At 62.4% G+C, this 54,051-nt stretch carries 59 protein-coding genes and 1 tRNA gene; 25 read left to right on the top strand and 35 right to left on the bottom strand.

All coding sequences use genetic code 11. The annotated features are described in order from the left end of the window. Positions 1-371: 371 nt before the first annotated feature. The 3 genes from ALII_RS0111910 to ALII_RS0111905 all read left to right on the top strand — a co-directional run bounded on the left by ALII_RS0111910 (position 372) and on the right by ALII_RS0111905 (position 2,147). Positions 372-1,016, top strand: coding sequence for an outer membrane protein (locus ALII_RS0111910; RefSeq protein WP_024587539.1), 645 nt, complete (start codon positions 372-374; stop codon positions 1,014-1,016). A gap of 54 nt (positions 1,017-1,070) precedes the next feature. Further along, positions 1,071-1,643, top strand: a complete 573-nt coding sequence (locus ALII_RS22000; protein ID WP_081718978.1) for a DUF1810 family protein — start codon at positions 1,071-1,073, stop codon at positions 1,641-1,643. A 207-nt stretch (positions 1,644-1,850) separates the two neighbouring features. Continuing rightward, a complete protein-coding gene (locus ALII_RS0111905; RefSeq protein ID WP_024587538.1) occupies positions 1,851-2,147 on the top strand; it encodes a PRC-barrel domain-containing protein in 297 nt (98 codons plus the stop codon). A 480-nt stretch (positions 2,148-2,627) separates the two neighbouring features. Here the strand turns inward: ALII_RS0111905 and ALII_RS0111900 are convergent, their stop codons facing one another. The 3 genes from ALII_RS0111900 to ALII_RS21245 form a co-directional block, all read right to left on the bottom strand. Further along, positions 2,628-4,823 (bottom strand): EAL domain-containing protein, encoded by a 2,196-nt coding sequence (locus ALII_RS0111900; RefSeq protein ID WP_029660459.1) that lies wholly within the window; start codon positions 4,821-4,823, stop codon positions 2,628-2,630. Positions 4,824-4,923: 100 nt separating this feature from the next. After that, positions 4,924-5,370 carry a MucR family transcriptional regulator gene (locus ALII_RS0111895; protein ID WP_024587536.1) on the bottom strand — a complete coding sequence of 149 codons (447 nt, stop codon included), beginning with the start codon at positions 5,368-5,370 and terminating at the stop codon, positions 4,924-4,926. Positions 5,371-5,559: 189 nt separating this feature from the next. Beyond that, a complete protein-coding gene (locus ALII_RS21245) occupies positions 5,560-6,888 on the bottom strand; it encodes a sensor histidine kinase (protein ID WP_210163444.1) in 1,329 nt (442 codons plus the stop codon). 191 nt (positions 6,889-7,079) lie between these two features. On the opposite strand from ALII_RS21245, the gene ALII_RS0111885 reads away from it, so the two are divergent. Both ALII_RS0111885 and ALII_RS0111880 read left to right on the top strand, forming a co-directional pair. Continuing rightward, positions 7,080-8,252: a zinc-dependent alcohol dehydrogenase gene (locus tag ALII_RS0111885; RefSeq protein WP_024587534.1), complete on the top strand. Its 1,173-nt coding sequence runs from the start codon at positions 7,080-7,082 to the stop codon at positions 8,250-8,252. 66 nt (positions 8,253-8,318) lie between these two features. Further along, a complete protein-coding gene (locus ALII_RS0111880) occupies positions 8,319-8,501 on the top strand; it encodes a DUF3606 domain-containing protein (protein WP_024587533.1) in 183 nt (60 codons plus the stop codon). Between the two features lie 38 nt (positions 8,502-8,539). Here ALII_RS0111880 and ALII_RS0111875 read toward each other — a convergent pair whose 3' ends face one another. Next, positions 8,540-9,556, bottom strand: coding sequence for an ROK family protein (locus tag ALII_RS0111875; RefSeq protein ID WP_024587532.1), 1,017 nt, complete (start codon positions 9,554-9,556; stop codon positions 8,540-8,542). Positions 9,557-9,825: 269 nt separating this feature from the next. On the opposite strand from ALII_RS0111875, the gene ALII_RS0111870 reads away from it, so the two are divergent. From ALII_RS0111870 to ALII_RS0111860, 3 genes are read left to right on the top strand one after another with little or no spacing between them, the layout of a single operon-like run. After that, complete coding sequence (locus ALII_RS0111870) at positions 9,826-10,323, top strand: hypothetical protein (RefSeq protein WP_152529607.1); 498 nt, start codon at positions 9,826-9,828, stop codon at positions 10,321-10,323. After that, positions 10,320-10,715: a phage holin family protein gene (locus ALII_RS0111865; protein WP_024587530.1), complete on the top strand. Its 396-nt coding sequence runs from the start codon at positions 10,320-10,322 to the stop codon at positions 10,713-10,715. Before ALII_RS0111870 ends, ALII_RS0111865 begins: the two co-directional genes overlap by 4 nt. Next, positions 10,712-11,680, top strand: a complete 969-nt coding sequence (locus tag ALII_RS0111860) for a DUF3618 domain-containing protein (RefSeq protein ID WP_024587529.1) — start codon at positions 10,712-10,714, stop codon at positions 11,678-11,680. The genes ALII_RS0111865 and ALII_RS0111860 overlap by 4 nt, the downstream gene beginning before the upstream one ends. Before the next feature lie 51 nt (positions 11,681-11,731). Here ALII_RS0111860 and ALII_RS0111855 read toward each other — a convergent pair whose 3' ends face one another. Then, positions 11,732-12,691 carry an SDR family oxidoreductase gene (locus ALII_RS0111855; RefSeq protein ID WP_029660456.1) on the bottom strand — a complete coding sequence of 320 codons (960 nt, stop codon included), beginning with the start codon at positions 12,689-12,691 and terminating at the stop codon, positions 11,732-11,734. Between the two features lie 140 nt (positions 12,692-12,831). Here ALII_RS0111855 and ALII_RS0111850 point away from each other — a divergent pair, with 140 nt between their 5' ends. Further along, entirely contained in the window at positions 12,832-13,329 is a 498-nt protein-coding gene (locus tag ALII_RS0111850) for a ferritin-like domain-containing protein (RefSeq protein ID WP_024587527.1), read from the top strand. A 50-nt stretch (positions 13,330-13,379) separates the two neighbouring features. Continuing rightward, positions 13,380-13,595, top strand: coding sequence for a hypothetical protein (locus ALII_RS0111845; protein WP_081718986.1), 216 nt, complete (start codon positions 13,380-13,382; stop codon positions 13,593-13,595). 742 nt (positions 13,596-14,337) lie between these two features. On the opposite strand, the gene ALII_RS21655 is transcribed toward ALII_RS0111845, so the two are convergent. From ALII_RS21655 to ALII_RS0111825, 4 genes are all read right to left on the bottom strand, one after another. Continuing rightward, positions 14,338-16,374, bottom strand: a complete 2,037-nt coding sequence (locus tag ALII_RS21655; protein WP_152529606.1) for an HWE histidine kinase domain-containing protein — start codon at positions 16,372-16,374, stop codon at positions 14,338-14,340. Positions 16,375-16,496: 122 nt separating this feature from the next. Beyond that, positions 16,497-17,051: a TIGR02281 family clan AA aspartic protease gene (locus tag ALII_RS0111835; protein ID WP_024587524.1), complete on the bottom strand. Its 555-nt coding sequence runs from the start codon at positions 17,049-17,051 to the stop codon at positions 16,497-16,499. A 122-nt stretch (positions 17,052-17,173) separates the two neighbouring features. After that, entirely contained in the window at positions 17,174-18,409 is a 1,236-nt protein-coding gene (locus ALII_RS0111830) for a GGDEF domain-containing protein (RefSeq protein ID WP_024587523.1), read from the bottom strand. A gap of 32 nt (positions 18,410-18,441) precedes the next feature. After that, positions 18,442-19,989: a TadE/TadG family type IV pilus assembly protein gene (locus ALII_RS0111825; RefSeq protein ID WP_024587522.1), complete on the bottom strand. Its 1,548-nt coding sequence runs from the start codon at positions 19,987-19,989 to the stop codon at positions 18,442-18,444. A 466-nt stretch (positions 19,990-20,455) separates the two neighbouring features. Here ALII_RS0111825 and ALII_RS0111820 point away from each other — a divergent pair, with 466 nt between their 5' ends. Further along, positions 20,456-20,764 (top strand): hypothetical protein, encoded by a 309-nt coding sequence (locus tag ALII_RS0111820; RefSeq protein ID WP_024587521.1) that lies wholly within the window; start codon positions 20,456-20,458, stop codon positions 20,762-20,764. Here the strand turns inward: ALII_RS0111820 and ALII_RS0111815 are convergent. The 3 genes from ALII_RS0111815 to ALII_RS0111805 form a co-directional block, all read right to left on the bottom strand. Continuing rightward, on the bottom strand, positions 20,751-20,957 hold the full coding sequence (locus ALII_RS0111815; RefSeq protein ID WP_024587520.1) for a hypothetical protein: 207 nt from the start codon (positions 20,955-20,957) through the stop codon (positions 20,751-20,753). The two genes, ALII_RS0111820 and ALII_RS0111815, sit on opposite strands and share 14 nt — an antisense overlap. Positions 20,958-21,275: 318 nt before the next feature. Continuing rightward, positions 21,276-22,013 (bottom strand): hypothetical protein, encoded by a 738-nt coding sequence (locus tag ALII_RS0111810; protein WP_152529605.1) that lies wholly within the window; start codon positions 22,011-22,013, stop codon positions 21,276-21,278. A 91-nt stretch (positions 22,014-22,104) separates the two neighbouring features. After that, positions 22,105-22,731, bottom strand: coding sequence for a hypothetical protein (locus tag ALII_RS0111805; RefSeq protein WP_024587518.1), 627 nt, complete (start codon positions 22,729-22,731; stop codon positions 22,105-22,107). 66 nt (positions 22,732-22,797) lie between these two features. Here ALII_RS0111805 and ALII_RS0111800 point away from each other — a divergent pair, with 66 nt between their 5' ends. After that, a complete protein-coding gene (locus ALII_RS0111800) occupies positions 22,798-23,523 on the top strand; it encodes a hypothetical protein (protein ID WP_152529604.1) in 726 nt (241 codons plus the stop codon). On the opposite strand, the gene ALII_RS0111795 is transcribed toward ALII_RS0111800, so the two are convergent. After that, complete coding sequence (locus ALII_RS0111795; protein ID WP_024587516.1) at positions 23,486-23,797, bottom strand: hypothetical protein; 312 nt, start codon at positions 23,795-23,797, stop codon at positions 23,486-23,488. The two genes, ALII_RS0111800 and ALII_RS0111795, sit on opposite strands and share 38 nt — an antisense overlap. 357 nt (positions 23,798-24,154) lie before the next feature. Between ALII_RS0111795 and ALII_RS21650 the strand changes: the two genes are divergently transcribed. Both ALII_RS21650 and ALII_RS0111785 read left to right on the top strand, forming a co-directional pair. Then, positions 24,155-25,252 carry a DNA cytosine methyltransferase gene (locus tag ALII_RS21650; RefSeq protein ID WP_024587515.1) on the top strand — a complete coding sequence of 366 codons (1,098 nt, stop codon included), beginning with the start codon at positions 24,155-24,157 and terminating at the stop codon, positions 25,250-25,252. Positions 25,253-25,468: 216 nt separating this feature from the next. Next, on the top strand, positions 25,469-25,891 hold the full coding sequence (locus ALII_RS0111785; protein ID WP_035449792.1) for a hypothetical protein: 423 nt from the start codon (positions 25,469-25,471) through the stop codon (positions 25,889-25,891). Positions 25,892-25,949: 58 nt separating this feature from the next. On the opposite strand, the gene ALII_RS0111780 is transcribed toward ALII_RS0111785, so the two are convergent. Then, entirely contained in the window at positions 25,950-26,369 is a 420-nt protein-coding gene (locus ALII_RS0111780) for a hypothetical protein (RefSeq protein ID WP_152529603.1), read from the bottom strand. A 205-nt stretch (positions 26,370-26,574) separates the two neighbouring features. After that, a tRNA-Met gene (locus ALII_RS0111775) sits at positions 26,575-26,651 on the bottom strand. 214 nt (positions 26,652-26,865) lie between these two features. Between ALII_RS0111775 and ALII_RS0111770 the strand changes: the two genes are divergently transcribed. Then, a complete protein-coding gene (locus tag ALII_RS0111770; RefSeq protein WP_024587512.1) occupies positions 26,866-27,819 on the top strand; it encodes a Gfo/Idh/MocA family oxidoreductase in 954 nt (317 codons plus the stop codon). Positions 27,820-27,827: 8 nt separating this feature from the next. Here the strand turns inward: ALII_RS0111770 and mnmA are convergent, their stop codons facing one another. After that, positions 27,828-29,006 (bottom strand): tRNA 2-thiouridine(34) synthase MnmA, encoded by a 1,179-nt coding sequence (mnmA, locus tag ALII_RS0111765; RefSeq protein WP_024587511.1) that lies wholly within the window; start codon positions 29,004-29,006, stop codon positions 27,828-27,830. A 250-nt stretch (positions 29,007-29,256) separates the two neighbouring features. Between mnmA and ALII_RS0111760 the strand changes: the two genes are divergently transcribed. Next, the gene (locus tag ALII_RS0111760; protein WP_024587510.1) at positions 29,257-29,532 is read left to right on the top strand and encodes a DUF1153 domain-containing protein; all 276 of its coding nucleotides are present in this window, start codon (positions 29,257-29,259) and stop codon (positions 29,530-29,532) included. A 161-nt stretch (positions 29,533-29,693) separates the two neighbouring features. Beyond that, positions 29,694-30,317 (top strand): PepSY domain-containing protein, encoded by a 624-nt coding sequence (locus ALII_RS0111755; protein ID WP_024587509.1) that lies wholly within the window; start codon positions 29,694-29,696, stop codon positions 30,315-30,317. 77 nt (positions 30,318-30,394) lie between these two features. Here ALII_RS0111755 and ALII_RS0111750 read toward each other — a convergent pair whose 3' ends face one another. After that, positions 30,395-30,760, bottom strand: coding sequence for a hypothetical protein (locus ALII_RS0111750; protein ID WP_024587508.1), 366 nt, complete (start codon positions 30,758-30,760; stop codon positions 30,395-30,397). A gap of 401 nt (positions 30,761-31,161) precedes the next feature. On the opposite strand from ALII_RS0111750, the gene ctrA reads away from it, so the two are divergent. Beyond that, positions 31,162-31,857: a cell cycle two-component system response regulator CtrA gene (ctrA, locus tag ALII_RS0111745; protein WP_024587507.1), complete on the top strand. Its 696-nt coding sequence runs from the start codon at positions 31,162-31,164 to the stop codon at positions 31,855-31,857. A gap of 70 nt (positions 31,858-31,927) precedes the next feature. On the opposite strand, the gene ALII_RS0111740 is transcribed toward ctrA, so the two are convergent. From ALII_RS0111740 to ALII_RS0111725, 4 genes are all read right to left on the bottom strand, one after another. Continuing rightward, positions 31,928-32,347 (bottom strand): DUF5615 family PIN-like protein, encoded by a 420-nt coding sequence (locus ALII_RS0111740; RefSeq protein WP_024587506.1) that lies wholly within the window; start codon positions 32,345-32,347, stop codon positions 31,928-31,930. After that, on the bottom strand, positions 32,347-32,616 hold the full coding sequence (locus ALII_RS0111735; RefSeq protein WP_051375852.1) for a DUF433 domain-containing protein: 270 nt from the start codon (positions 32,614-32,616) through the stop codon (positions 32,347-32,349). Before ALII_RS0111735 ends, ALII_RS0111740 begins: the two co-directional genes overlap by 1 nt. Before the next feature lie 103 nt (positions 32,617-32,719). Next, entirely contained in the window at positions 32,720-33,088 is a 369-nt protein-coding gene (locus ALII_RS0111730; RefSeq protein ID WP_024587504.1) for a response regulator, read from the bottom strand. 114 nt (positions 33,089-33,202) lie between these two features. Next, positions 33,203-33,832 carry a histidine phosphotransferase family protein gene (locus ALII_RS0111725; protein WP_024587503.1) on the bottom strand — a complete coding sequence of 210 codons (630 nt, stop codon included), beginning with the start codon at positions 33,830-33,832 and terminating at the stop codon, positions 33,203-33,205. A gap of 243 nt (positions 33,833-34,075) precedes the next feature. Between ALII_RS0111725 and ALII_RS0111720 the strand changes: the two genes are divergently transcribed. Beyond that, complete coding sequence (locus ALII_RS0111720; RefSeq protein WP_152529602.1) at positions 34,076-34,660, top strand: EipA family protein; 585 nt, start codon at positions 34,076-34,078, stop codon at positions 34,658-34,660. Positions 34,661-34,789: 129 nt separating this feature from the next. Then, entirely contained in the window at positions 34,790-35,914 is a 1,125-nt protein-coding gene (locus ALII_RS0111715) for a hypothetical protein (protein ID WP_024587501.1), read from the top strand. On the opposite strand, the gene ALII_RS0111710 is transcribed toward ALII_RS0111715, so the two are convergent. The 7 genes from ALII_RS0111710 to ALII_RS0111680 form a co-directional block, all read right to left on the bottom strand. Continuing rightward, positions 35,879-36,676 (bottom strand): RNA methyltransferase, encoded by a 798-nt coding sequence (locus tag ALII_RS0111710; protein WP_024587500.1) that lies wholly within the window; start codon positions 36,674-36,676, stop codon positions 35,879-35,881. The two genes, ALII_RS0111715 and ALII_RS0111710, sit on opposite strands and share 36 nt — an antisense overlap. 7 nt (positions 36,677-36,683) lie before the next feature. Beyond that, positions 36,684-38,861, bottom strand: a complete 2,178-nt coding sequence (locus tag ALII_RS0111705) for a heavy metal translocating P-type ATPase (RefSeq protein WP_024587499.1) — start codon at positions 38,859-38,861, stop codon at positions 36,684-36,686. Positions 38,862-38,866: 5 nt separating this feature from the next. Then, a complete protein-coding gene (locus tag ALII_RS0111700) occupies positions 38,867-39,073 on the bottom strand; it encodes a heavy metal-associated domain-containing protein (RefSeq protein ID WP_029660450.1) in 207 nt (68 codons plus the stop codon). Between the two features lie 74 nt (positions 39,074-39,147). After that, positions 39,148-39,492: a metalloregulator ArsR/SmtB family transcription factor gene (locus ALII_RS0111695; RefSeq protein ID WP_024587497.1), complete on the bottom strand. Its 345-nt coding sequence runs from the start codon at positions 39,490-39,492 to the stop codon at positions 39,148-39,150. Between the two features lie 108 nt (positions 39,493-39,600). Further along, positions 39,601-40,371 carry a DUF2470 domain-containing protein gene (locus ALII_RS0111690; RefSeq protein WP_024587496.1) on the bottom strand — a complete coding sequence of 257 codons (771 nt, stop codon included), beginning with the start codon at positions 40,369-40,371 and terminating at the stop codon, positions 39,601-39,603. Positions 40,372-40,373: 2 nt separating this feature from the next. Continuing rightward, entirely contained in the window at positions 40,374-41,516 is a 1,143-nt protein-coding gene (locus tag ALII_RS0111685) for a CaiB/BaiF CoA-transferase family protein (RefSeq protein ID WP_024587495.1), read from the bottom strand. A 9-nt stretch (positions 41,517-41,525) separates the two neighbouring features. Continuing rightward, entirely contained in the window at positions 41,526-42,287 is a 762-nt protein-coding gene (locus ALII_RS0111680; protein WP_024587494.1) for a 3-hydroxyacyl-CoA dehydrogenase, read from the bottom strand. A gap of 260 nt (positions 42,288-42,547) precedes the next feature. Here ALII_RS0111680 and ALII_RS0111675 point away from each other — a divergent pair, with 260 nt between their 5' ends. Next, entirely contained in the window at positions 42,548-42,754 is a 207-nt protein-coding gene (locus ALII_RS0111675; protein WP_024587493.1) for a DUF1059 domain-containing protein, read from the top strand. A gap of 3 nt (positions 42,755-42,757) precedes the next feature. Here ALII_RS0111675 and choV read toward each other — a convergent pair whose 3' ends face one another. The 3 genes from choV to ALII_RS0111660 all read right to left on the bottom strand — a co-directional run bounded on the left by choV (position 42,758) and on the right by ALII_RS0111660 (position 45,823). Next, positions 42,758-43,945, bottom strand: a complete 1,188-nt coding sequence (gene choV / locus ALII_RS0111670; protein WP_024587492.1) for a choline ABC transporter ATP-binding protein — start codon at positions 43,943-43,945, stop codon at positions 42,758-42,760. Beyond that, positions 43,942-44,796, bottom strand: coding sequence for a choline ABC transporter permease subunit (gene choW / locus ALII_RS0111665; protein ID WP_024587491.1), 855 nt, complete (start codon positions 44,794-44,796; stop codon positions 43,942-43,944). The genes choV and choW overlap by 4 nt, the downstream gene beginning before the upstream one ends. A 79-nt stretch (positions 44,797-44,875) precedes the next feature. Further along, positions 44,876-45,823: a choline ABC transporter substrate-binding protein gene (locus tag ALII_RS0111660; RefSeq protein WP_024587490.1), complete on the bottom strand. Its 948-nt coding sequence runs from the start codon at positions 45,821-45,823 to the stop codon at positions 44,876-44,878. A gap of 197 nt (positions 45,824-46,020) precedes the next feature. Between ALII_RS0111660 and ALII_RS0111655 the strand changes: the two genes are divergently transcribed. Together ALII_RS0111655 and ALII_RS0111650 are read left to right on the top strand one after the other, a co-directional pair. Next, entirely contained in the window at positions 46,021-46,638 is a 618-nt protein-coding gene (locus tag ALII_RS0111655) for a thymidine kinase (RefSeq protein WP_024587489.1), read from the top strand. Between the two features lie 194 nt (positions 46,639-46,832). Continuing rightward, entirely contained in the window at positions 46,833-48,512 is a 1,680-nt protein-coding gene (locus ALII_RS0111650) for a formate--tetrahydrofolate ligase (protein WP_024587488.1), read from the top strand. 58 nt (positions 48,513-48,570) lie between these two features. Here ALII_RS0111650 and ALII_RS0111645 read toward each other — a convergent pair whose 3' ends face one another. Then, on the bottom strand, positions 48,571-49,587 hold the full coding sequence (locus tag ALII_RS0111645; RefSeq protein WP_024587487.1) for a helix-turn-helix domain-containing protein: 1,017 nt from the start codon (positions 49,585-49,587) through the stop codon (positions 48,571-48,573). Positions 49,588-49,724: 137 nt separating this feature from the next. Here ALII_RS0111645 and ALII_RS0111640 point away from each other — a divergent pair, with 137 nt between their 5' ends. Further along, the gene (locus ALII_RS0111640; protein ID WP_024587486.1) at positions 49,725-50,582 is read left to right on the top strand and encodes an alpha/beta hydrolase; all 858 of its coding nucleotides are present in this window, start codon (positions 49,725-49,727) and stop codon (positions 50,580-50,582) included. Between the two features lie 47 nt (positions 50,583-50,629). On the opposite strand, the gene ALII_RS0111635 is transcribed toward ALII_RS0111640, so the two are convergent. From ALII_RS0111635 to ALII_RS0111625, 3 genes are all read right to left on the bottom strand, one after another. Beyond that, on the bottom strand, positions 50,630-52,198 hold the full coding sequence (locus tag ALII_RS0111635) for a copper resistance protein CopC (RefSeq protein WP_244437427.1): 1,569 nt from the start codon (positions 52,196-52,198) through the stop codon (positions 50,630-50,632). Positions 52,199-52,295: 97 nt separating this feature from the next. Next, entirely contained in the window at positions 52,296-52,826 is a 531-nt protein-coding gene (locus ALII_RS0111630) for a YcnI family protein (protein WP_024587484.1), read from the bottom strand. A gap of 126 nt (positions 52,827-52,952) precedes the next feature. After that, positions 52,953-53,315 (bottom strand): hypothetical protein, encoded by a 363-nt coding sequence (locus tag ALII_RS0111625; protein WP_024587483.1) that lies wholly within the window; start codon positions 53,313-53,315, stop codon positions 52,953-52,955. Between the two features lie 158 nt (positions 53,316-53,473). Between ALII_RS0111625 and ALII_RS0111620 the strand changes: the two genes are divergently transcribed. After that, on the top strand, positions 53,474-53,917 hold the full coding sequence (locus tag ALII_RS0111620) for a DUF1801 domain-containing protein (protein WP_024587482.1): 444 nt from the start codon (positions 53,474-53,476) through the stop codon (positions 53,915-53,917). The last annotated feature ends 134 nt before the right edge of the window (positions 53,918-54,051 follow it).

Genomic DNA, 54,051 nt, shown 5'->3' with positions numbered 1-54,051 from the left:
AACACATTGGAAGCCGTACGGTACTACCCCGCCCAATGCCTGAGCTCAGCAAGAGCCGGTCACCGTAGCGGAGTTTCCGGTCTGAGGGGCGACGAGCGGGCCTAGCGCGCGCGGTTGACATTGGTGCTCGAAGTAGCAGTATTCTTGACGGCGACGCAGCAATCGCCAGCGGGGTCGATGACTTAACCCTCCAGGCTTGAAGATGTCGGCCCCGCATTTCGCTCACCGTTGGAAATTCTGGATATTTTAGCGTGCTCTGATGTCCGCAGCACGCTCAGGTTGTTTATTGTCAGCAATGTGGCAATCGGGTGACAGACTTCGGGTGGCGGTTCGTGTATTTAGAAGCTATTGAATTACGAGGAACCATTCGTATGAAGAACCTTCTTCTTGCTTCGGCGGCTCTTGGCGTCATCAGCGCTCCTGCTTTCGCGGCTGACGCAGTCATCTATGACCCGGCACCGACCGCTCCCATCGTTGCCTCGGTTTATGACTGGTCGGGCGCTTACATCGGTATCCAGGGCGGCTATGTCTGGACTGATCTCGAATTCCCGGCGGGCTTCGGCCTTGCGGACGAGAATTTCGACGGCGGCACTTTGGGTGCCCACGTTGGGCTGAATGCTCAGAACGGCAATCTGGTCTACGGCGTTGAGGCCGACATCAACTACACGTGGAACGAGAACGAGTATGTCCTCTTCGGTGACACGTACGAAGTGGGCACGGATTGGTCTGGTTCGCTTCGTGGCCGTCTTGGTTACGCATTCGACCGCACGATGATCTATGGCACCGCCGGTCTTGCGATTACCAACGGCTTTGTCGAGGGGCCCGGTGTGGATGAGTCTGAAACGCTCACTGGCTACACTGTTGGCGCGGGCGTTGAGCATGCCTTTACGGACATGATTTCGGCTCGGGTCGAGTATCGCTATTCGGACTATGGCAGCGACGATTTCGGCCTCGGCCTTGGCGATTTCGACGTCAACGAACATGCTGTTCGCGTAGGCGTCAGCTTCAAATTCTAAGCATACTTCTGAGCCACACTCAGAACACAGGGCCGGGAGTAATCCCGGCCTTTTTTGGTCGACAGTAAGTTTTGCGAAGTTTGTCTCAAACATCTGCCGAAATCTCGACAAGCTGATGATCGGGCAGGGGCCGTTGCAGAGATTTCGCCTCGCCCCACGACACGCGCAGCCAGACATCGATTTCCTCGGGGCTATGGGATCGCCTCAGTCGACGAGGCCCGGGCTGCCTGTCTCCAGATTAGCGTTCTCGGCCCCCGGTTGATCCTCTGCAGTCAAACAGTCTTGGAAGGTAACGCGCAGCCTCTGCACTATATTTTCGGCCCGCCGGACGACCTCAAATCCCGATCGTCAATGACTTTATTCCAAGCGGCCGCTCCGAACCAGACGGTCCGCTTTTGGAAAGCACTCGGTGGTAAGCTGCCGTTCTGGGCCCGCCTGATCAGGCAAAGTCTGCCTGGTCTGCTTACGACCCCATCCTGGTCATTCAGTTCGGTTTGCCCGTGGCCCGAAACCCGCCATTCAAAGGCACCCGGGTTTCGGCTCGCACGGGGCCGTCATCGGACGGTCCGGTCTGGCCAAGAAAGCGAGAGATCAGACGTTCGGTTACGACCCCAATGCCACTATTAAAACGCATTGCCAGGACCGCCTCTATTCTACCCTGTGCTCCGTCGTGCGCACCAAGTCCAATTTTATACTGGAAGAAAGCAGACCCTGTGACGCTCACTGTCTTAACCGTTGGAGTGTGAGAATGTTGCCGGGATCCTTAGCTTGCGCAATTGTGGAACGATCCGACTCCGCACCTGTTCTCCTTCCACCCAAAGAGGAGAAACAAAAATGGATCATTCCAATCACGTACGACTGCAGGCCGACGAACTTACACAGAACAACCTCGAGGGCGCGACGATCTATGGACCTGGTGACGAAAAGATTGGCCAGGTGTCGCACCTTCACGGCGCTGGCTCGGATGCGCAAGTGGTGGTTGACGTTGGTGGTTTCCTTGGCATCGGCGCAAAGCCGGTGGGGATCCCAATCAGCCGGCTGGATTTCATGCGGGACGAAGCGCACACGGTGCATGCCGTGACGACCTGGACGAAAGATGAGCTCAAAGCACTGCCCGAGCATCAACACTGACTGCTTGATAGAGCGACAGCCTATGAAGCCGTAGAATATAGGGGCATAATTGCCCTGCGGATCCTCATCCGCCGACGGCTGGCGCGAAGTAACCGCCCCCCAGCAGAAGCAGCGCGCTAGCCGTCATCCCACTGCGGAACAACTTGGCGATAGCGAGTTCAGTTCGCGCCGCTTCCCTTTCAACGCAGCGGCCAGACCCTTCGGCTCGGAAGCGGTCGTAGCGATCGCCCTTCGGACGACCGCTCCTTGCTGTTCAGAATCAACTGCCTGTCCAGGACCGGGATGCCTGCCACATGGAAAGGCACCGCAAGCTTTGTATGTGATGGCGCGGAACATCTTCGGCGGCGTTGAGGGTCGGACTGCGTGTTTGTCTACACGACTGGCAAGGGCTGGTTCCAGAACATGACGGGCGGGGAACCACGTTCGCGCTGTCGGACACCGCAATGCGAGGACAGCCGGGCCGAACCCGACCAGAGCGCCTCAGGCCTGTTTCACTAGAGAGCTGCCACGAGCGAGCAAAGCAGTGATCTCCGAAGGCGTCACCGGACGAGAATAGAGAAAGCCCTGTAGGTCGTCGCAGCCGATTGACCGGAGATGGGTGCCTTGTTCCACCGTCTCCACACCTTCCGCCGTGGTTCTGAGCCCGCGGGCCTTCGCCAGTTCAATAATCGCCTGCACAATGGCCTCATCGCCGTTGAGCCGCCCGAAGCCGCTGACGAAGCTTCGGTCAATCTTGATACGGTCCACCTCGAGCTGCTGGAGGCGGCCGAGGGAGGAGAAGCCTGTGCCAAAATCGTCAAGCGCGATGCGCACGCCCAATGCTCGGAGCGCTTTGACGTTTTGATCGCCAATCCCGTTCGGGTCAGTAAGAGCGCTTTCGGTTAGTTCCAGTTCGATACGACGTGGATCGATTTCGGTTTCCAGCAACAAGGCAGCGACCTTCGTGGCGAAGGCCGGACTGCGCAGCTCGATGGCCGAAACGTTCACAGCGACCGAGAGCGACGGCCAGAGCTTTGCGGCGTTGCAGGCTTCCCGCAAGACGAAATCGCCAATTGCTTCGATCTGGCCGGTTTCCTCTGCGATGGGAATGAATACGTCTGGCGATATCCAGCCGTTGGCGGGGTGCCGCCAGCGTAGAAGCGCCTCAACACCGACGATCCTCTGCGTGGCTGCATTTAGCAACGGCTGGTAGTGAACTTCGAGCTGGTCGCTTCTTGCCAAAGCCGCCCGCAGATCCCGCTCGATGTCGCGGCGGGCTTGCAGGATTGCACCCATCTCTGCGCCAAACATGGCGTAGCGACTGCGACCGGAAGTCTTTGCATGATAGAGTGCAATGTCAGCTTTGCGGCATAGTTCAATCCGCGTATCTCCGTCGCGTGGCGCAATGGCGACCCCGATCGTTACCCCAATGAAGACCTGATGGCCCTCGATGTCGAACGGTTGCCGAATGGTGTCGATGATCCGGTCGCACAGCAATTCGACATCTTCCACATGGCGCAGAGCAGGGATGACGACCGTGAATTCGTCACCCCCCAAGCGCGACAGTGTGTCGGTGGAGCGAATGAGACCGGACAGGCGATTACCGAACTCAATGATGACGGCGTCGCCCGCCGGATGGCCCAGGGTGTCGTTGACCTGTTTGAAGTGATCGAGGTCAAGATACAGCACCGCGACCAACTCGCCTGCCGACTGATTCAAAGCCGCGTCAAGGCGATCGTGGAACAAGGCGCGATTTGGCAGTTCGGTCAGCGAGTCGTGGTGGGCCAAGTGCTTCATTCTGGCGTCACGTTCTGCCAATCGGTGCGAACGACGATCCAGAAGAAACAGAAGACCACCGACGAGACCGAGCATCATTGCCAACGCCGCCGTTGCTGCAGGCGCAATCCGACTAACGACCGCAGCCCCAGGACGGTAGGGCTGCCAGACGAAGTATCCGATCGTATCGCCCGACGATGAAACTATGGGAAGGTTGGTCTCGCTCCTTTCCGAAGACGGCTCCCAGGCAAAGCGTAGATCTTCAAACTGATAGTCCCGCGACAAAGCTGCCACGAAATCGCTATCGAGAAATCGAACTGCGACATGCAGATATTCCGTGCCCGCTGTTTGCTCGATCTCACCGGTATCGGAGACGATTGGCTTGATGCTCACAAGGGCAGGGCGTCCAGCAACGACGCCTATGTCTGCTTCTCCAAGACTGAGAATTCGATCGGAAACGCCGCTTTCATCTCCGCTGAGCAACCGCTGGCGCAAGCTGGCGACCAAGGGCTTCGCGACTTCTTCAACATCGGCATAAGGCCGGTCATCGCTGTGAGTTGAGAACTGATAAATGGGAGCGTTGGCGGGATCGAGGACATAGGCTCCGTCATGACCGAAATAAGTGTGCATCCAGCTGCCCAGATTATAGTCGATCCACTCGGCGCTCGATGCTTGCCGTACAGCGGTGACGGCATCATCCCATACAGTGACGCTTTCCTGATTGTGGGCGATCGTCTCCCGAAGGTTGCTGGCAACAAGCGTTGCCAGTGCAACCTGTCGGTCGACCGCGACCTCATCCGCCTCCTGCCCAGCCCACACCAGGAGCCCGCCAACCAGTGCAGCGACAGCGCAAACCCCAAGCATCGCCGGAACCGCGATCAGTCGCGCAAATCGCCCTGCACGGATAGAAAAAGCTGCCATGATAACCCCCGTCGATGAGGTTCATTCATGACGGCGACGGGTTAATTCCCGCTTTCCAGGCTGTCTATCAAATGGAAGGGTAGTCGTGCTGCGGACCCCGCTAAGCGGCCCTCTTGCGCGTTATGCCTTTCTTGGACGTCCCCGGCTTACGCCCGAGCCCCATGGACTTGGCCAGGTCGGAGCGCGCCTTGGCATAGGCGGGAGCCACCATCGGATAGTCGTGCGGCAAGTTCCACTTTGCTCGGTATTCTTCTGGCGTCATGCCGAGCTTCATTAAGTGACGGCGCATGGATTTGAACTTCTTGCCATCATCCAGGCAGACGATGTAGTCGTCAAACACGGATCGCTTCGGGTTCACAGCCGGCTTTTGCGGCTGTTCCGCCTCTGGCTCCGGCTGCTGGCTGCTGAGGCCAATCATCGTGCGATGGACGCTTTCGATTAGCGCTGCCAGTTCATTTGCTGGTACCGGGTTGTTTGCGACATAGGCGCTGACGATCTCGGTCGTCAGTTCGACCAATGCCAGGTCAGGTTTATCTGTTGTCTGCATTTTATGCCCCGTAGAATCTGTGACAATTCAGCTGGGGCAATAACTGGAAATTTGGCATTCTGCAAATGACGTTACTTAAACGTTTTCAACGACACGCCGTCGTCAGCCCTATCAGCACCGCTCTACAGTAGCCCGAGTCCGCCACCAAACTTAGATGCGGTAACCTTATTCCTTTCAGGGGGCGCTCAATCACATACGGATAGTCATCTCGCAAACTGCGCCCGCGGGTTGGATCTCCAGCGAAAATGCCTCGAATTCGCGCGTTAAGAGGTCGCGCAACAGTCTCGTTCCAAAGCCTGCCGCACCTTCGGCAGCGGGAGGGCCGTCGACTTCCTGCCAAGTCAGATTGAGAAGGTGATCGTTCGCGGTCCAACGGATGGCAACCGTGCCGTCTGGCACAGAAAGCGCGCCGTACTTCGCCGCGTTCGTACAGAGCTCGTGCAGGACGAGGGCAAGCGGAACGTTCATCGTAGGGCGCAAGGCGATGTCTTCCCCGCTCAAGACGAACGGATCGAAGTCCCTCTGGCGGTAGGGCGCGGCAATTTGCTCGACGAGCCCTCCGATGCTGAACCCGGTCCAATCGTTCTTGACGATTGCGTCGTTAGCGGCGGCGAGCGCCTGCACGCGGCCGCGAAATACGTCCAGCGCATCGTTCATCGGCAATGCGTTCCTGAACGTCTGGGACGCGATCGCCAGTACGACCGAGAGCGAGTTCTTCACCCGATGGTTCAGTTCGCGCAGAAGGATTTCGCGCTGTTCCTCGGACTGTTTTCTGTCGTCGATATCCATCACGACGCCGACGACCCGGTCATAATTGCCGTCGGTATCCTTCGAGATTTCCGCGCGCAGTAAGAGCCAACGGGCAGCCTTGTCGCGGCGCTGGATACAAAACTCAACCTCGAACTGGCTTTGGCCGAGTTCGAGCGCCGACATCGCCGCCTGACGAACCTTTTCCCTTTCGCCGGGCAGATAGCATTGCCGGAATTGTTCGACCGAGGGCATTTCGTCCTCTGCGAAACCGAACAGTCTATTGAGTTCCGGACTGGTCGTGAGCGCGTCGCGCCGGATGTCGAGCTCCCACACGGCCATATGCGCGGCATCGATCGCCAGCCGCTGCGCCAGTTGGGCCTCTTCCAGCGAATATTCGAGACCCTTGCGGTCGGTGATGTCCCAGATCATGCCGACGTAGCGCATCGCCGCTGGCAGTCCGGCATCGTCCATGCCGAAGATGGCCTCGCCATGTGCGCGCACCCAACGCAGCTCACCTGTCCCGGCTTTGAGGATGCGATATTCAAAGACAGGCTTCTCGCGGATGACGGGGTCAAGCGCGCGCCGCGCCATGTCGGATGTTCTCGGCAGATCCTCGGGGTGGGTCACCTTGCGAACGTCGTCGATGGAAATTTCGCCGCCCGGCGGGAAGCCGCAGATTTCGCGCGCCCGTGCAGAATAGTCCATTGCACCGGTGGCAATGTCCCATTCCCAAATGCCGATCCGTGCAGCCTGCAAGGCGAGCCGCACCCTTAGATCAGCCTCGTCGAGACTGGCGTCGATGCTTCCAGGCTTGTTCATGACCTATCCCTCCGCCGTCCCCTTTCGTACGGCTTCGAAGGTTTGCTCACAAACGCAAATGGTTGCGCCACAGCTTATGCGGAACATTGCCCTGCACCTGTTGTTCACCCAGTAGAAAAGCAATCGAAGGGATCAGAAAAATGAAGGCGCTCTGCTGGCACGGCAAAGGCGACATCCGCTGCGATACAGTGGAGGACCCACGTATCGAAGACGACCGCGACATTATCATCAAGGTGACGTCGTGTGCGATCTGCGGTTCGGATTTGCATTTGATGAACGGCTACATGCCGACGATGGAATCTGGTGACGTGCTGGGGCACGAGACCATGGGCGAGGTCAACGAAGTCGGGAAAGCCGTCACCAAATTCAACGTCGGCGACCGTGTCGTCGTCCCGTTCAACATCGCCTGCGGAAACTGCTTCTTCTGCAAGAAGGAACTGTTCTCGCTGTGCGACCGCTCCAATCGGAACGCTGAGAAGGCCATTGAGGCGATGGGCCATTCGCCGTCCGGGCTGTTTGGCTATTCGCACATGCTGGGGGGGTATGCGGGGGGGCAGGCCGAATACCTTCGTGTGCCCTACGCGGACGTGGGTCCGATCAAGGTGCCCGACGGGATCGACGACGATCAGGTGCTGTTCCTGTCCGACATCTTCCCGACTGGATACATGGCAGCGGAAAACGCCGGGATTGAAGACGGCGACACGGTCGCGATCTGGGGCTGTGGTCCTGTCGGCCAGTTCGCCATCCAGAGCGCTTGGATGCTTGGAGCAGGGCGGGTAATCGCAATCGATACCGTTCCCGAACGCCTTGAAATGGCGCGGACCTATGGCCGCGCCGAAACGCTCGATTTCGGAGCCGTCAAAATCTACGACGCTCTGATGGACATGACCGACGGGCGCGGCCCTGATCGGTGCATCGACTGCGTTGGAACGGAATCGGACGCTGGCGCAAGTGCTGACGCCATGCTCGACAAGGCGAAGGCTGCGCTCCACATCGGCACCGACCGACCGCACGTCCTGCGCGAGGCAATCTTTTCCTGCCGGAAGGGCGGCACGATCTCCGTTCCGGGCGTCTACATCGGGATGCTCGACCATATCCCGTTCGGCGCGGCCATGAACAAGGCACTGACCTTCAAGATGGGCCAGACGCACACGCATCGATATCTCCAGCCGTTGCTCGACAAGGTTGTCGGGGGGGAGATCGACCCGTCCTTCGTCATCACCCATCGCGCCACGCTTGAACAGGGTCCTGAACTCTACAAGGATTTCCGCGACAAGAAGGATGGCTGCATCAAGGTGGTCATGACGCCTTAGCGCATCGGAACATCCAGCCCGTCCGGGGATTCGGCGGGCAGTGCAAACAATCAAGGAGCATCGATCATGTCCGACGATCCAAACAAGAAAGGCTATCAGGACCGGTCCCGCGTGGCAGCCGATCAAGATCACGAGGTCCAATATTTTGCGCAGGCCAATCGCATCTCACCGGAGCAAGTGCGCGAGTTGATCAAGAAGCACGGCAATGACCGTGCGACCTTGGAACGCGAAGCCAGCAAGCTGGCCTGAACACCGTGGCGAAGCGACGCGCGGCGTCGCTTTGCCACTCAACTCGCGGTGTTGCGGTAAGCAGCGTTGCCGAGACCCGTGCCGATCGTCACCACCGCCCAGTGCCGCACATCCTTCATCCGATCCGCTTCACTGAGACCTTGGACGACGGCATCGTTGTGCAGAACGATCTCGAACTCATCATCCAAAGCGGCGGCAAGCGTTGCAGGCAGGTTGAAGTCCTTTGCCTCCCAGTTCCCAGGCAGGTTTTGCGCCCCGTCCCGAATGTCACCGTCGGGCGTGATGCTGCCGGGACATGCGACGGTGATAACCTCGGCGAGATCGTCGCCGGCCTTCCTCCGCAAGCCGTCAATCATCTGAGTGAGTTTGCCGATCGCCTCGTCCCGGCTCGGCTTATTTTTCTCGTCACCGTATTTCCATTGGGCGTGTGCGACGACAGCAGCCTTGGCGAGATTGTGGGGGTGTTTGGCCGAGAGGTTGACCAAGCCCGCGCGAATACTTGAACCTCCGATATCGACTGCCAGCAACTGCGAACAGCCGCGCAGACGCTCTCCCGGAATCAGCCGCAGTCCGCCTATAAGGGCCGCTTCGTCAGGATCTCGCTTGATGGGAACGAGGTCGACCGCCACGCCTTCCAACCTGAGGATCGCCGTCGTACGCCCGATGGCGATCTCGCCGATACGACTGTCGCGCAAACCGCCGCCGACCACGATCCGTGTGACTTTGGCCCAGTTCTCGTCGGCGCTCCGGTAAGCGCGCACCACCTCTGCCAGCCGCCGTGCGAATTCCTCAATCGAGGTGTGCACCAGTCCCGCGGCGAATGCGTCTCCCTTGCGCCAAGCCTTGTCGATGTCCTTGTGCGAGAGGTCGTCGGTGTCCTTGCCACCAAATGGGTCCGTTCCTGCGCGGCACAGGGGACTGCGCAGTTCATCAAGGATGCCAAAGAATGCGCGGCCGCTCGCGTGGTCACCGATGAAGCCGCCCCCGTCCGCGAGCGTCAGGCTGTAGCTGGAGACGTCGAGGCCAGGAAGATTTGGCGAGCCATGAACGGTCATGGAGATTGCCCTTGTATGAATCGTGATTGGCAACACGGCGATGGTTCGGAAGTTCCCCGTCACCCACGCAGGAACATTGGCGCAAAAGCGAGGTTCGAACCCTGAAAGGGTCGGACGCCCGAGGTGGCTGTCGGATCCATTCCAAGCGTGAATATCCGGTCCGGCAATCCGCCTCCGGAGCCATTCGAGGAGCATTGAAAATGAACGGGAACGACAAACCAGGCGGCGCGGGGTTGCAGCCGCAACCCGCTTCTTATGGAGGATCGGGGTTGGGCGATAGGCTTCAGGTCGAGCAGGCCGAGGCACAGTCGAAACTCTCTGAAGCTTCCGAAGCCGTTCGACAGGAGGCCAAGCAGGTCGGCGCGCAGGCACAGGAAATGGCTGGAGAGCAGGCGGAGAAGGTGAAAGAGGCAGCCGCGTCCCACCTCGACGTCTTTGCCGACGCGCTTCGGGCGGCGAGCGACGAGCTCGGCAGGAACCAGAGCGGGCCTGCTGCGGAAATGGTTTCCAGCGCCGCTTCGGGCCTCGAGGGTCTGACGCGGTCGCTGCACGGCCAATCCACGGGCGAGATGATCGAGACGGTGCGCAGGTTCGGCCGTGAAAACCCGGTCGGGTTCCTCGCAGGCTCCGTCCTGGCAGGAGTTGCTCTCGGCCGCTTCGCGTCCGTCGCAACCACCGCTCCGGCAGGCGCAGATGACAGGCAAAGATCAACGGTGACGCCTGCTGGTGGAACCGGCCCGATCCGGGGCCAGGAGGTCGGCCGATGACACCGGATAAGGATTCCAGATCGATCCCCAGCCTTCTTTCGGATCTCGTCCAGCAGCTTTCCTCTCTCGTCCAGACGGAAGGAAAGCTGCTCCGCAGCGAACTGACCGAAAGCGCCCATAAGGTCGGCAATGGCGCGATGGAAGTCGCGGCGGGAGCGTTGCTTCTCCTTGCAGCTCTCATCGTGCTTCTTCAGGCGCTGATCGTGGCCCTCTCCAATCTCGGGCTCGACCCGGCGTGGGCGTCACTGCTCGTTGGCGTTGTCGTCGCGGTGATCGGCGTCATCCTCGTTCGGCGGGGGACGACGAACATGTCGCCCTCGGAACTCGCCCCGACGCGAACGACCGATCAATTGCGCAAGGATGCCGCACTCGCACAGGAGCAAACACGATGACCGACCATGCAGCTTCCGACCGATCACCCTCCGAGCTGGAGCGCGAGGCAGAGCGCGTCCGTGCCGAGATCGCCGACACGGCCGAGCACTTGAAGGACAAGATGTCGCCGGGCCAGTTGATGGACGAGGTCGTCGACTACCTCAAGGACGGCGATGCCAATCAGCTTTTTGCCAATCTCAAGACCCAGGTCCGCGACAACCCGCTGGCTTTGGCAATGGTCGGCGGCGGATTGGCATGGCTGATGATGGGATCCGGTCCTGCGACGCAGACGTCATCCGCGTCCCGTGTACCTGCGATGCCAACGACCCCGCAATATCGACCTGCCGCAGCCGTGGACGCTTCGACGTCGCTTCGGTCCGGAACGCAAGGTTCGGACCGTTCGACGATGGCAAAGGGAGCGGACGCCGTGCGGGACAAAGGTGCATCCGTCGCCGCTTCGATCGGGCATTCCGCGTCGTCGGCCAAGGACTCCGTGGCTGCCACGGCGCACGATCTGCGTGACGCAGCAGGCGACTACATGTCGAGTGCGTCCCAGGCAAGTGCAGACGCCGGCAACCGCCTGAGGTCGACATTCATGGACGCGTTGGAACGAGAGCCCCTCGTTCTCGGCGCGCTCGGCGTCGCCGTGGGTGCTGCGATCGGCGCGATGCTTCCGGCCACCCGGACTGAACAGGAATATCTCGGCGATGTGAGCCGCAAGGCGCGTGACACCGCAGAGGCCGCCCTCGAGGAGGGCCTCGACAAGGCCAAACACGTCGCGGGCGACGTCTATTCAGCGGCAAAGGCCGAAGCCGACCGACAGGGTCTGATGCCCGGCGACAGGCCCGTGGCCGATAAGGTCGCCGAGGTCGCCAAGTCGGCCGGGGGCGAGCTCAAAAGCGCCACCGACGCCAGTCTTCATCAGGCTCGCGATACCGCAGACAAAGCCACCGACCATTTGTCGGCCCGCGACAAGCGGAATTGAACGAGCGCGGCGGCCGGGCGACTTGGCCCGGCCGCCCCCAACTTTCGCTGCTCAATAGCCTCCGACGATGGGGAGAATTTCTCCGGTGATGTAGCTCGAGCACTGAGGCGAGGCCAGGAACACGTAGGCTGGCGCGATTTCTTCCGGCTGCGCCGGGCGCTTCATGGTGGTGTCCGCGCCGAATTCGGCGACGTCATCGGCCTCCTTGTCGGACGGGTTTAATGGCGACCAGACTGGACCAGGGGCGACGCAGTTCACTCGAATTCCCTTGGGTGCCAGATTGGAGGACAGCGCCCGCGTGAACGCGTGGATGCCGCCCTTCGTGGTCGAATAGTCGACCAGCCCGCCGCTTCCCGAAATGCCCGTCACCGAGCCGGTGGTCAAAATGGCCGAGCCAGGCTTCATATGCGGAACAGCCGCCTTTGCCATGTAGAAATAGCCATAGAGATTGGTCTTGATCGTGAGATCGAAATGCTCGGCGGTCAAGTTCTCGAAATCATGCTCGTGGACCTGGAAGGCGGCATTGTTGACGAGGATGTCGAGCCGTCCGAATTCCTTTACGGTCGCGGCGACCGCTTTGGTGCAGGCGGACATGTCCGACACGTCGGCAGGCAGCAGGATGCATTTTTGGCCTTCCGCCTCGACGCCTTTCTTCGTCTCCTCTGCGTCTGCATGCTCGGACAGATAGATGATCGCGACGTCGGCACCTTCGCGCGCGAACAGGATTGCCACGGCCCGACCGATGCCGGAATCGCCGCCGGTCACGATCGCGACCTTGCCGTCCAGCTTGCCCGAACCGCGATAGAAGGGCGCGTCGTACATCGGCGCTGGATCGAGCCGCCGCTCGTCGCCGGGCTTCGGCTGGTGCTGCTTGGGAAAGGGCGGCACGGGGTACTCCCGCGCACCGGCCTGCATCGGCGGCTTTGACCCGCCGCGGCTCTTTCTGGCATCGCGGCCGTCCACCTCCTTCTGCACCTTGCGCTGCCGTGCGGCTTCAGTCTTCGTGGTCATTTCGATCTCCTTACCTAGAGATGTCCCAACCATCCGGACGGGGAGAATGTTCGACGGGACGCGGATTTGTCTGCGACGGAACATTTGTGGCGACGGGCACTTCGGCAGGCATCAAACACCCGTGACCGAAGGAGTTTCAAATGGCCAGGGAAAAGACACTCGACGACCTGTTCCTCGATACGCTCAAGGACATCTACTACGCCGAGCGCAAGATTTCGAAGGCTCTGCCGAAGATGGAGCGCGCGGCGCAGTCCCCCGATCTGAAGGCTGCGTTCGCCAAGCACCGCGAGGAGACCGAGATGCAGATCGAGCGCCTGCAGCAGGTGTTCGAACTTCTCGGCAAGCCGGCGCGCGGCAAGACGTGCGACGCCATCGAAGGCATCATCGCCGAAGGCGAAGAAATCATGGACGAGTTCAAGGGGACGGCGGCGCTGGATGCCGGGCTGATTTCGGCGGCTCAGGCCGTCGAACATTACGAGATCACCCGCTATGGAACTCTGAAGCGCTGGGCGACTGTCCTCGGCATGAACGATGCGGCAAAGCTTCTCGACCAGACGCTGCAGGAGGAATCCAAGACGGACGGCGACCTGACGAAGCTGGCCGATAGCCAGGCCAACGAGATGGCAAAGGCCGCATGAACAGCAGGGCCGTCGACATCCAGCCGGCGGCCCTCATCTCATTCCAGCAAATGGAGACTGCGATGACGAACAATCCGAGAAAGCCGATTGCGGGATCTACCGACGAACGGCCTCGATGGGAAGGTCCACCCGAGAACCGCCCGCGCGGCTATCTCCCGGCCGAAGACGATCCCAACAGCGATCGCGACGCCGCGGGTGAAAACAACTCTGATCCCGATCGCAACAGCATGTCGGGGATCGAGCGGAAGCCGCCACAGAAGAAGTGAACGCTCACGCATCGCGAAGCCGGCCTCTCGTTGGGCAGCCAAAGTCGAGAAACCACCGCTCGACCCGAAAGAACACGCCTACGACTTCGACAAGAACGAGGATGACATCGGAGAACGACGATCCTCGCCGCGGGTCCACTTTGAAACCCTCAAACGGGGATCGACGGTGTATCCAACTCCTGGCGATTGCATCCGCCTGACCGTATCCGCGGCTCTTCACAGCTTACCGACCGCGACGGCCCGGATCAGGGTCTCATCCCATGGAACGCGCCGCAGCCCGGGTATTCACGGCCATCAACCGCTTGCTGCCGGATCAACATTTGTGAAGCTTGAAAGGAGCTGGGATCGCCGAGTGGCGATATCCGAAGCCTCGATTTCGTGTATCGCAGTTGGAGGCTACCATTGCGTCGGCACGTTCGATCAAAATGCGGATGCTTGGAGCGCTTCAATGTCTGGTTCGATGGCGTCCCAGCAATTAGCGGACGGTCAGTTACCCACCCCATTTCTGCAGTCCGAAGCCGGCCGCGTCACCAACCAAGCGGAAATCGATTTCCGTCGCAAAAGGGGGCCGTCTCCGGACGGTCCGCTTTTTGGGAAGTGCTTGGCAGTTAGCTGCCGCATCGGGTCCCGCTTTGTAAGGCAAAGTTTGCCTGGTCAGCACACGACCCCATTTCGGAAACTTAAGTTGTACTGGCGACTTGCCGACAGCTGACCATCATTGAGAGCCGGCTGGCCTGATCCTCTATCTGGATGAGGCGCGCAGCGTCATCGTCATGATGCAGATTACGCCAGAGGGTCGATACTCTATCGATAAACCGTCGCCATCTTCGCCTTCAAAGACCCGGCCCAGCAGACGCGAGCCGAAGCCTCTGCGGGTGGGTGGCTGTACGATCGGCCCATTTTCTTCTTCCCACCGGATAACGAGACGCTCTCGCAAGCTGATCAAATGCCGTGCCCAGGTAATGTTGACGCGGCCGCCGCCATTGCTCAGCGCTCCATACTTGGCAGCGTTCGTGACCAGTTCGTGGAGAGCAAGCGAAAGCGCGAGACTGGTTTCGGGATGCAGTCTTGTCGGGGGACCCTCGCAAGTCACGCGTTCTTGAAAGCCAACCGAGCATGCCTCGCGAACGAGATCGCGCACATCAGCACTGTGCCAGCTCTCTTTGTTCAAGATGTCGTGGGCTCGAGAGAGGGCAACAAGCCGGGACGTCAAGGCTTCTTGCGCCTCGTCTTTGGTGGCCGTGAGGCGCATCGTCTGCTGACTTATGGAGAGAACAGTCGCGAGCGTATTCTTGACTCGATGGTTGAGTTCATTGATCAACAGTTTCCGCTTCTCTTCGTCGATCTTACGTCTGGTGATGTCGATACCGGCTGCCACCGCGCCATGAACAAGGCCGTCGTTATCGAACAGGGGGCGTGAAGACACAAGAAGCGTGACTTTCTCGCCGTCGCGCAGATATTCCCGCTCCTGCTGGTCGGCTTGGCCCCCGGTGAGCGCATCGATCAGCATGTCGCTTGGAGCAGACTGCGGTCCGATTGTGTCGCCTTCCGCTTTCGAGGATGGGGGCTGAACGGCCTTCAATTGCGTGGCGACGGGATTTGCCGCTGTCGTTTCAACCTCAGTACCAAAATTGTACCAGACGGCTGCAGGTACAGCCTCCAAGACCCGTTCTAATTCCCGCGTCCGCGCGACGATCTTTCGGTCGGCTTGAACAAAAGCGTCGCCGATGGAGTCGAGTTCTGCAAATCCCGATCCGACGGCAGCGGTACGGCCCATTCCAACTTCGGCCGCGGAGGTCATGAGAATGTTGGTTGCGCGGCTGAGCCGACGTGCCAATACGAACGCTGTAGTTAGAGCAACGGCCAAGGCCGCAAGAAATCCGAGCGCGATGAGGAGCAACGTGCGCCGCAGTGGCGCGTGCACCTCTACTAGCGGGATGTTCGCAGCGATGAGCCAGCCGGCGAAATCGAGCCGCGCAAAGCCCGCGAGCAACTCCAGCCCGTCACGGTTGCTGCTGACGAAGCTGCCGCGATCTCCCACTGCAAGTTGGAGATACTCTCGTACACCTGGCGTCCCCGTGAACCGCTGGTGCTCTTGGGATCGTGAAACATAGGTGCCGTTTCCATCTGCAACTCCAATTACCCAGCCAGGCGGCGCTGCATTGGCCAATAAGGGGGCAAATCTTGTCGTAGGAACGGTGACAGCAAGCAGAAGGGGGTCGCCATGGTCGAGCTGGACCGGAAGAACAACGGGAACCCGGTACTCGCCGCTGATCGGGCTCTTGTAGACGGAGCCTACCGACGCGGACCCTTGCCGGAACAGTTGCTTGGTCTCGTCCGGTATCGGGACTGCGGGAGGCAGTGGCGCGCCGAACGGCACCTGGGTGTTCAGCAACTGCGTTTCGTCCAGCCGCCGCAGCAACACGACCTCGTCATGTCCGGCAACCAGGCGTCGCGCTTCCTGATGAAGGCCGCGGAAGTCCTGGTCGCGCATGCTTGTCGAGGTAGCCAATCCGGCGAGTTCCGCCAATAGGATCCGCAGCTCGCTTTCAAGGATTGTGGAGGTCTGCTCGGCAATTCGAATAGACGCGCGCTCGATGCGGCTGCGCTCCCAATCTGCCAGAAACCAGATGAGGACCAGCGAAAATATGGCCACAGGAGCCAGGCCAGCCACGCCGATCAGATAAAGATACCGCCTGAGCGAAACGGTGCTGACAAAATGCGACACAAAAGCCTCTCTTGTTGAGGTCATGTAAGTCGCAACACGGTCATCCCGCAAGCGGAAGAAACCTCTGTTTACAACATGTAGCGTTGATCCACTTTTCGTTCCCAATCTTAGTCTGGCAGCAACCCTCGGTACGGATGGGCTGGTCCAAAAGGACTGGCTACTTTGCCAGCTCGTTATTGTTCGAGAATCAGTTGATCGTCTTCGAACTGATAGCGTTTCAGTCCCTTGAGAAAGCTCATGCCGATCAACGCGCCTGAAAGTGCTGAATCTTGTAAGATCACTGCCCCGACCTCCCGAATAGTGATACCGCCAATTTCCAGTTTCGATAACGTCACGGGTGCAGCGTAGATCTGACCATTTGCGGTGGTAATGGCTTGGGTAAAGTCGCCAGTTGACACGAATATGCCTGACCGGCGTGCAGTGGACACATTCAAAGCTACGACGCTAGCGCCGGTATCGATCATGGCCTCCACCAAGCGTCCATTGACCCGGAAGCTACCAGTGAAATGGCCGCTTTGGTCGGCCTCAAGCCTCACGCGGCGGCTCGTTGGTGCGTTCTTCGGATCGCGCTCAAACATGGCCAGCGCCGGGATTTCTTCGATTTTGTCCGATCCCAGGAATAGCTTGGCAATGCCAGGCATTAAGCCCGGCTGCGTCTCGTGGATGACCGGGACCGCCAGTGCGATACCCGTCACGACTGAGCCAAGTAACATGATATTTCGCAGCATAATCAACTCCGGGTTCCAACAAACCTGAACCGCCGCAATAAGAGTATTGGTTCTAATTGATTTGACACCAGTTATGGCCTAACCGAACCAATCTGATACTAGATTAATATTATCCAGTGGAATTAACTGCCGACACTAGGCAGCAGGCGTTTACGAGATGGGAATTCGGCGATTTCTGCGGAACGATGCGCTGGGGGCCAGACCCGATTGCGCCCGCTCTGCTTGGCGCGGTACAGAGCCGCGTCGGCGTTTCGAATCAAATCCTGACAGCTGAGCGCACTTCGCGATGGCGTAGCGGCTACGCCGATACTGACTGTAACGTTTGGTGCGACCAGACTGTATTTGTGCGGAATGGCTGCCATATCGACGGCAAGACGGACGCGCTCGGCGATGGAGACCGCCCGCGCCATATCCATCCCCTCGCACAAGATTAAAAATTCCTCGCCACCGTACCGAAAGGCTCTGTCGTTTGGACCGCGAAGTTCGCCGGCGATCAAAGCAGCAATGCGTTGCAGGCACTTGTCACCAGCCAAGTGTCCAAAGCCGTCATTGTAAGATTTGAAATGGTCGACATCGACCATCATCATGCTGATCGTTCGTGCCGGTCCCGATGCCGGCCAAAGACGTTCGAGATGACGATCCAGCTCGCGGCGATTGCCCAGGCCAGTCAGAGGATCCTGTCTGGACAATCCTTCCAGTTCGTCCCGTCGTAGCCGGTCCTTCAGCCGAAGAAGATAACCGATGCGAAACTGGCGTTCGAGAGTGTAGTTGGCAACCAGGGTGAACACCGCGCCGCCGCTGAGGATCATCACGCTGCTAAGCACTGCTTGTGACGGCAAACCGGACATTCGTCCGACAGCAATGGCGTACATCGTTACGATCGTGGTCGATGCCGCGACGGCGTATGGGAAATGAAGCCGCTGCACGACGTTTGCGAACAGCACGACCAGGATGATCCCATAGTGATGGAAGATCACGAGCGGGCTTTGGCTGGTTGAGGTGAGATACAGAACACTTGCGGCGACGATCACGCTGATTGTTGCTTGTGACGCCTCGCGGATCCGCGCCGACGGGCGGCTGAGCAGGATCGCGACGATTAAGAGGGCTATCGGCGTGACCACTCCCAGGCGCACGACCAGCGCCGTCTGGAAGATGTCCGGTATCAGACGCCAGTCAGAGATCAAAAAGCAGTCGTAGAGGAAGAGGGCGACGATCCCACAGATGATAAGATGACGGCATCGGGCCGGGCCTGTCTCTAGTTCGTAGTGAGCCTCGAGCATTTCAGTGAACCGCAGACGCCCGCTGGTGGTCGGAAAAGAGCGCTGGAGTTCATCGGCCAGTGACGCTGCTTCATCCATTCTGTTCCCCTTCACAGCGAGCCGCGGTTCGACTAGCGAGCCAGCCGCACCACGCGCAACGACTGGGCAATGCCTGAGAAGGCGGCGGCAAGCTTGGCTGAATCCGATGCTTCGTAGTAGTGCGCCTCATCGGTCGCGCACAGTTGAAGCATCTGACGCGCTGTCGCGTCGTCGACTTTGAAGGCGACCGTGAAGATCTCGATCTGGTTGGCGCTCGCGTAAGCGCAGAGCGAGAGGGTGTCGGCATTCGTCTGCTGGTAGGAACTGGTATCCTTGAGCTTGCCTTTTCCGTTGCCGCAATTGTTGTGGGCGTCCGTACAGTCCGTAACCGTGGCAACAACCGCACTTTGTTTCTCTGCGACGTTCAGCGACGGGACGCTGCCGCTCGCATGCTTACCGTTGTTCTTGTTGTAAAGGAGGGTGTTCTCGCCATCCGTCATGAGAACGATCACCTTGCGCGGACGCACATTATTGGCATCGTACGCCAAGCCATCAGCGAACGGCTCCGTCGGCGAGATGGTGTTGAGACCCCAGATCAGGCCAGCGGGAATATAGGTGTATGGCTTATAACTGCCCCGGTTCGGGGACATGGCGACGATCGCGTCCTTGAGCCGCTTCTTGTCATTGGTCAATCGCACGATCGGATTGTGACAGTTTTGGCTGGTTTCGACGTAGCCCGGATATTTTACATTCTTATTGTGGTCGCCGAGCCTGTTGTTGCCGCCGGTCCGGGATCCCACGCAGCCGAACCATTTGTAGGCAGTGGTCGAGGTTTTGCCACCGGAACACTGTGGCTGGTCGAGTTGGCGAACCTCGGTCTTGGTGCATTCATTACCGCAGCTGTAGGTCTCGAGGACCCCATCGCGGTACCGCTCACACGTCCGTTTCGGGTTGCGAGCCAGGCAAACGGTCGTTTCGGTGACGCAGGTTTCTTTGGACGTGCTCGTATTCGAATAATCATTTGGAACGTTCAGCCAAGAGGCATTGCGGTTATCCGCCCCCACATTGACGTAGTCAGCATAGGGCACGAGCGCGATGCGAACAGAATTATCTGTCGCGATGAGCAACTCGTCTACGAGACGAGCGGCTGCATCCTTTAGGGCTTCCATTCGGGTCTGACCGCTGCCGTCAGCTTCCGACATAGACCACGTATTGTCGAGCACGAGCGAGACCTCGACATTGCCCCGGACGGCTCGCTCAGCGAGAGCAGAAGCTTTGACAGGCAATCGGTCGTAGCCCGCCAACGCCATGAACGTCGCCGGGATCGATCCTCCAACAGTGACGTCGATCATCTCTGTTGAGGTATCCAGCCCATCGAGCCGCAGTTGCTGCACGCGGTTGGTGTTCTGATTGCTGGTCAGAAAATCATTCGCCATTTGTGTCAGTTTGGCGTTGCTTCGCTCCTGCGTCGATGCGAGCGACAAAGAGGTCGCATCAGCCATCTCTTGCAAATGCCGCTGCGCAGATGTGTAGCGGGAGTAGTCAACAGCCACTCCAACCGCCAAGCACAACGGGATCAGCAGTACCCCTGACATGATCGCGATATTGCCGGAACGTGACGAAAGAAACGATTTCAGCATGGCTTGCCCCCAAGACCTGTTGCATCACAGGATCGTGAGGCCGCGGGGTAAACAGTCGATTGCTGTCATTCGTGCATTCACAAAACAGGTTAACTGTTAGCGATGAAAAACCGTGGCATTCGGTGAACTTCTCACGGGGAAGAGATCATCGAGCTGCGGCGTCTACGCGTTTCAGTGCTTGGCCTGAAGCGCTGCAACATCATGGGCTTCAACTGGCCGGCCATTAAAATGCTGCGGCAAAGCTCGCTGCGGAAGTCGGCTTTCACCGTGTCGTTGCCCTAAAGCTGCCGGTCCGCTCTCCACCCCGTTCGAGCCATTCAATCGCATGCGGCGCACCGTGCCCGGGAACTAGTTTCACCGACCAAAGGCCTGTCGTCGAAAGCGGCCATCGGATCTCGGGCAACCGTCCGACGCCTTGTTCAGCAATAGCTGATCCGGTACGCAGTCCCCAAAGATTGGAGACTGCATGACTGATAAGTACGTATCGCTTGATTTCGACATGGATTCCGAAACTGCTGCGAAAGTCCGAGAGACGGCTGAAGAGACGGGGCTTCCCGCAGAAGGCGTCCTGACGCTCGCAGCAACTGAAAAGGCCATCGCAAACGGTGATCTCGATCCGTCGGACATGCTCAGCGGACAAGACATGCTCATTGCGATCGCCGAGAAGCTCGACGAGCAGGGCAAAGATCCTGAATTCGCTTCCCAGATGGCCGACAAGTTGCGAGCGCTGTCATACTACGCGACGACGCACCTGGTGCCGGTCAGTCGTCCCTGATGTCGTCGAGATCGTAGGACTTCCCTGAAGACATCTTCGATTTCCGGATCATGTCGACATCCTCGTCGCTGAGGGATGTCGTCGTGCGAGATCGCTTCTTTTCGACGAAAGCCTCCAAGCGATCGAGGTAGTCCTGCTTAGACTCGCCGGGATCTCGCTGCATCCGCCAGTAGTCGATGCTGAATCGTTTCATCGGTCGGCCTCCAACGCTGCCCTGATCTCAGCTTCTTCCGTGGACCCTTCGACAACAAAACCAGCACTCGGACCGCCAGCAAGGAAACCGGGTTGTCGTATGCACTGCAGGGTACCATCGGGCCGTCGTGACCATCGCACGAAGTCCGGCCGTCGCTTCACTGCGGGCATCTCTGTCGGACCTCCGGTCATCGGAATAGAAAGCTTCTGGCGTCGTTGAACAGTCTTCTGGGCCGAAGCTGAGGGTGCCGATTTCTCTGGCGTCGGCACCTCGGGCGAGGGGGTAGCCGCAAAACCTGAAGCTACTGGGTGCTGGAACTTACGAAGCATTCTGAAGGTACCTCTCTGCCCACAGCGCTTCCGCCTTTCGAAGCCAAGTCCTTGTCGGCTCGACGCCCCAGCCCATCGCCGTCAAGCCGATGGTGCCGACATCATGGCGGCCGAGGCCGGTGATCTGCATCGTGTCGTCGGCGTCGACGAAACCTGAGTGTACGATCTCCAGCCAGCGCTGGCTTCTGCGGTCACCCTCATCCAAGGCGGCAGCAGGCAGGCAGCACTTGGGTCCAGGTTCAGATATCAGGCGTCCTCCCGAGACCGCGGCTTCGAAACGGGCGAGACTGCCTTGGGTGGTCTCCCGGATGACCTCACCGCGTTCTTTTACGATCCACGTATATTCGTCACGCGGCAGGAAGGCCGGGATGTGCAATCTGGAAAGCCTCCACTTCACGAACTCCACTCTCATCCGATCAAGGGCGGCAGCGGGGATTACTCGGGCACCGCGTGACGTGGGCTGGAATCCGTACTGATAAAAAGTTTGGCGCTTCACGCCGCAGAGGTCCGCAAGTGACGAACTGTCGAAGCCCGAATTCCATGCATACAAGCCGTCTCGCAGTTCCACGAAATGATCGCGGATTTGCTGCGGGTTGCCGAATTTCGTCGGGTGCTGGTAGCTGTCGGGCAGCTCGAACATCGGCAGTTTCCCGCTGAGGATAGCCGCGTCGTCAACGATGCGGTCGATGATGCGGTGCCTGTCGGCTTCGTCTAAAATGGTCTTCATGGTTGGCTCCTGGGCGTTTGGGCTTTCGGCCCTGTCCGGAGCGGTCAAGAGACCGTTCGGGGGAAGGCCGGGAGTGATCCCGGCTTCCGTTTCAGGCTGCTTGGAGCTTCGAGCCTTTCTCGACCATCTCGTGGACAAAATCCTCAGGGTGCCGGTCGAAGTGGCGTCCACCTGCAAAACGACCAGTTTCTATCCACCATTTGGCATCAGCGGTCCCGAGAGCGTCAGCTACCCCTTGTCTGTAGATTGCCAGTGGCTCGCTATCTGCTGGGACGGGCACCTCTTGAGAGGCCAGCGCGACGTCAGCACGGGCCTTACGGCCATAGAAAGCGATTCTGATATCCTCGGCCCAAGCGATCTGCTTTTCGGTCCCTTGAAGATCAGGAAGATCAGCAGGCATCGTCGGCGTGAGTTTGATTGCTCCTGCACCCGCGCTCATTACCTCGCGCATTGTGTAGGCGAAGGCTCGGTCGATCTGCGCGAGGCAAAACTCCATCTCCACGATCCACCATTCGGCGGAGGTCTGCTCGAGGCATCTTCTGACACCACGCTCGAAATCCGCGATGCCAGCATCACCATCATGCCCCGCCGCTGCGTCGTCATTGATCTGGCACACCTTCGCGAGGAATTTCCGGCGGGTATAGTCCGCTGCGTCGACCGCTTTCTCGGCTCCTATGATGCTCGGCAGTGCTTTCATTTCATCGCTCGTGAAATGCATTTTCGTTCCCCTCGAACTTGGCATCGGGTCAATTCCCGTCTGCTCATGAATAAATGATTGGCTGTAATGACGATCATGACAACCCCAATGCAAAATGAAACTGCAATAATAAGTGTCAGCAATTTGAGACGGCAGGCGCTACCTGATGTCGTCAACAAAATAAAAATCCAATCCTTAGAAATTACCTGCGCCGGTGGTCGTCTGGTTGTTTGCAAATCCGCCGGCGAAACTCCTGAAAGAAGGATTCAGGAGGATAAAATGCAGTTTGTGAAAAACAAGTTTGATTTCGCCGCTCAGCTCGCCGCCGCGATCTTGAGGATGGTGATGGCTCTCATCACGTCGATCTGCCGTCTGCTCGGAGTGCAGCCGCCCGTGTCGCGCGGACGTCCGGAACTGTCGACCAAGCCTGCGGATTTGGAGGATGCGTACCGTCAGGCACATTCGCGGGAGATGTGCAGAGGTCTCGATATCGTCTCGGACATCGGCAGTACGGTGCACCGCTATGCCGCTGCTCCAGAGCCGATGATCCGGTCAGCCGTCGACTTGAGCGCTCTGACACCGTCTCAACAGGACTGGCTGATGATGCTGTCCGAGGATGACCTCAGGCGTCTCGCAAAAGCAGGACCGTCAGCATGCGAGAAGGCAGTATCCGGGAAACGATGCGGGGTCGTCGGACTGACACTCTATAGAGAGCCGGTTCCCGAGCAGATCCGTGGAAGAACCGCGGACATCCGGGACCTCATGTACGAGCGGATCAAACAGAACCGGAGCGGCCTCGCATACGGTCGATGAACGCCTGGCGCTGGTTCAAGAGCGTGCGGAGACGAGCGTTCTCCGCACGTTCAGCAGCCAGTTCCTGAACTAACTTCCGGGCAGCCCGTCCGAGAAGTTCGGCATCTCCCAGAGCCTCCGCGACAGCAAGGTCGTATGCGGCGTCTTCCTGCTTCTGGCGGCGAGCATTTGCTCTCTCGATGCCGTTCTGAAAACCCCGTGCCAGCAGACCGCCCGCGATACCGCCTACGGCGATTGCGCCGATCGCAACATTCATTCCTTCGTTCTTTGACATGTCAAACACCTCTTGTTGGCAGAGGGCTTACCGGGATCTTTTGTCTCCCGGAAGAGAAAAGTGCAGTCACCACGCAAAAAAAGTCAGTATACCAATCCAGGCATAGCAAGTGCTCGTCAACATAGTTGGCAATTGAGCCCACTTTTATAAATCCGCCGGCCGATCAATCCTTGAATTCGGAACAAGAATCCGAGGGGAAATTCGATAACATTACGAGTGATGTCTACATTTAGCGGAATCTCGGCGGCGACGGTCGCGTGGAAGCCCTTTTGTTTCACATTTGCAGCATACAGCTAGATTACGTCTCAACCGTGCAACATACTGACTGAACGCTGCGGGGCTTCCAGACCCCGATATATGCCGCGACCCGACGAGCCGGGCATCTCCGATAGAGACCGGAAAGCTCGCGCGAAGGCCATCCGCGAGGTGGCCGATTTGCCGGAAACCGGCATTCCGAACCTGGGCGACATCTCACAGATCACGGACGAGGACCTCGAAGCACTCGGGCCGGTCTACGTGCTCGAGGGCGGCTCGCCGTGCCACGGGTTCTCCGTAGCAGGGCTTCGGAAAGGACTCGCAGACAGCAGGGGTCAACTGACCTTGGAATTCTGCCGTTTGGCACAGCGCATGCGCCGCATCAACAACCTTCAGTATGTGGTCTGGGAAAACGTCAGGGGAGCACTCAGCGATGAAACAAATGGATTCGGAAATCTTCTGGCAGCGCTTGCCGGAGAAGAAGTTGAATTGGTCGCACCAAGGGGTCGCTGGACGGACGCAGGTCATATTGCTGGACCGGATGCCCAAATCGCATGGAGAGTGCTCAATGCCAAATTCTGGGGTGTCGCCCAGTCACGCGAGCGAATCTTCGCTGTCGCAAGTTTTACAGACCTCGACCCCGGAATCGTACTTTTTGAGCAAGCGGGCAGCGGATGGAATCCTGAGGAGAACCAGAACACGAGGGAAGAAGCTGCCCGCGGATGTCGAGACGGCGCTCGCATCGGTGAAGTGATTGCTCTGGGGATGGACTCGAAAGACTCTATTTCCCGCGGCCAGATGCACGGCTTGAAAGCCTCGAACGGCCACAATCCACCGGCGGTCGTCTACAGTTTGTACGACGGCTACACCCCGAAAGCGTCTACCGACACTGCATACACGTTGCTCGCCGGTTGGCCGACGGGCGGCGGTCACAAGCAGATGGTTGTTCATCGCGATGATGAGGACTGCGGCTGGGTAGTCCGACGCATCACCCCCACCGAAGCGGAGCGACTCCAAGGTTTCCCGGACGGTTGGACCGCAGTCGATTTCCGCGGAAAGCCCATGTCGGACAGCCCCCGCTACAAAGCCTTGGGTAACTCCATGGCCGTCCCGTGCATGCACTTCATCGGCAGCCGGCTTGCCCAATACCACAGCGAACAAAGCATGAACGAAGTCGCCGCTCATAGGGAGACAGCGTGATGCATATCGAGAAAACTAAATTGACGCTGTCGATCTCTGTCGAAGCAGGGTCAAAATCGAAAGTCCGGATGACGCCCTCTCCTTGACCTGCAGAGGGCGGGTCTGGATGAGGGCGGCAACTGCGAGTTTGAGGTGGTGAAGCCCGGTGAGATCAGGATTTATCCCGACCCAGAGGCAACCCGTAAAGTGCCTGCGAGACTGGCGAAATCCGCTGCCGTGACCTTCAACCTGTATGGTAGCTCTCTCGGTTTTCCGGTCGTCAGCTGTCACCCGATCGAACTGGAGACCCTGCTGATCCCAGGGGGCGGCATCATCATTCCTATACCGACCGTCGACGATCTCGCCGAGCGGGAAAGTCACACGCAGCACTCTGATAACCGGGGTGACTGGAGGGACGCCGTGGGGCATCACCGGGGTGCCGCTGCGGCTATCGTGCTCGATGCACATCGTTATGGGGGATCAACAAGGCCTGTCGATCTCGGCCAGCTCATGGACCTCCTGCGGAATGCGGGGTATTGCGTTGAAGCTGTAAATGCGAGGCTTTTCAAAGTCGACGGGAAGTCGGCGACGATGGCGGACTTGGTCGAACGGGCTCAGCGAATTGATGCGGATGCCGTGCATGTCGCCGAGGCTGCATGACGGGTTCGTATAGTCGGCAACCTGCAGGAAAAGCGTAGTTACTGACTATACGAACTGGTCACGCAGCCTCGCATGTCCCTGTGAATAGGCGTCCTAGCTCTTGGGCTTCAAAAGTCACAGGAGCACCGTTCCACGTCCTTACACGAATAGCATCATGCGGGAGCGTGCTCCCGTATTGCTCATATCTGAACGGGGTGAAGACGAAGTCGTTTCCGCCGCCGCCCTCTTGCCAGATATAATATGTCCGCTCGAGAGCGGCATCGTCTTCACCAAAATTTCTGAGAGAACCGGTTCGGATGTCGATGATGAACTCCGTCCAGAACCCGTAAAGCTGACTGTCCTCCGGGAGGACAGTCAGGGTTCCATCGGCGGCAGCGTCGACACCGCTCATGGCAGTGCAGCGGTACAGACCGTGATCTTGAGCAGCCGCTTGGGACGTCACCAGCAGCAAAGTCGCAATCAGCCCGTATCTCATCATGTCCCCACCCTCGAATCTTGCACGTCGCCAAAGCACACTTAGCATGTTCATTGACGAGATCAGGCGCAAGAATGTTGACCAACCCAGGTGGGGCCTGCACAACTTCAAACTGGTGTCAGGCTGGTGTGAAGCATAAGAAGACTTCGGAAGCCACAGCAAGTAGGCTACCAAAAAACCAAAAAACCGCGGATTTCTGGGATTTTTTTGGTAGCGGAGGAGGGATTCGAACCCCCGACACAAGGATTATGATTCCTCTGCTCTAACCTACTGAGCTACTCCGCCCCGGCGGCGGTGAACGCCGCGAAGTGCCGCGGATATAAGGGGCGGGTGGCGGCGCTGTCAAGCAAGGGCGGGGCGCGGAGGGGCGGTTTTTGCGCCGCTTGCACATTCCCCAATGTCAACTGCGCACGACATCCGGCGCGCGCGGTCGGCAAGGGTTGAGTTCCGCGGGTCCGCCCATTATGTCTGCGCACGAACCCGTCAACCAGAAAGCCAGATGAAACCGCGCATCGCCGTCCTCGGATGCGGATATTGGGGATCGAACCATATCCGAACGCTCAAGTCGCTCGGCGCGCTTCAGGCGGTGGCGGATGCCAATCCCGCACGCGCGGAAGGCTTCGCGGCCGAACATGGCTGTCTGGCCGTGAGCATCGACGACATCTTCACCCGCGACGACATCGACGCGATCGTCATGGCGCTGCCGCCGCAGTTCCATGCCGAGGCCGCGATCCGCGCGGTCGAAAACGGCAAGGACGTGCTGGTCGAAAAGCCGATCGCGCTCACCGTCGAGGATGCGACCCGCGCCGTCGAAACCGCAAAGGCCTGCGGGCGGGTCTTCATGACCGGTCACGTCCTGCGCTTCCATCCCGGCTTCGAGGGGCTGAAGGCGCTGATCGACGCCGGCGAACTCGGCCGCGTGCGCTACATCCATTCCCACCGTCTCGGCCTCGGCAAGTTCCACACCGAGAACGACGCGCTGTGGGATCTCGCTCCGCACGATCTCTCGATGATCCTCGCGATCACCGGCGCGCATCCGATCGAGGTGCGCGGCGAGGGCGCTGCGCTGCTCGATCATCTGTCCGATTTCGCGCATCTGCACATGCGCTTTCCCGGCGATTTGCGCAGCCATCTCTTCGCTTCGCGGCTCAATCCCTATCGCGAGCGGCGGCTGACGGTCGTTGGCGAAAAGGCGATGGCGGTGTTCGACGATGTCGAGCCGTGGGAGCGAAAGCTCGCCGTCTACCGCCACGCCATCTGGCGCGACAGCGGTCAGTGGGCGTTCACCATGAACGAGCCGTCCTATGTGCCGGTCGAGCAGGGCATGCCGCTGACGCGCGAATTGCAGCACTTCATCCAGTGCATCGAAACGCGCGAGGAGCCGCGCACCTCCGGCGAGGAGGCGATCGGCGTCCTCAAGATCCTGACGGCCGGAACCGTCCTTCACGATTGATTTGAGCTTTACGCCGCCGGCAGGGCTTCCAGCCGCGCCAGCATTTCCTCCGAGCGGCTGCTGCGCTCGGTGCGGGCGATGAAACCGCCGCCGAGGACGCGCGTCTCTTCGCTCTCGTCGGCATAGAGCACGCAGGCCTGGCCGGGCGCGATGCCGGCTTCGCCGTCGGCGAGTTCCACGATCGGCTGGCCGTCGCGCACGAACAGCTTCGCCTCGCGTGGCGGGCGCGTGGAGCGCACCTTGGCGAAAAGCTCGATGCCCTCGGCCGGCAGCGCGGCGAGCGGCGCGTCGCCGAGCCAGTTCATGTCACGCAGCACGATCCGGTGCGTCTCCAACGCTTCCTTAGGTCCGACGATCACCCGCGCACGCGGCGCGTCGAGATGGACGACGTAGAGCGGCTCGCCGGAGGCGACGCCGAGCCCGCGGCGCTGGCCGATCGTATAGCGCAGGATGCCGTCGTGACGGCCCAGATGCCGGCCGTCGACATGGTAGATGTCGCCGGGCTGGGCGGCTTCGGGCCGCAGCTTGGCGATGATGTCGGCATATTTGCCCTGCGGCACGAAGCAGATGTCCTGGCTGTCGGGCTTGGCGGCCACGGTCAGCCCCATGCGCTCGGCCGCCGCGCGCACTTCGCGCTTCGACATGCCGCCGAGCGGAAAGCGCAGGAAGTCGATCTGTTCCTGCGTGGTGGCGAAGAGAAAATAGCTCTGGTCGCGGTCCGCATCGACCGGCCTGAAAAGGGAGCGGCGTGCGCCGTTCGCGCGGCTGCGGATGTAGTGCCCGGTCGCCAGCGCGTCGGCGCCCAGCTCGCGCGCGGTCTGCAAAAGGTCGGCGAACTTGACGGTCTGGTTGCAGGCCACGCACGGAATCGGCGTCTCGCCGGCGATGTAGCTTTCGGCGAAGGGGTTGATCACCGCCTCGCGAAAACGCTTCTCATAGTCGAGCACGTAATGGGGAATGCCGAGCTTCTCGGACACCGCGCGCGCGTCGCCGATGTCCTGGCCCGCGCAGCACGAACCGGCGCGATGCACCGCCGCGCCATGGTCGTAAAGCTGCAGCGTGATGCCGACGACGTCGTAGCCCTGTTCCTTCATCAGTCCGGCGACCACGGAGGAATCGACGCCGCCGGACATGGCGACGACGACCCGCGTGTCTTCGGGGCGCTTGTCGAAATCGAGACTGTTCATCGGGCGGCTCATGCGTCTTGGCTAATCGGTCCGGATTCAAGGTCCGGGCGGTCGGGCTCTATATAGGCGAGCCGGGCAGGGGCTGCCAACAGCCCCGCGCGAGGCAATCGCCTACTCGTTAAGATTCGAAATTCCGGTGAAAGACGCCGTTCACGAAGGTTACGGTAGGCTTACCGGTGATTTAGCCCTTTCTTAAAGCTGTGGCGGTAGTGTGGCCGTCGATTGGGTCTTTGATGTTGTAGAGAGTACGATGACCGATCTTATTAGACCGCGTGTCAAATATGTAATCGGGCCGGACGGCAGCCCGTTGACGATTGCCGATCTGCCCCCCAGCAACACACGTCGCTGGGTCATTCGCCGGAAGGCCGAGGTGGTGGCTGCCGTTCGCGGCGGGCTGCTCAGCCTCGATGAAGCCTGCCAGCGATATAAGCTGACGGTCGAGGAGTTCCTGTCCTGGCAGGCCTCCATCGACGATCATGGTCTTGCCGGCCTGCGCACCACGCGCATCCAGCAATACCGTCACTGACAAGAGCGGTATGGACTTGATGAAACGCCCGGCCTGCCGGGCGTTTTGTCGTTTCGGGGCTGCCCGATTGTTGAACGCGAGCTGAACGGCGCGGTTCAAGGGCGGTTGGGGGCCGCGCGGCTAGTGTCCGGTCATCGTCAACCGATCAAAGGAGATCACCGATGACCACCATCACGAAAACCCGCCTCGCCGCCGTTGCCCTTGCCGGCACGATGCTTGCCGGCGTCGCCACGGTTCCTGCCGTCGCCCAGCTTCAGAACGGGTTCGGCGCCTCGCGCGACCAGGCGACCGAAATGATGAACCGCATCGCCCGCGAGCATGGCTACGAAGACGTCGCCTTCGTCGAACAGAAGAAAAAGCATATCGAGGCCTACACGACCGACGACGCGGGCAACCGGGTCGAGATCAAGGTCGACCGCTGGGGCAATCTCGACAAGATCGAAGTCGAATATGGCTGGGCGCGTCCGTCTTTCGGCGGTTATGCCAGCGAAGCCGACATCCGCCGCAACATCGAGGCGGCCGGCTACGAGATGCTCTTCGTCAAGGACCGCGACGACGACGAATACGAGATCATGGCGCGCAATTCGCGCGGCGACGTCGTCGAGCTCGAGGTCAGCTTTTCCGGCCAGGTCCTGAAGTCGGAATACAAGGCGCAGAAATACGCGATCGGCAATTTTGTCGGCGAGCGCGACCGCGGCGACCGCCGCGAGAACAGCCGCGAGGAGCGCCGGGACCGCGACGATCGCGGCCCGCGCCATGAACGCGGCGACGATCGCCGCGGCTGATCCGCCAATCGTTGGGGCACGAAAAAGCCCGCCCCGGTCAGGCCGGGGCGGGCTTCCTGATTTCGATGCGAGGACGATCAGCCGGTGGCGGCGCGTCCCGAATAGTCGGTCTCGCGGTTGCGATTGTCGAGCGCTTCGGCCTTGGCGAGTTCGGCTTCCGCCTCGGTCAGGGCTTCTTCGGCTGCGCTGCGCTGCGAAAGAAGGTCGTTGCGCGAATTATGCAGGTTGTCCCGGCGCTGGCGCGCGGCCTTGGCGAAGGTCGGATAGGCGAAATGGTTTACGTCCGTGATGCCCGCCTTCTTCTCCTCCGAAACGATCTGCGCGTCGAGTTCGCCCGCCATCCTGTCGAATTCGGCGATCATCATGTCGAGCTGGAGCAATTGCTTGCGCTTCTCGCCGACCTGAAACTGCTTCAGCCGGACCAGGTTCTCACGTGACTTCATACTCAACGCTCCCGAAACGCCACCCGCACGCTACGTCGATATCGTTACTTTTTTCTTCGCGACCATCCCCGATCGCGCCGGAAAGTAACCATTCGTTTACGTGCATTGTTAATCATAGGGACGAGGACTTAAGGCGGGGTAAAAATCCCAACATGAAGTCACGGTCGCAAAGCGCCTTTCCATGAGTCGCTTGCGGGGGAATCCTGAAGTTCTGATTCACGGTGCGGATGGCAGATTCGTCTTTTTGATTCAGGGTGCTACGACAAACTGCTGAATGTTGCGATGGCCTCTTGCCAGCCTGAATCAGAGTTTGTTAACCATTTCGATGGCATCCTGCGATTCAGGCAAATCAACGCTTCGGTGCCGAGCTGACGGGGCTGTTGGCGGAGAAGGGGAATGAAATGCGCGTTTTGCTGATTGAAGACGACAGTGCGATCGCACAGAGCATCGAGCTGATGCTCAAGTCGGAAAGCTTCAATGTCTATTCGACCGATCTGGGCGAAGAGGGTGTCGACCTCGGCAAACTCTACGACTACGACATCATTCTTCTCGACCTGAACCTGCCGGACATGTCCGGCTACGAGGTGCTGCGCACGCTGCGGCTCTCGAAGGTCAAGACGCCGATCCTCATCCTCTCCGGCATGGCCGGCATCGAGGACAAGGTGCGCGGCCTCGGCTTCGGCGCCGACGACTACATGACCAAGCCGTTCCACAAGGACGAACTCGTCGCCCGCATCCACGCCATCGTGCGCCGCTCGAAGGGCCACGCCCAGTCGGTCATCACGACGGGCGACCTGATCGTCAATCTCGACGCCAAGACAGTCGAGGTCGGTGGCCAGCGCGTGCACCTGACCGGCAAGGAATACCAGATGCTGGAGCTGCTCTCGCTCCGCAAGGGCACCACGCTGACCAAGGAAATGTTCCTCAACCACCTTTACGGCGGCATGGACGAGCCGGAACTGAAGATCATCGACGTCTTCATCTGCAAGCTGCGCAAGAAGCTCGACCTCGCCTCCGGCGGCCAGAACTACATCGAAACGGTCTGGGGCCGCGGCTACGTGCTGCGCGAGCCCGAGGAAATGCGCGTCAGCGCCTGACCGGCCAGCATACGATTCACGAAAAACCCGGCCTCGCGCCGGGTTTTTTCGTTTGCTGGTCCGAGTTGAATTACCGGGCGGTCCACGAGGGGTCGCCGACATGGCCGATGTCGTGATCTTCGCTCGACCAATCCCGCGCATGGATCGAGCCATCGGCGAGGATTTCGATCAGCTTGTTCGTCGGCAAATCGTTGAGTTCCGACAAATAGTCCAGGACGCGTGAGAACAGATCGATCTGGAGGTCGCGGTCGACATTCGGCACGATGACGACAAGGCCGTTGTGGACCTCGTATTTCGCGTATTCCCGAAGGAAATGGCGGCGATTGTTGGTCACGACCACGTAGCCGTGTTCGAAGGCGAACCTGGCGATGTTCCAGTCCTGCCAGCCGGCCATACCGACGTGTGGGCCGAAATCGGCTTGCAGTCCCCTGTCCTTGCAAAGTGCCGCCAGTCCGGCGCTCAGGCATTCATCGATGAAGAACCGATGCATCAAGCGCCGATGCGGGATGTGACTGCCAGCCGGCGCCAATCGGGTCCGAGTTCGTCGTCGGCCCAGGCGGTAACCGTTTCGATCGCATCTACCGGAAGCGTCGGGTAATCTTCAAAGATCTCCCGGTTCGTTCGTCCGGCGCGGAGGTAAGCGACGATTGTCATGGCGGGAACTCGCGTACCGCGAATGACCGGGTCGCCGCTCATGACCGAAGGGTCGCGAACGATCTCGCTCTTCACTGCAGGCGATGTCTTTTGCAAGGCGCTCATCAGCGTCGCTCCTTCCGGTTCAGCATAGGCGCTGGCCTGCCGTATTGGAAGAACGTGCAAGCGATCACTTACTGCGTGGGAAAATACGCGACGCCCGCAGCCCTCAAGCCGCCATCTGGATTTCGCGGAACCGTTCCAGCAGAATCGGCCGGTTGAAGGGCTTCAGGATATAGCCTTTCGCGCCGGCGCGCTTTGCACGCATGATGGCGCCGACGTCGAATTCGGTCATGCAGATCACGATGCGCGGCTTGGCCTGGGTCGGCAGCGCCATCGCCTGGCGGATGAAGTCGACGGTCGCCATGTCGGGAAGCTGCGCGTCCACGACGATGATGTCGGGCATTTCGACGGCGCAGTGCGACAGCGCCTCGCGGCCGTCGCAGGCTTCGACGACGGCCATTTCCGGGGTCGCGAGAATGCGCTTGGCGACCTTACGGATGACGTTGGAATCGTCCACGATCATGCAGCGCTTCATCCCGTAATCCCTTCCGTCCATCGATCGGCCCCCGCCTTGTCTGTCAGGAGGACGCTACGCGGGCCGGGTAAAGAAGCGGGTAAGCGGTTGGCTGAATAATGGGTTAATTGGCGCCTATTCGGCGGTCAGCACGATGTCCTCGGCGCTGGCGCGGATGTTGATCTCCATGCCGGCCTCGCGGGCCAGGAGCAGCGTGTAATAGGCCTGCACGGAGTGGGCGTCGATCGCCTCCTCGGGCTTGCGACCCGAATGCATCTCGAGAAACTTTGCCGGCACGCGGACCATCGGCCCCTTGGCCGTCAGCGTGAATTTCGGCTTCACCTTCAGGTTTTCCAGATTGACGGTGATCTTGCCGCCGCGCGGAATGCCGCCATTGGCGACAAGCAGCAGGTTGAGGATCAGCTTGACGGCGTTCTTGGGCAGGAGTTCGCGCTCGCCGGTCCATTCGAGTTCGGGCTTTTCGTTCTTCAAAAAGGCCTGCGCGACGCTTTCGGCGTCGCCGGTGTCGATCTGCATCCCGGCCGAGCCGGCCGCGCCGAAGGCGATGCGCGCGAACTGAAGCCTTGCCGAGGCATTGCGCGCACTGGTGCGGATCAGGTGCATGGCGTCTTCGTCGGCGCCGCCCTCGTCGAGGAGTTCGAGGCCGTTATTGATCGCGCCGACCGGCGAGATGACGTCGTGGCAGACGCGGCTGCACAGGAGTGCGGCCAGATCGGTCGCGGTCAGCGTGAAGAGTTCGGACATGCAATCGGCCCCTCGTTTGGCATGCGAAATGTCGGATGACCGCCGCGGGTCCCGCTCAGCGCGAATCGTATCGACGTCATTTGCAATCGTCGTGACACAGCCCGCCGCGTCCATCAAGAAAGCCCGCCTTAACCGCGGGCCTTACCTTTCCTTAAGCCTGTCGGGTTACCGTTCCTTAAACGTAAATGCGCCGCTGCCGGATCACGACCGGAGCGCGGCGCCCGCTTCTTACGGAGGTTCGCCATGAGACCGCATATGCAAGCAGCTCTCCTTTCGCGCCTGTCGATCGTGATCGCGATTTTCGCCGCCCTGCTCGTGGCCGCCGCGCCGGCGCGCGCGAACCAGCCCTATACCGCGCAGGAAATCGTCGATTCGGGCCACCAGTTCTTCGGTTCCACCTCGGGCGGCCTCGCGACCGTCGTCGAGCAGATCTTCCAGAGCTATGGCCTGCCCAACGGCTATATCCTCGGCGAGGAAGCCGGCGGCGCCTTCATCGGCGGCCTGACCTATGGCGAAGGCACGCTCTACACCAAGAATGTCGGCGACCATCGCGTCTACTGGCAGGGGCCGTCGGTCGGCTGGGATGCCGGCGGGCAGGGCTCGCGCACCATGGTCCTCGTCTACAATCTCGATGCCGTGCCGAACCTTTACGGCAAGCGCTATGCAGGCGTCGCGGGTTCGGCCTATCTCGTCGCCGGGCTCGGCTTCAACGTGATGAAGAACGGCAACATCCTGCTCGTTCCGGTGCGCACCGGCGTCGGCGCGCGACTGGGCGTCAATGTCGGTTACCTCAAGGTCACGCAAAGCCCGACCTGGAACCCGTTCTGACGCGAAGAACGCGGCCATCAACAGTCTTGCGGCGGTTCTCCGCCGCAATTTGCGCGTAAGGCTTGATCAGAACGGGATCAGGGTCCACCACGTCAGTATCGTCATCGGGCCGTCCATGGAAAAGCGTTTGTGATCCAGACCTTCTTGTTCTTCGGCCTCGGTTTTCTGACGGCCGCCTTCATCGGCCTGCTATTCGCCCCGGCGCTGCGCCGGCGCACCGAGCGCCTGACGACGCGCCGCATCGAGGCGCGTCTGCCGCTGACGCGCGAGGAAATCCAGGCCGACAAGGACCGTATCCGCGCCGAAGCCGCGCTCAAGCAGCGCAAGGTCGAGATCGAACTCAAGGCCGCGCGGGCGCGCATCGCCGAACAGATGGTCGAGCTCGACCGCCAGCGCCAGGCGCTCGGCTCGAGCGGCGACGTGATGCTGACGCGCGACACGCGCATCGCCGAACTCGAGGCCGAGATCGAGGAAATGCGCGGGACGCTCGCCGGCCATGACGAGAAGGTGGCGCATCTGGAAGACCGGCTCGTCTCCGAACATGCCGACGCCTTCACCCGCAAGAGCGAACTCGACCGGCTGTCCGCGCTCTACGAGGATGCCAGCTTGACGTCGAGCAGCCGGCAGATCGAAATCGTCGCGCGCGAGACCGAGATCGACCGGCTTGCCACCGATCTCGCCTCGCTGCGCAACCAGCGTAACGAGACCGAGCGCAAGCTGCGCGAAGTGACTGCCGACAACAAGGCGATGCGCGAGGCGCTGAAGGTCGAGACGCGCAAGGCCGAGGATGCCAATCGCCGGATCGAGCGCCTGCTTTCCGACCTCTCCGATCGCGAGGACAGGCTGGAGCGGCGCGAAAACGAAATCGCGCGCCTCAAGGGCCAGGCGCCTGCCGATCTTTCCGCCGCGCCGGATGCCGCCGACAAGATCGCTGCCGAGCGTGACCGCCTCGAAAAGAAGCTCGCTACGCTGACGCGCGAGAACAAGAAGCTGAAATCGCAGGCCGCATCGTCGAAGCCGGCCGGTGAGGACGATGCGAGACTGCGCGACCAGCTTCACCAGCTCGCCGCCGAGATGGTCAACCTGACCGCCACGCTCGAAGGCCCGCAATCGCCGATCCGCAAGGCCATCGAGGCTGCGCAGGCCGCGGGCGAGGGGTTGCCCGTCAGCCTTGCCGAGCGCATCCGCGCACTGCGCGAGGCTTCGGAACGCGCCCGTTCAGTTCCGGCGGAGGCGATGGAGAGCGATCGCTGAGGAGGCCGCGACGTTGAGACTGTCGAAATCGGTCTCCATGTCGATCCGCACCCGCCGCATCCGCGCCATCAGATCTTCCGGCAGTCCCGGCCCCTCCGCACCCAGATAGATCGCCTGCCGTCCGACCGATGCGATATTTGCCAGATCCTCGGCATTGCGCGGCGTCATCGCCAGTTGCTCGAAGCCGGTGGCGTCCAATGCGTCGAACATGGCCGCTGCATCGCTAAGAACCGCATAGGGCACCTTCAGCGCCGCGCCGACCGACACGCGGATCGCCTTGCGATAGAGCGGATCGCAGCTTGCTGCGTCGAGCAGCACCGCATCGGCGCCAAGCGCGGCGGCGTTGCGGAAGATCGCGCCGACATTGTCGTGGTTGGCGATGCCGACCAGCGCGACGACCAGCGCGTCGCGGGGCAGGGCGGCGAGCATCGCGCCGGCATCTTCCGGCGCCCGCTTCGCCCCGATCGCCAATATGCCGCGGTGGATGTGAAAGCCCGCGATCGCGTCCATCGTCGCCTGGTCGGCGACATAGAGCGGCGTATCGGCGGGCTTTGCCGCCAGCGTCTCCTCCATGCCCGCCAGCCGCTTGTCGAGGATCAGCACGGATTCCGTTTCGAACCGCCGCGCGCCGAACAAGACATTCAGCACCACCTTGCCCTCCGCGACGAAGCGCCCCTGCCTTCCGACAAGGTCGCGCTCGCGCACGTCACGATAGGCGGATATGCGGGGATCGTCGGGGTCGGTGATCTTTATCGGCGTCATCGCCGGCTTATTTCACGCCGGCCCGCCACCGTGCAAGCCGGGCCGAATTCGTCACCACCGAGACCGAGGACAGCGCCATCGCCGCGCCGGCGAAGACCGGCGACAGGATGCCGAAGGCGGCGAGCGGAATGCCGATGACGTTGTAGAGAAATGCCCAGACGAGGTTCTGGCGGATCGTGCGTTTGGTCCTGTGCGCGACATCGAGCGCGGCGGGCACCAGCCGCAGGTCGGGCCGCATCAGCGTGATCCCGGCCGCCTCGCGCGCCACTTCCGTTCCCGACGAGAGCGCGATGCCGAGCTTCGCGGCCGCCAGCGCCGGTCCGTCATTCAGCCCGTCGCCGACGAAGGCGACGTCGCTTCGCGTACCGAGTTCGCGCACCGCCGCGACCTTGTCCTCCGGCGTCAGGCCGGCGCGGTGGTCGCTGATGCCGGCCTCGGCCGCAATCGCCTCTGCTGCCGTCTCGTTGTCGCCGGTCAGCATGACGACCGAGAGCCCGCGCGCCTGAAGTTCGCCTACGACGCCGGCTGCTTCCGGTCGTGCCCTGTCGGCGAAGACGAACGCGCCCGCCAGCCGCCCGTCGGTCGTCACGAAGGAGGTCGTGCCCCGCGCCGTCAGGCGCGAAGTCAACGCATCGACCGACGCCCGGTCCGCGCCTTCCTCCGCCGCGAGCCTCGCATTGCCGACCGCGACGCGTTGGTTGCCGACGACGCCGGCAAGCCCGCGTCCCGCAATCGCGCGCGTTTCGGCCGCTGCCGGAAAATCCGCACCCGCGCGCCGCACCAGCGCCCTGGCGAGCGGATGCTCGCTTTGCGCCTCCACCGCCGCCGCAAGCGCCAGCAATTCGGCCTCGCTGCCCTCCGCCACCGCGATCTCCACCAGTTCCGGCTCGCCCAGCGTCAGCGTTCCGGTCTTGTCGAAGGCGATGGTGCGGATCGCGTCCGTGCGCTCCAGCGTCTCGATGTCGCGGATCAGGATGCCCGCCCGCGCGGCTGCGCCCGTTCCGGCGACGAGCGCCGTCGGCGTCGCAAGGCCGAGCGCGCAGGGGCAGGCGATGACGAGCACCGCCACTGCCGAAACCATCCCCGCGACGGCGTCGCCGCCGATCAGCCACCAGCCGAGGAAGGTCAGCGCCGCGATCACCAGAATGGTCGGCACGAAGATCGCCGAGATACGGTCGACCAGTTTCTGGATCGGCGCCTGGCCGATCTGCGCGTCCTCGACGAGCCGCGTCATGCGGGCAAGCCGCGTATCGGCGCCGACCGCCGTCACTTCGATGTCGAGCACGGCCTCGCCATTCACCGTTCCCGTGATGACGACGTCGCCGGGCTTTCGGTCGACCGGCAGGCTTTCGCCGGTCACCAGTGCCTCGTCGATGCTCGACTGTCCCGTCACGATGCGCCCGTCGCAAGGGATGATCGCGCCGGGCCGCACGCGCACGCGGTCGCCGGCGCCAAGGCTTTCCACCGCGACGATCTCCGCCCCGTTCGGCCCGATCCGCTCCGCCTCACGCGGCGCCAGCCGCCCGAGCGCCGTCAGCGCCGAGGAGGTCGAGCGCTTGGCGCGCGCCTCGAGATACTTCCCGGCGGTGATCAGCGTCAAAATGACGGCCGCCGCCTCGTAGTGGAGATGGGCGTGGGTTTCGCCGAGAAGCACGAGCACCAGCGAATAGGCATACGCGACGCCGGTGCCGAGCACGACGAGCACCGCCATATTCGCGCTGCCGCCGCGTAGCGCGGCAAGCGCCTCGCGCACGAAGCGCGGCGCGGCCACTGCCATAACGCCGGTCGCCAGCAACGTCTGCGTCCACGGCCCGAACCAGGCATGGCCGGTGCCGGTCATCATCGGCAGCATGCCGATCACCAGCGGGATCGTCAGGAGCGCCGAGACGACGAGCCGCAGCAGCGTCTGGCGCTCGTCCGCGCGTCGTTCGGCGTCGCGCCTTTCGTCGGCAAGGCGCTGCGCGGCCAAGTCGTCGCGGCGCAGCCGCGCCTCGTAACCCGCCTTGCTCACCGCGGCGATCAACGCATCGACGGCGACGTCCGTCCCGGTCTCGACCGAGGCGCGCTCCATCGCCAGGTTGACGTTCGCCCGCGTCACGCCCGGCACCCGGGCGAGCGTCTTTTCAACGCGCGCCGAGCAGGCGGCGCAAGTCATGCCGGAAATGTCGAGCGAATGGGTCGTCATCGGGGTCACCCGGCTTGACGTGCGTCGAAGCCCGCATCCTCGACGGCCGCGATCAGCGTTGCGGCATCGAGAGCCTCGCCCTCGATCCGGGCGCGGGCTTTTTCAAGTTCGACATCTGCCGCTTTCACGCCGGGCACGGCTTCGAGCACCCGCGTCACGGATCTGACGCACCCGCCACAAATCATGCCGCCGATTTCGAGATCGATTTGCATTGGCCATTCTCCTTGTTGAACAGGAGATAGGGCTTCCAGTCGCCAGAAGGTCAAGTGCCCGTTTGGGAACCGCTTCAGCTTGCCTTGCGGTCGTCGTGCAGTTCGCCGTTCTGCCGGCGCTTGGGGGCGCTGCCGTAGATGCGTTCCATCGTTTCAAGCAGGAGTTGCACGGATGGCGCATCGCAACTGTAGAAGATCGTCTGCCGGTCTCGCCGCGTCTGGACGAGGTCCATCGCGCGCAGCTTCGCGAGATGCTGCGACAAAGCCGACTGGCTCAGCGACACTTTTTCTGCGATTGCGCCTACGGAAAGCTCGGCATCGTGCAAGTGGCACATGATGGCAAAGCGCTTCTCGTTGCCCAGGACGCCAAGCAGCCCGGCGGCCTTGCCGGCATTCCTGACGAGTTCATCGGATACCATCCTACCCCTCGGTAATTCGAAGAGAATTTGACGGACAACGTCCGGCGGCCACGCAGGTTGCGCGCAATCACAAAACTTTGCATCAATTGAACGGATCGGGACACTGGTTCAGCCTGCTTCGCGGCCGCGCGCGTCCCTTGCCATCTGGACGAGCATTTCCCGCATCTGGCCGGCTGACTTCAGGGCTTCTGCGAAAAATACACGCGCCGCGCGGTCGCCGGCCATGAGGTCGAACCCGTCGGGGTCGATCCCGGTCATCTTCCAGTCGAGCGCGTCGTCGATGCCGGCAAAGTGTTTCGCGTAGAGCGCGATCGCGTCGCGATGGTCGTCATTCATATGCGCCACCGCGCCGGCGCCGGCCTGTTCGAGCTCCCGCGCGACCGCCGCATCGCTCATCACTTCGTCGCGCGTCAGCCGATACGCCTTGCCGAAGCCGCCATTGAGGCTCGCTTCCTCCGGCTCCAGCCGGAAATACGAGAAATCCGCGAAATCGGCATAGAGCGCCGCCTTGGGATGACGCGCCAGAAAGCGCTGCGCGACGCTCGCATGGTCTTCGCTTTCGCGTCCGATCCGTTCCGCGCGGCATTTCAGCGTCATGCGCGGATGGGCGAGCGGGTCGCCCTTGCCGGCTTCGCCGAAAAGCAGCGAGCAGCGCGCATCCGCCGAGAGCCCGCCGGTATGGGCCGAAAGCGTCGAGACGAGGATCAGCGGACGCCCGGCGCAGTCCGTCGCGACCGAGACGCGGCTCGCGAGCGGCCAGCCGCTTTCCGGCTCCAGCACCGCCAATGCGCCATGGCGCGCAGCGCGCAGAAGCGTCCGGCTGAGCCGGATCGCCTCGGCGTCGGTCGGGCGCAGCACGTCCTTCTTCGCGTCCGTCATGGTCAGCCGATCACGCCCGCGCCGGTCAGTTCCTCGATCCGGCCTGCCGCAATGCCCAAGCTGGCAAGGCTCGCCGCAACCCCCAATTCCGCAACCTCGCCGGGCGTGCGCGAGAAGCGCGGGGCAGGGCGCGGCCGGGTCATCGCGCCCTTCGCCGCGAACACGTCGCGCGCGACATTGTGCGGATGACGCGTCGCCTCGCTGAGCGAAAGGACCGGCGCGACGCAGGCCTCGGTCGGCTCGAAGATCGCCGCCCATTCGTCGCGGGTCTTCTCGCGAAACCGCGCCGCGATCGCCGCGCGCATCTCACCCCAGCACGACAGATCGTACTGTCTTGGAACGAACGCCGCATCGAGTGGAAGCAACCGCGCGAATTCGGCGAAGAATTGCGGCTCGAGGCAGCCGACGGCGACGTGCCGTCCGTCCGCCGTCTCGTAGGTGTCGTAGAAGGGCGCGCCGGTGTCGAGCAGGTTCGAGCCGCGCTCGTCCTTCCAGAACCCGGTCGCCAGGAACGAGTGGAACGGCGCGGTCAGCATGGCGACGCCGTCGATCATCGCCGCGTCCACCACCTGGCCCTTGCCGGAAATCCCGCGCTCGACCAGCGCCGCCAGCAGCCCGGTCAGAAGGAACATCGTCCCCCCACCGAAATCGGCGACGAGATTGAGCGGCGGCACCGGCTTGCCGTTCTTCTCGCCGATTGCATGCAGCGCACCCGAATAGGCGAGATAGGTGATGTCGTGTCCGGCGCGGTCGGCCAGCGGCCCGTCCTGCCCGAAGCCCGTCATCCGCGCGAAGACAAGTTTCGAGTTGCGCGCCATGCAGATGTCAGGCCCGAGTCCGAGCCGCTCCATCACGCCCGGCCGGAACCCCTCGATCACCACGTCCGCGCCTGCGATCAAATCGAGCACCAGCGCCGTGCCGCGCTCGTCCTTCAAATCGACCTTGACGATGTCGCGGCCGTGCCGGTCGAGGTCGAATTCGGGCGGCACGTGGAGGAAGGCTTGCGCCTTCGCCTTGCGCTCGACGCGCACCACGCGCGCGCCGAGTTCGGCCAGCATCAGCCCGGCGAGGGGGACGGGGCCGAGCCCCGCCATCTCGATGACGGTGAGGCCGGCGAGCGGCCCTTTGCGCGTTGCCTCCCCCACGCCCGCGCCTTACTTCGGCGCCATGCGGATCGCGCCGTCGAGGCGGATCGTCTCGCCGTTCAGCATCTGGTTCTCCACGATGTGAACCGCGAGCGCGCCATATTCGGCCGGTTGGCCGAGGCGCGGCGGGAACGGAACCTGCTGGCCGAGCGACTTCTGGGCGTCCTCCGGCAGGCCGGCCAGCATCGGCGTCATGAAGATTCCGGGCGCGATGGTGCACACGCGAATGCCCGACCGCGCGAGGTCGCGCGCCGCCGGCAGCGTCATGCCGACGACGCCGCCCTTCGAGGACGCATAGGCGATCTGGCCGATCTGGCCGTCATAGGCCGCGACCGAGGCGGTGTTGACGATGACGCCGCGCTCGCCGCTTTCCATCGGCTCGAGGTTCTGGCAGCGGTCGGCCATCAGGCGGATCATGTTGAAGGTGCCGATCAGATTGACCTCGATCACCTTGCGATAGGCGTCGAGCGGGTGGACGCCGTCCTTGCTCAGCGTCTTCATCGCGATGGCGATGCCGGCGCAATTGATCAGGATGCGCGGCTCGCCGAGCTTTTCGGAAACCTCCTTGAACGCTGCTTCACCGGCTTCCGCGTTCGACACGTCGCACTTGACCGCGATGCCGCCGATCTCCGCCGCCACCTTCTGCGCGCGTTCCAGCCCGACGTCGAACAGCGCGACCTTGGCGCCCTTGGCTGCCAGCGCCCGCGCCGTCGCCTCGCCGAGACCCGAACCGCCGCCCGTGACGACCGCGACGTGACCTGATGGGTTCATGAAAATTCCTCCGGAAATGTTATGAGATAGAACAATCGACCCCCATCTTAGCGGGGCACGAGGACGGCGTGCAAGCACGTGTTCACGTGCTTCTCATGGGCCCTGCGCATAGCCGGTTTGGCTGAATTGCACGGTTCCGTACGGGTAGGGGAGACGCTTGCCCGGGGTCGCAGCGACGATCCATCGATCTATTTCGCAGCATCGGCCGCAGGCGTATCCTTCTCACCGCGCCCGATGGGCGCAGGTTCCGGGAGGTTCACATGGGACGTCTTTACATCGACTGCCGGGAATTCCCCAGCGAGATGAACTGCACCGTCGCGATCGCCGCCGACAATGAGCGCGAACTCGTCGACGCTGCCGTCCAGCACGCCGTCGCCGTTCACGGCCACCACGACACGCCCGAGTTCCGCTCGGAAATCGCCAAGGCGATCCACAAGGGCAACCCGCCGGCAAGCCGCGCCGCTTAGGCGTCAGCGCCGGATCACCGCCTTCAGCACGTCGCGCACGCCGATCGAGCCGACGAAGCGCGACTGGTCGTCGAACAGCGCGACAGGCGCGGTCGCGGAGCGGTGCATCGCGGCCATGACGGTCTTGAGCGGCGTTCCCGGCGAGGCCCAGAACACCTGCGGCTTGTCGGCCGGCAGGTCTTCCATGTTCTCGCACGACACCCAGATCGCCGGCGTGCCGTTGCGCTCGGCGTCGATCACCAGCATGTTCTCGTCGAACTTGAAGCGCGTCGTGTGCCGGCGGTCGAGCCACAGCCAGTTGTCGCCGGCCGCGTCGAGGTCGCGCGCGTCGCGCATGATGTTCCACGCCGTCAGCACCGAGAGCGGATTCACATTGGCGATGAAGTCGCGGACATAGTCGTTCGCCGGCGCCAGCACGATCTCCTCCGGCGCGCCGGTCTGGACGATCCGCCCGCCCTCCATGATCGAGATCGTGTTGCCGATCTTCAGCGCCTCCTCGAGGTCGTGGCTGACGAACAGGATCGTCTTCTTCAGCTTGTCTTGCAGGTCGAGCAGCTCGTCCTGCAGCTTGGTTCGGATCAGCGGGTCGAGTGCGGAAAAGGGCTCGTCCATCAGGAGGATCGGCGCGTCGGTCGCGAAGGCGCGGGCAAGGCCGACGCGCTGCTGCATGCCGCCTGACAGTTCGTGCGCGTATTTGTCGGCCCATTGCGTCAGGCCGACGAGGTCGAGCTGGGCGGCGACGCGCTCCTTGCGTTGGGCTGCCGGCACGCCTGCCAGTTCGAGGCCGAAGCCGACATTTTCCGCCACGGTGCGCCAGGGCAGGAGCGCGAATTGCTGGAACACCATCGCCACGCATTCGCGGCGGATCTGGCGCAGCTTGGCGGGCGAACAGCTCACCACGTCGGCCTGCCAGTCCTTGTCGTGCACGATCACCGCGCCGCGCGTCACCTGGTTGAGCCCGTTGACGGCGCGCAGCAGCGTCGACTTGCCCGAACCCGACAGGCCCATCAGGACCGAGATCTCGCCGCTATGGACGATCAGGTCCGCCTGGCAGCAGCCGAGCACGGCGCCGGTCTTTTCCAGGATTTCCGAGCGGCTGGCGCCCGCATCCAGAAGCGGCAGCGCGGCGCGCTGTTCGGCCTGCGTGCCGAAGACGATGTCGACGCGGCGGAACTCGACGGCGGTGCTCATTTGGCCTTCTCCTGGCCGATCCGCGCCATCCGGTCGAGAATGATCGCCAGCACCACGATGGCGAGGCCCGCCTCGAGGCCGAGCGGGATGTTGACCGTGTTCAGCGCCCGCACGACCGGCCGCCCGAGCCCGTTCGCGCCGATCAGCGCCGCGATCACCACCATCGACAGCGACAGCATGATGCACTGGGTCAGCCCCGCCATGATGGTCGGCAGGGCCGAGGGCAGTTCGACCTTCCAGAGCAACTGGCTGCGCGTCGCGCCGAAGGATTCGCCCGCCTCCAGCATCGGCCGGGGCACGGACTTGATGCCGAGATAGGTCAGGCGGATCGGGGCCGGACAGGCGAAGATCACGGTGACGATCAGGCCCGGCGCGATACCGAGGCCGAAGAGGATCAGGACGGGGATGAGGTAGACGAAGGTCGGCAGGGTCTGCATCAGGTCGAGCACCGGTTGCAGCCAGGCATAGACGCGGTCGTTATGCGCCGCCCAGATGCCGATCGGCACCCCGATCGCCATCGACACGGTCGCGGCCGATACGACGAGCACGAGCGTCTGCACCGTCTCGGACCAGAGCCCCTGGTTGATGATGAAGAGCAGGCCCAGCATCACCCCCAGCGACAGCTTCCAGGAGCGCTTGAGCGCAAAGGCGAGCGCGGCGATGGCGAGGACGACGACGACCGGCGGGAACCACATGATGAGGTTCACCATCGAATCCAGAACCGTGCGCAAGCCATTGGAAATGGAATCGAAAAACCAGGCGAAATTGCCGATCAGGAAGTCGAAGAGCGTCTGCCCCCAGCGCCCGACAGGAATCTTCTCGCTCGCCACCCAATCCGAAACCGGGTCCATCGCCTCATCCCCTCGAAGTTCAAACGCGAAGCGGCCGGATCATTGCCGGCCGCTCCGAAATCACACGGTCGACGCGGCCTTAAAGGCCGAGTTCCGCGCGCACGGCGGCTTCGCCGTCCTCGCCGCCCACCGTCGTCACGCCTTCGAACCAGGGCGTCAGCGCGTCCGGGTTGGCCTTCAGCCATTCGGTCGCGGCCGCCTCCGGGTCGGCGCCGTCATCGAGGATCGCGCCCATGATCTCGTTCTCCATTTCGAGCGAGAAGACGAGATTGGTCAGGAACTTGCCGACATTCGGGCATTCCTCGGTGTAGCCGGCGCGCACATTGGTATGCACCGTCGCGCCGCCGAAATTCGGCCCGAAGACCTCGTCGCCGCCTTCGAGATATTCCATCTCGATATTGGCGTTCATCGGGTGCGGCTCCCAGCCGAGGAAAACCACGTCCTGCTGCGAACGGGCGGCGCGGGTGACGGCCGAAAGCATCCCGGCTTCCGAGCTCTCGACGACCTCGAAGCCCGACAGGCCGAACTGGTCGGCCTCGATCATGTCGAGGATCAGGCGGTTGCCGTCATTGCCCGGCTCGATGCCGAGGATCTGGCCGTTCAGATCGTCGCTGAACTCGGCGATCTTGTCGAAGCTCGTCAGGCCCTTGTCATAGGTGTATTTCGGGACGGCGAGCGTGTATTTGGCGCCTTCCAGATTGGTGACCAGCGTCTCCACCGACCCGTCCTCGCGATAGGGCGCGATGTCGGCTTCCATCGTCGGCATCCAGTTGCCGAGGAAGACGTCGATGTCGCCATTCTTCAGCGACGCATAGGTCACCGGAACCGAGAGCACCTGCACGTCCGTCTCGTAGCCGAGCGCCTTCAAGAGAACCGTCGCCGTGCCCGTCGTCGCCGTGATGTCGGTCCAGCCGACGTCGGAAAAGCGGATCGTCTGGCAGGCTTCCGGGTCCTGCGCCAGCGCGGCTCCGGCCGAAAGCGCGGTCGAAAGGGCAAGCGTCGTGAGGAATGTGCGGGTACGCAACATCGAAATCGTCTCCCATCGGGTTTATGGAAAACCGCTCGAAACGCGGTCTTTCACGAGTTGCTAAAGCCAAACATCATTTGCACGATGATTCAAGAACCATGTCGAAAAGCCTGAAATTGCACGTGTGCAGCGATTTTTCGTGGACGGTTGCGCGGTGGCACTCCCGCTCCCGCGCCCAACCGGCCTAAAAGGCACGCATGGCCAAGCTCTATTTCCATTATTCCGCGATGAATGCCGGCAAGTCGACGCTGCTCCTGCAGGCGTCGTACAATTACGGCGAACGCGGCATGCGCACCGCGACCTTCACCGCCGCCCTCGACGACCGCGCGGGCGTCGGACGCATCGCCTCGCGCATCGGGCTCGGCGCCGATGCCGAGCTCTTTTCGGCCGAAACCGACCTCTTCGCCATCATCGACGCGCTCGCCCGCAGCGGGCCGTTGCACTGCGTCTTCGTCGACGAGGCGCAGTTCCTTTCGGAAGAGCAGGTCTGGCAGCTCGCCCGTGTCGCCGACAGGCTCGGCGTGCCGGTGATGTGCTACGGGCTGCGCACCGATTTTCGCGGCGAACTCTTTCCCGGCTCGAAGGCGCTTCTGGCTATCGGCGACGAGTTGCGCGAGGTGCGCACCATCTGCAAATGCGGGCGCAAGGCGACGATGGTCGTGCGGCTCGGACCGAACGGCAAGGTGCTGCTCGAGGGCGATCAGGTCGCGATCGGCGGCGAGGATCGATATGTCTCCTTGTGCCGGCGGCACTGGGAGGAAGAGATGGGCCGCCTGCCGCCGGAAGACCTTGTCGGCTTCACCGCCGGGGAATAGACGGACCCGCCATCGCAGTTGTATACAGCTTTTCGATCCGGGCCGGATACCGCTTTCGCCTTGTCGCATTCCGTGCATTGCGCGGCTTTATTGAGACGGCGCGCAACAGCGGCAACCGCCATGAATCCGAACCGAAGCGCGCGGTCCCGGCCGTCGCGAACAGAACCGAGCTAGAAGCCTCCTGGGGGACCTAAATGGCCGAAGTGAAATCCGATATCGCGATTGCGCGCGCCGCGAAGAAGAAGCCGATCATGGAGATCGGCGCGAGCCTGGGCATCCCGCACGAGCATCTCCTGCCCTATGGCCACGACAAGGCTAAGGTCTCGGCCGAGTACATCAAATCGGTGAGCGGCAACAAGGACGGCAAGCTGATCCTCGTTACTGCGATCAACCCGACGCCGGCCGGCGAGGGCAAGACGACGACGACGGTCGGCCTCGGCGACGGTCTCAACCGGATCGGAAAGAAGGCCGTGGTCTGCATCCGCGAAGCCTCGCTCGGGCCGAATTTCGGCATGAAGGGCGGCGCGGCCGGCGGCGGCATGGCGCAGGTCGTGCCGATGGAGGACATGAACCTCCACTTCACCGGCGATTTCCACGCCATCACCACCGCGCACAATCTGCTCGCGGCCCTGATCGACAATCACATCTACTGGGGCAACGATCTGGGCATCGACCAGCGCCGCGTCGTCTGGCGCCGCGTGATGGACATGAACGACCGCGCGCTGCGCCAGATCACCTGCTCGCTCGGCGGCGTCGCCAACGGCTTCCCGCGCGAGGCCGGCTTCGACATCACCGTCGCCTCCGAAGTCATGGCCATCCTGTGCCTGGCCAAGGACCTCGCCGATCTCGAAAAGCGCCTCGGTGACATCATCGTCGCCTATCGCCGCGACAAGACCCCTGTCTATGCGCGCGACTTGAAGGCCGACGGCGCGATGGCGGTCCTGCTCAAGGACGCGATGCAGCCGAACCTCGTCCAGACTTTGGAGAACAACCCGGCCTTCGTCCATGGCGGCCCGTTCGCCAACATCGCGCATGGCTGCAACTCGGTCGTCGCCACCACGACCGCGCTGAAGCTGGGCGAATATGTCGTCACCGAGGCCGGCTTCGGCGCCGATCTCGGCGCGGAGAAGTTCTTCGACATCAAGTGCCGCAAGGCCGGGCTCAAGCCCGCCGCGGCCGTCATCGTCGCCACCGTGCGCGCCATGAAGATGAATGGCGGCGTCAAGAAGGACGATCTGGGCACGGAGAATGTCGAGGCGGTCAAGAAGGGCTGCGCCAATCTCGGCCGCCATATCGAGAACGTGCGCCAGTTCGGCGTCCCGGCCGTGGTCGCGATCAACCATTTCTATTCCGACACCGACGCCGAAATCCAGGCGCTGAAGGACTATGTCGCCTCGATGGGCGAGGAAGCGATCCTGTGCAAGCACTGGGCGCAGGGCTCGGCCGGCATCGAGGATCTGGCGAAGAAGGTCGTGGAGCTTGCCGAAGGCGGCTCGTCGCAATTCGCCCCGCTCTATCCCGATGAGATGCCGCTCTTCGACAAGATCAACACCATCGTCAAGCGCATCTACCGCGGCTCGCACGCCATCGCCGACAAGTCGGTGCGCGACCAGCTTCACCAGTGGGAGCAGGCGGGTTACGGCAACCTGCCGGTCTGCATGGCCAAGACCCAGTATTCCTTCTCGACCGACCCGAACCTGCGCGGCGCCCCCAACGACCACGTCGTGCCGGTGCGCGAGGTGCGCCTGTCGGCCGGCGCCGGCTTCATCGTTGCGATCTGCGGAGAGATCATGACCATGCCGGGCCTGCCCAAGACGCCGTCCTCGGAAAAGATCTTCCTCAACGAGGAAGGCCAGATCGAGGGCCTGTTCTAGGGACTGACATTCGGGGTTCTGCGGCGAAGACGTTCAGCCACGGAACCTCGTCGTCGGGTCAGCTTCCCGCCGCTGACCGGCGCCCGTCGGACGCATGGCTTTGGAATGCGCCGCCATGCAGGTTTCGGTAGGCCCCGGGCGGCACGCCGCACGAACGGCGAAAGGCCCTGGCGAATGAGCTGGGGTCCACATAGCCCAGCGTCTCCGCGATCTTCTTCAACGGCATGTTGCCGGCTTCGAGAACTTCGCGGGCGCGTGCGATGCGGATCGCGCGGCAATACTCGATCGGCGTCATGCCCGTCGCGTTCCGGAACCGACGCAGGAACGTGCGCCGCTCCAGCCGTGCGACGGCTGCGAGCGCGGCCAGCGAGATGCCCTGGCCATCCCTCAGATGGACGTATTCCTGAGCCTTGCGAATGGCGGCGTCGCCATGCGTCGAACCGGGCGCGATGGCCGTGAAATGCGCCGCCTGACCTGTAGCGTGGCCGGCCAGCACGAAACGCTCCGTCCGGGCACGGACCGCGTCGCCGAGAAACCGTTCGATCAGCACGAACGCCACGTCGACCCACGCCATGAAGCCGCCGGCGGTGAGAATGTCGGAATGCTCGATCATCCGTTCGCCGACATCCACGGCGATCTGCGGAAAGCTTTCCGCCAGCGCCTGCGCGCAACTGCGATGTGTCGAGACGATGCGCCCGTCGAGCAACCCCGTACCGGCAGCCAGGAAGACCCCGGAGCAAATCGTCACCAGCGGCACGCCCCTCGCGTGCTCTCCCAACAGCCAGCGCCCGATCTCCGCGCAGCTATCGGGTTCGGGCAGGTCTCCCAATGTCGGCGGCAGGATCAGGATGTCCGGTCTGGGCTCTGCCGCGGGTTCGCTGCAAAAGACGCAGGAGACGGCCCCGTCGCCGAGGCTCCAGTGGCTTACGCGAAGCAAGGCGCCGCCGCTTCGATCGATCTCCGCGGAGAACCGGCCAGCAAGGCCGAAGAGGTCGGTCAGTCCGTGAACCGCTGCCAGTTGCGCGCCCGGATAGACGACGATTCCGATCTCCGTCTGCGTGCCGCGATCGGTCATGATTGTCGCTTTCGGCCCATAGTTTGACACTGCCCATCATATCAGAACCCACCTGACGCGGCCACAATAGCCACGCGGCCGCCCGCCTTCGCGCGAGCAAGCCGGCAATCCCGCACATGAAAAAAGGAGCTGGAAAGATGCGTGAGGAAGATTTCAGCAGCCGCGGCGTCAGAATACATCTTCGTTCCTGGATGCCCGAGGGCGCGCCACGAGCCGTCATTGTCATCTGTCACGGCGTGAATTCTCACGGCGGACAGCATGCCTGGACCGCGGAACAGTTCGCAGCCCGGGGTTTCGCCGCCTTTGCACTTGATCTTCGCGGACGCGGCAAGTCGCAGGGCGAACGGTTCTTCGTCGAAGACGTCGACGACTACGTGGCCGACCTCGCCGGCACGATCGACATCGCCAAGGAGCGCCATCCCGGCCTGCCCGTCTACGTGCTCGGCCACAGCGCCGGCGGCGTGGTGGCCTGCACCTACGCGCTCGACCATCAGGCCGAAATCCAGGGGCTGATCTGCGAAAGCTTCGCCTTCCAGGTGCCCGCGCCCGGCTTCGTCCTGTCGGCCATCAAGGGGCTCAGCCATGTCGCGCCGCGCCTCGGGGTGCTGACGCTGCACATGAAGGATTTCACCCGCGATCCGGTCGCGCTGGCCGCCCTGGAGGCGGACCCGCTGACCAAGGGCGAGACGCAGCCTGCCGCCACCGTCGCTGCGCTAGTGCGCGCCGACGAACGGCTGAAGGAATCGTTCGGGGACATCGAATTGCCTGTCCTGATCCTGCATGGAACGGCCGACAAGGCGACCGTCTGTCAGGGCAGCGAATTCTTCCACGAGCATGCCGGTTCCGCCGACAAGACCCTCAAGCTCTATGACGGCCACTACCACGACCTGCTCAACGATATCGGCAAGGAGACCGTGTTCGCCGATATCGCTGGCTGGATCGAGGCGCGGCTGGCGCGAGCGTCCGAACCGCGCCGGGCATCCGCTGCCGAATGAGCGCTGGGCGCGCCGACGTCGGAGCGAGCCACGCTCCGACGCCTTCTTCACGGCCTGATGTCGATCTCTGTCGTCAGCCGCACGATGTCGAAATCGGTGACGAGAATGTCGAGCCGCACGGTCCAGCGCCCGGCCAGCGGCAGGATCACGTCGTCTGCGCGCCACGTGCCGTCGCCGGGCTTTTCCGCCTGCCGCCGGAACGGCTCGATGCCGGCATCGGGATTGGCGAAGACAAAGGCGACTTCCCTCGCATCGAGCGGGCCGAAATCGCCCGTCATGATCATCGCCGACACCGAAACGGCGCCGGCCCGTCCCGGCGTCACCGAAACGTCAGCCATCGCTTCGGCGGTGTGGATGTGCACCGAGGCCGGCTGCGCGGCGGCGAGGGCGAGCGCGCGCGGCGGCGGGGTGAAGCGCCAGCCTGCCGCGATGGCGAGGATGACGAGCACGACCAGCGTCTCCGCAGCAATCGATCGGACGAGCGCGCGCGCATCGCCCGCCAGCGCCGGCCGCGTCAGCCTCCAGCGATTGACGGCGGCAAGCGCGAACAGCGCCGTCAGGCAGCCGAGCTTGGCAAGGAGCAACCGGCCATAGGCCGTGTCGACCAGCGCCGCCGGCGTCTCCACCTGGATGACCGCGAGCACGATGCCCGCCGCGATGAGCCCGGCGACGGCAAAGGGGATGAATGTCGAAAACCTTTCCAGCCCGCGCGCCGCATCGAAAGCGTTCGCGCGAAGCCCAAGGCCGAGCGGCACCAGCGCCCCGACCCAGACGGCGATCGTCGCCGCGTGAAGCGCGACGGCCGGCCGCGTCAGCCATTGGGGCTCGGCGGCGCTCGCATGGCCCGAGACGGTCAGCGCATAGGCGCCGGCGGCGAGCGCACCAGTCGCCAGGATGCGGGACAGTCCGGCATTTTTTGACAGAGCGGCGATGCCGGCCGCGACGAGCGCTGCGAGCACCAGCTTGACCGTCAGGCCGAAGCTCGTCTCCAGCCCTGCCTGCCAGATGGCCGGGTCGGCGAAGCGGGTGATCGGCGCACCAAGCGCATCGAGGCCCTGCAAGCCCGGCGAAATCGCCGCTGCCGCAAGCCCGATCGCGACGAAGGCCAGCACCGCCCGTGATGCCACGCGCGAGACCGGCACGAACCAGGCGAGCGCGAATGCGCCCCCCGCGCCGAGAAAGAGGCCGACATAAAGCCCGATCTTCGCCAGCCACACGGCCGTCCGCACCGTCCAGTCGACCGGTTCGGGAACGGGCGGCGGCGCGGCGCCTGGCGCGCCGATCGAAAACACCACCGATCCGCCGACCGGGTGCCCATCCGCCGAGACCACGCGCCAGGTCAGGACATGCGTGCCGTCTTCAAGGCCCGCCGGCGCCTCGATCTCCACCGAGCGGTCCCGCACGGCGAAGTCGCCAAGGTCCACCGCCTCGCCGTCCGGTCGTACGATCCGCAGGACCAGCGGCGATACGGGCTCGCTGAAATCCAGCCGGAAGCCTTCCGGCGCAGTCGCGATCACTGCGCCGTCCCGGGGCTCGGCGCCGGTCAGCGAGGCATGCGCCGCGGCCTCACCGACAAGCGCCAGAAGCAGCGCAAGCGCCGCGATCCATCTTGTCAAACCTGGTCCGCTTTTCACTCGTTGCATCGGTCCGTCCACCTGAAGCTGCGATCGGGCGGCCGGCACGCATCGTGCCGGCCGCCGCGCCTTTGACCCGTCAGTGACCGCCGGCCGCCTCGATGATGGCGACGCCAGGCGCCGGCATTTCGAGGTCGTCGGCTGACTGGCCCTCGGCCGGCACCTCGATCCAGCGCTCGGCAAGTCCGCCCGGGCATTCCTGCACGACCGGGAAGTAAAGCGTCTCGCCGGCCGCCAGGGCAGGGGTGAGGTAGCCGCGCAGCACGAACTCGTCATACTCGTCATCGGCGAGGTTGCCGCCGCTCCAGACGATCTCCGTCACGCCCTCGCTCACCTCAGACCCATGATACTCGTAGGTCGTGCCATAGTCGCCGCGCACCTTTTCCAGTTCCCAGCCGGGCTTGGGCATCGGCTTGACCGCGATCACGCCCTCCGGGATGCGAACGCGCACCACATTGGTCGGCTCGCCCTCGCAGCCATGCGGCACGCGGAAGACCGCCTTGTAGGTCGAGCCGATCGCGGCTTCCTTGCCTTCGAGCGAGACGTGGGCGAAAGCGGCGGACGTGCCGAGCGCGAGAAGGCCGGCAGCGGTGATGATGTGCTTGAACATCGGTGTTTCTTTCAGATCATATGGAATGCGCCCGTGCGGCTGGTTTGCGGCGCGCGACGCGGGGCAGGGAGGACGGTCGCGCAGCGCAGGCCGCGACGTTCCGTCAGTCGAATGGCAACAGGTGTTTCAGGCCGCGAGCGGCGGCGCGCGGGGATTGCCCGGCCGGCGCGCGATGTCGTGCGCCACCACGATTGCCGGCGCCGCGATGGCGATGGCAAAGGTGACCCGCAGCGGGTTTGAAAGCGCGTTCGGCTCGCGGTCGCCGGCGGTCACCGGCGCGAACATGCTGCAGCCCGGCGCGCAGCAATCGGGCATGCTTGAATGATCGCGTCCCTCACCGGTCGGCGCCGGCTTGTGGCTGGTGATGCAGAGCGGATTGCCGAAATCGTCGAGCATCGGCACGCCGGCAGAAGCGCCGACCGCGAACGCACCGAACAGCGCCTGGAGCACGAGCATATAGACCGCGACCAGCGCGACCCCCTTGCCCAACACTCTTCCGCTTGCGCGTCGCATCGATTTTCCCCTCGACATAGTGCCGGTAGCATCGAAACCGGGGCGGAGAAACGGGCGCGAGTGTCGCACCCGCGCTTGCCGCGTTCCGCGCCACGTGGTCAGTTGCGCGCCACCAGGCCCGGGGAGAAGACGCCATGGCAGAGAGAACGTCGAAGACGAAGCCGGCATCAGCGAGCGGACAAGTCGTGCTCCTGTCCGGCGGCAACCCGCAGATCGCCAAGGGCTATGGCAACGAACCCGTCCAGGCCTACATCGCCGCCATGCCCGGCTGGAAAAGCGCCCTCGGCCACCGCCTCGACGCCCTGATCGAAGAAACCGTCCCCGGTGTCGCCAAAGCCGTCAAATGGAACTCGCCCTTCTACGGACCCGAAAAGGATGTCTGGTTCGCCAGCTTCCACTGCTTCACGAGATACGTGAAGGTCACCTTCTTCCGCGGCGCCGCACTCGACCCGATCCCACCCGGCCCCTCCAAACACGCCGACACGCGCTACCTCGATATTTTCGAGGGCACGTTCGATGAGGCGCAGTTTGTTGACTGGGTGTCGCAGGCCGCGAAGCTGCCGGGCGAAAAGCTATAAAATCTTTCCAAGGACAAGCCCCACGCAGGCGATCCACGCCGCGCTAGGCCTTTCCGCCTGGAGCTTCATCAAACGAACAATCGCCACGCCGGCGACCCCCTCCTCCTTGTGGGGAGGGGTAAGGGGTGGGGGTA

This window comes from Aliihoeflea sp. 2WW, from assembly GCF_000497755.1.
Classification (GTDB): Bacteria; Pseudomonadota; Alphaproteobacteria; order Rhizobiales; family Rhizobiaceae; genus Aliihoeflea.
This window is presented reverse-complemented; position numbering and strand designations above follow the sequence as displayed.

Coding starts and splice junctions, on each gene's coding strand:
- ALII_RS0111910 (WP_024587539.1), top strand. CDS start 372: ATGAAGAACCTTCTTCTTGCTTCGGCGGCTCTTGGCGTCATCAGCGCT.
- ALII_RS0111905 (WP_024587538.1), top strand. CDS start 1,851: ATGGATCATTCCAATCACGTACGACTGCAGGCCGACGAACTTACACAG.
- ALII_RS0111900 (WP_029660459.1), bottom strand. CDS start 4,823: ATGGCAGCTTTTTCTATCCGTGCAGGGCGATTTGCGCGACTGATCGCG.
- ALII_RS0111895 (WP_024587536.1), bottom strand. CDS start 5,370: ATGCAGACAACAGATAAACCTGACCTGGCATTGGTCGAACTGACGACC.
- ALII_RS0111885 (WP_024587534.1), top strand. CDS start 7,080: ATGAAGGCGCTCTGCTGGCACGGCAAAGGCGACATCCGCTGCGATACA.
- ALII_RS0111880 (WP_024587533.1), top strand. CDS start 8,319: ATGTCCGACGATCCAAACAAGAAAGGCTATCAGGACCGGTCCCGCGTG.
- ALII_RS0111875 (WP_024587532.1), bottom strand. CDS start 9,556: ATGACCGTTCATGGCTCGCCAAATCTTCCTGGCCTCGACGTCTCCAGC.
- ALII_RS0111865 (WP_024587530.1), top strand. CDS start 10,320: ATGACACCGGATAAGGATTCCAGATCGATCCCCAGCCTTCTTTCGGAT.
- ALII_RS0111860 (WP_024587529.1), top strand. CDS start 10,712: ATGACCGACCATGCAGCTTCCGACCGATCACCCTCCGAGCTGGAGCGC.
- ALII_RS0111855 (WP_029660456.1), bottom strand. CDS start 12,691: ATGACCACGAAGACTGAAGCCGCACGGCAGCGCAAGGTGCAGAAGGAG.
- ALII_RS0111850 (WP_024587527.1), top strand. CDS start 12,832: ATGGCCAGGGAAAAGACACTCGACGACCTGTTCCTCGATACGCTCAAG.
- ALII_RS0111845 (WP_081718986.1), top strand. CDS start 13,380: ATGGAGACTGCGATGACGAACAATCCGAGAAAGCCGATTGCGGGATCT.
- ALII_RS0111835 (WP_024587524.1), bottom strand. CDS start 17,051: ATGCTGCGAAATATCATGTTACTTGGCTCAGTCGTGACGGGTATCGCA.
- ALII_RS0111830 (WP_024587523.1), bottom strand. CDS start 18,409: ATGGATGAAGCAGCGTCACTGGCCGATGAACTCCAGCGCTCTTTTCCG.
- ALII_RS0111825 (WP_024587522.1), bottom strand. CDS start 19,989: ATGCTGAAATCGTTTCTTTCGTCACGTTCCGGCAATATCGCGATCATG.
- ALII_RS0111820 (WP_024587521.1), top strand. CDS start 20,456: ATGACTGATAAGTACGTATCGCTTGATTTCGACATGGATTCCGAAACT.
- ALII_RS0111815 (WP_024587520.1), bottom strand. CDS start 20,957: ATGAAACGATTCAGCATCGACTACTGGCGGATGCAGCGAGATCCCGGC.
- ALII_RS0111810 (WP_152529605.1), bottom strand. CDS start 22,013: ATGAAGACCATTTTAGACGAAGCCGACAGGCACCGCATCATCGACCGC.
- ALII_RS0111805 (WP_024587518.1), bottom strand. CDS start 22,731: ATGCATTTCACGAGCGATGAAATGAAAGCACTGCCGAGCATCATAGGA.
- ALII_RS0111800 (WP_152529604.1), top strand. CDS start 22,798: ATGACGATCATGACAACCCCAATGCAAAATGAAACTGCAATAATAAGT.
- ALII_RS0111795 (WP_024587516.1), bottom strand. CDS start 23,797: ATGTCAAAGAACGAAGGAATGAATGTTGCGATCGGCGCAATCGCCGTA.
- ALII_RS21650 (WP_024587515.1), top strand. CDS start 24,155: ATGCCGCGACCCGACGAGCCGGGCATCTCCGATAGAGACCGGAAAGCT.
- ALII_RS0111780 (WP_152529603.1), bottom strand. CDS start 26,369: ATGATGAGATACGGGCTGATTGCGACTTTGCTGCTGGTGACGTCCCAA.
- ALII_RS0111770 (WP_024587512.1), top strand. CDS start 26,866: ATGAAACCGCGCATCGCCGTCCTCGGATGCGGATATTGGGGATCGAAC.
- mnmA (WP_024587511.1), bottom strand. CDS start 29,006: ATGAACAGTCTCGATTTCGACAAGCGCCCCGAAGACACGCGGGTCGTC.
- ALII_RS0111760 (WP_024587510.1), top strand. CDS start 29,257: ATGACCGATCTTATTAGACCGCGTGTCAAATATGTAATCGGGCCGGAC.
- ALII_RS0111755 (WP_024587509.1), top strand. CDS start 29,694: ATGACCACCATCACGAAAACCCGCCTCGCCGCCGTTGCCCTTGCCGGC.
- ALII_RS0111750 (WP_024587508.1), bottom strand. CDS start 30,760: ATGAAGTCACGTGAGAACCTGGTCCGGCTGAAGCAGTTTCAGGTCGGC.
- ctrA (WP_024587507.1), top strand. CDS start 31,162: ATGCGCGTTTTGCTGATTGAAGACGACAGTGCGATCGCACAGAGCATC.
- ALII_RS0111740 (WP_024587506.1), bottom strand. CDS start 32,347: ATGCATCGGTTCTTCATCGATGAATGCCTGAGCGCCGGACTGGCGGCA.
- ALII_RS0111735 (WP_051375852.1), bottom strand. CDS start 32,616: ATGAGCGCCTTGCAAAAGACATCGCCTGCAGTGAAGAGCGAGATCGTT.
- ALII_RS0111730 (WP_024587504.1), bottom strand. CDS start 33,088: ATGAAGCGCTGCATGATCGTGGACGATTCCAACGTCATCCGTAAGGTC.
- ALII_RS0111725 (WP_024587503.1), bottom strand. CDS start 33,832: ATGTCCGAACTCTTCACGCTGACCGCGACCGATCTGGCCGCACTCCTG.
- ALII_RS0111720 (WP_152529602.1), top strand. CDS start 34,076: ATGAGACCGCATATGCAAGCAGCTCTCCTTTCGCGCCTGTCGATCGTG.
- ALII_RS0111710 (WP_024587500.1), bottom strand. CDS start 36,676: ATGACGCCGATAAAGATCACCGACCCCGACGATCCCCGCATATCCGCC.
- ALII_RS0111705 (WP_024587499.1), bottom strand. CDS start 38,861: ATGACGACCCATTCGCTCGACATTTCCGGCATGACTTGCGCCGCCTGC.
- ALII_RS0111700 (WP_029660450.1), bottom strand. CDS start 39,073: ATGCAAATCGATCTCGAAATCGGCGGCATGATTTGTGGCGGGTGCGTC.
- ALII_RS0111695 (WP_024587497.1), bottom strand. CDS start 39,492: ATGGTATCCGATGAACTCGTCAGGAATGCCGGCAAGGCCGCCGGGCTG.
- ALII_RS0111690 (WP_024587496.1), bottom strand. CDS start 40,371: ATGACGGACGCGAAGAAGGACGTGCTGCGCCCGACCGACGCCGAGGCG.
- ALII_RS0111680 (WP_024587494.1), bottom strand. CDS start 42,287: ATGAACCCATCAGGTCACGTCGCGGTCGTCACGGGCGGCGGTTCGGGT.
- ALII_RS0111675 (WP_024587493.1), top strand. CDS start 42,548: ATGGGACGTCTTTACATCGACTGCCGGGAATTCCCCAGCGAGATGAAC.
- choV (WP_024587492.1), bottom strand. CDS start 43,945: ATGAGCACCGCCGTCGAGTTCCGCCGCGTCGACATCGTCTTCGGCACG.
- choW (WP_024587491.1), bottom strand. CDS start 44,796: ATGGACCCGGTTTCGGATTGGGTGGCGAGCGAGAAGATTCCTGTCGGG.
- ALII_RS0111660 (WP_024587490.1), bottom strand. CDS start 45,823: ATGTTGCGTACCCGCACATTCCTCACGACGCTTGCCCTTTCGACCGCG.
- ALII_RS0111655 (WP_024587489.1), top strand. CDS start 46,021: ATGGCCAAGCTCTATTTCCATTATTCCGCGATGAATGCCGGCAAGTCG.
- ALII_RS0111650 (WP_024587488.1), top strand. CDS start 46,833: ATGGCCGAAGTGAAATCCGATATCGCGATTGCGCGCGCCGCGAAGAAG.
- ALII_RS0111645 (WP_024587487.1), bottom strand. CDS start 49,587: ATGACCGATCGCGGCACGCAGACGGAGATCGGAATCGTCGTCTATCCG.
- ALII_RS0111640 (WP_024587486.1), top strand. CDS start 49,725: ATGCGTGAGGAAGATTTCAGCAGCCGCGGCGTCAGAATACATCTTCGT.
- ALII_RS0111630 (WP_024587484.1), bottom strand. CDS start 52,826: ATGTTCAAGCACATCATCACCGCTGCCGGCCTTCTCGCGCTCGGCACG.
- ALII_RS0111620 (WP_024587482.1), top strand. CDS start 53,474: ATGGCAGAGAGAACGTCGAAGACGAAGCCGGCATCAGCGAGCGGACAA.